The following is a 57,671-nucleotide window of genomic DNA, read 5'->3' on the forward strand; positions in this document are numbered from 1 at the left end:
TTCCGCGGTCAGGTACTGAAGAATGCATTTCACGGTGCCCGCCCGATTCTGCTCGTATAAGCCGTCCTGTCCCTGCTCAATCCGGAACAGCTCGCTCAGTTGGGAATAGGTCGGAACGGCGAGCGCAGCGGGAGGGCCAACGTCCTGCAGCGCTTCCTCGCAAAAGTCGTAGAACCGTTCCAGGCCTGCCGTATCTCCCCGGTGCTCCCAGAGGTATTCCAGATACGAATGCTCGGTGCCGGACAAGTCCACGCCATGGATCCGCTCGTTCGGCAGATCGAACAAATAATCTTTTTCAAGCTGACGGTCAGGCAGCCGGATGCTGCCTTTTTCCACGAACATGACATGGTAGTGCTGCTTGCCTTCCGGTTCGCTCTGGTACGTGACGAATCCGAGCTGCCGGCGCATCGCATACGGCAGGCAGCGGTAGACCAGCTGCATCAGCCGTTTCGCTTCCGCGCTCCCGGCCGATACGTCCGCATCCAGCGCGACGTACACTTTCTTCTTGTTCGTGAGCGACGACATTACAGCGTAAAGCAGCTGCAGAAACCGGGTGCGGTCCAGCTTCAGTCTGCCGAGCAGCCGATCCGGGTTCTCCGCTTTGGCCACGGCGTCGTAATCCAGCTCGTCCAGCTCCGGAATCGTCTTCCCGTCCTGAATATCGTAGCTGTCTCGGAAGCCCCGAATAGCAAACAAACGTTCCGGTTTGCGTACGAAGTCATCCAGACGCGCCTTCGGCACAACGTAATGGTGCGTGAAAAAAGCGCTCCGCTGTCCGGTAAAGTCGGCGCTGACGTAAACGGTGCGTCCGATCACAAGCTCCCCGCTGTCGGCATGGAAGACGCCGAACGCTTCCGGATACCGGCCCTCGTCCGCTTCCCCACGTGCGAGCAGCTCCTGCGGCGCCTTGTACACGCAGTACGGATGCAGCGCCGCTTTAATAAAACCGTTATCGAGCCCGGCGGATTTCGCTACCGTATCGAACCCTTCGTTCGTACGGAAAATTCCTTCCCGGTCCCGGGTAAAATAGTGCTGCTGAATGTTTCGATCCCGGCTCACGGCGCATCTCTCCTGTCGATGTAGTCGAGCTGGTGAAGCAGCCAGATGAACGGCTCGTCCACCCGGGTCGGGCTAATGACACCGGTCACCTGCCGGTTCACCGGGTTCGAACCGAGCGCGGATACGGCAAAGTAGGCGGTATTCTGAAAATACACGTCGACCGCATCCTTGAACGGCCGGTCCACCTTCTCGATAAAACGGCGGATTTCGCCGTTAATGTTCTCAAACTCGGTCTGGTCCAAATAGCCTTTGTGAATGACGTTGCGGAACACGTTGCTGTTGGACTGAATATATTCGCTGTCTTCCTCTTTCAAATATTGCAGCATATCGCTCTTCGTCAGAACGATCGCCGTCGGAATTTTCGTCTTGCTGCCCTGCTGATGGGCAATGAAGTTTTCGAACAAGCTGATGACGACCTCGCGCGGCTCGTCATAGCGGCTCGCGAACTCGCCTTCCTCCTGGCCGACGTTCAGGCGGATTTTGTCGCGGATCGTGCGGATTTGCAGCGGATCGACGAGAAACAAAATGCCCGACGAATTTTTAATATGCGACGCATAGATTTCCAGATAATCGCGTTCCACCATGCCCTCGCCCGCAACATCGAAGAAGACGAGCGTGAGCGGCGCGCGCTGGTCATCCTTGAACACGAACTGGAAAATAAACGGCTCCTGCTGCTCGTTCGGGTTCGTCGACTCCAGCATCATGCCGCGGTCGAAGATCGGCTCCAAATAATTTTGCCGGAACTTCCGGCTGATTTCGGCGCTGAGCGGCATGCAGGCCGCGTCAAAATTCGAAGCCGTCGAGGATTGCAGCGTATGGATGAGCGACGTCATATAGACCGATTTGCCGACCTGCGACGCCCCGACGATGGAAATGATGTTGCTCGGCGTTTTGCCGGCCGAAATCGGCAGCTCGTTGTGACAGCTCGGACAAAGCCGCCGCCGAGTCGCCACGCCGTAACGGTCGATGACCGCCACCAGCACGTTTTCCGAATAGACGTGGTTCTCTTCCGGAATCGTGTGCGGCTCGATCACCGCCTCCATGTCCTGCTGCGACAGATTGAACTTGCGCCGCCATGCGTTCAGCCGCTCGTCTTCCTGCAGCGTGAATTCGTCGTCGTTCTCCTTCGTATGCGCGGCGCGGAACACGACCTCGTCCGGCTCGAATTTATGGAAGCAGTACGGACAAACGATGCTGTAATAAGGCGGACGTTCTTTTTCCACAGGCTTTTTTTCGAAAAATTGCTTGAAAAACCCCAACATGCCCAGGTCCCTCCTTTAGTCCGGAATGAGTTCAAACCGCTCGCCATAGATCGGTCCGTCGGTAAAAAACAACCGGATATGGTCGTTTTTTCCAACCTCGATGGGCGGTAGCTCCGTGCGCCCCGGCGGAAAATCGTTCATGAACGGATAAAAGGTCCCGTCTTCCTTATTTCGCGGGGCCGCTCCTTCTTTTTTCACGTAGCACAGGGCTTCCCGGGGGACCGGAATTTCGCAGAACAGCCGGATCTGCACGGTTTTATATTTGCTGAACCAGCCGCCGCCGTATTTGATGCCGTAGCGGATTTTCGCCCGGCCTCCGCTGACGCGGACCAGATTATCTCCGTCCTGCTGCAGCAGCGGGGTCAGCCGTCCTTCCAGCATCACGCAGGGATAGATCCGATAAAAATGCGGCCCTGTAAAGTCGACGCGGGCGCGGTAGCCGGCTTTCGCCTTGTATTCCTCGCGGGTAAACAGCTTGAGCCGCTTCGGATCCAACCCGTCCGGGGGCTGGTCGCCCCCGTCTTCGAAGCTGTCGATGTAGACGTAATTGATTTCCTTCGGCCAATGCCAGGTCAGAAGGCATTCGCCTTCCCTGACCTCGGAGGCCGCCTTCGTAATCCGGTACCGCTCGTCAGGTTCGCTCCATTGCATCATCTGCCAGCCTCCCGTCGTTACCGGAACCGCTTGCCGGTCCGGCTGCCGTCTCTTCCGCCATAGCGGCTGCTCTCGCCATCCGCACCGGCATACAGCTCGCGCGGTCTGCCGCGGCGAAGACCGGTGTTCGCGCCGGTGCTTTCATGAACGGCGAACAGCAAGGTGGACAGCGACAGCACGACGGCTAGAATAAGGTCCGCTATAGCGCGGACGATGCTCGGATGCTCCGCAGGCAACCCGTATTCCAGCGTCAGACCTGCGAGCAGGCCGGCTACCGCGCCGCCAAGAACGAAGCTGCGTGCCAGGAAGCGGTTGTCGAACACGATGCCGAGCGACAGCCCGAGCAGCACGCCGATGAACAGAATCAGCACGACCCGCAGCGCCGCATGCCAACCGCTGCCGTGCATCTGTCCCTGCCGTTCGTTCATGAGATGGAAATGATGGTCTTTCACATAGATGTTGCGGAATGCGTCCGTCACCAGCTCGGCCTGCTTCACCTCTTGGAACGTTCCGCCTGTCGCTTCGGCGATCCGCTGCAACAGCTGGCTCCCTTCCTCGTTCGGCTGCTTCATCCCGATCGTGTGTATGGTAATATTTTCTAGATTATAAGGCTGTACGACTCCGGCAACATCTACATCGCTGTAGCCGTCCGAGATGAGAATGACGGCTCCTTTGCGGTGCGCTTCCTTCTGCATATGATCGATCGCCTGGGTAAGCGCCTGCGCGATATCGGTTCCCCCGGTCGGGGCGGGAATCGCATCGATTTGTGCCAGCACTTGGCTTTTGACGGATTCGCTGCTGAGCTGCGTCAGCTTCTGCACCCATGTCACCGTATCGTTGAACGTCAGCACGCCGACCCGCTTGTTGCTGTCCATCTGCCCGATCAGCGACTTGACCGCCTGCAAGCTCTGCTTGTTCGGGTCGTTCTGCTTCATGCTCTCGGACGTATCCAAAATGAGCACGTAATCTTGCGGCCGGCCCGATTTCGCAGAATCAAAATACAGCCCATAGGCCCACTGAAACAGCGCCCCCGCCGCAAAAAGAAGAAGAAGCGTGCCGGGAACGAGCAGCTTCCATCCGTCGGAGGCATAGCGGAGACGCCAGTTTCTTCCGTTCAATTGCGGCGACAGGATCTCCGCCAGCAGACAGCACAGCCCGACGATCAGGGCAAACACCCCGAAATACAGCCCCATCAGCACGGTTTCGTGCAGCGTTCCTTCCCACCGGCTGAGCATCATTTCCCCTGCAATAAATCCTAGAAAGCCACCCACAATGCTGAGTCCGGTCAGCAGCGGATTCCATTTCCGACGTTTCATCGGCCTTCCTCACTTTCTACTTCAAACGTCCTCGTCCAAAAGCGAAAACATTTGATGATCTTCCCAAACCCCGTTGATTTTCACGTTTTTGCGCGCCAAGCCTTCCGAGCGGAAGCCCGCCTTCTCCAAAACGCGTATGGAGCCCCCGTTACGGGGCATCACGCCCGCTTCGATCCGGTGCAAGCCGGCCTCGTTAAACGCAAACTCCACGACCAACCGTACCGCCTCGGACATGTAGCCTTTTCCGTTATGCCGCTGATCCAAGGAGTAGCCCAGCAAGCATTTTTGCAGCGGGCCGCGTATCACTTCAAACAGCGAAATTTCCCCGATCAGCTCGCCCGTCTCCTTCAGGAAAATACCGAAAGGGTATCGTTTGTCCTGGCTTCGCGCGTCGTTTCCTTTGTCGATGCCCGCGAGCTGGGTCTCCAGCGTAAAAAAAGATTCGTCGCGAGCGGGGTTATACAGTTGGAAAAACTCCCGGTTATTCAGATGCAAAGCAAGTAGCGCCTCCGCATCCGAAGGTTCGTAAGCACGAATATAAATGTTTGAGTTCTTATCGTTCATGCGTTCCATTCACCCTTCCGCCGCCGGTTCTTCCGGCATCTCACGTCCGTGGAACTCATATCCGCTGCGCACATACGTATCGTAGTACCGCCTGCCGTTCCGATAATACATTAGGTCTGCCATGCGGAATCCGCCCATCAGATTCAGCTTCTCGACGCCGCTTTGCTTCTTCTCATGGATGCAGCCGAGCTTGTAGGTGCGGCTGCCGTGATCGACGCTGTACGCATATTGAATCAATTCGCTTTGAAAATCGCCGAAAAAATATTTTTCCTCGTACCGATGCTTGTGCGTATAATTGTAGACGTCCAGCCGGATCGCCGCCTCGCTCTCGAGCGTCACGTACAGATCGCGGTACAGCTCTTCCTTCGTCAGCACCTCGCGGTTGTCGTAGCTGACCGCCACGTTCGCCCGCGCCAGCAGTTCCTGCTCGAACGGCTGATGGAACAGCGGATGAACGAACCATTCTCGCTTCGCCGCCGCAATCAGCTTGTCGATCAGCGCTTCGTCGCTTTGCGCAAGCAGCGCGGTCACGTTCCCGACCCACCGTTCGTCAAAATAAAACTGCGGCCCTTGGCGGTTTTCCGTTTCGGCGGCGATCACTTCGACGACATGGCCGTAGTATTCGTTAATGTTGCGGCCCAGTTCGTCGTTCGTCTCCGAAATGCTGCGGCGGCTCGCGTCGAGCAGTGCCGCTTCGATGTCGTGGAGCCGCTGGACATACCGCTTCAACCGGTCGTGGATCTCTTCCAGCTTCCGCTCGTAGCTCCGAAGCTCACGAATGGTCAGCTCCAGCAGCAGCAGCTCGTATCTCAACCCGTAGATTTGCTCGAGCATTCCCCGGGCCAGCGGCTTGACCTGGCTCTTGGGCGAAAGAAATCCGAGCAGCGAGCCTTTGGCATACCGCTGATCTTCCACCCGCTCCTCGTACAGCGCTTCGAGGTCCAGCTTGCCGTCTTCGAGCTGCCGCTCAGCCTCCTTGCGCCACTCCCGGACCATCGCGACGAGACTGGGCGTCTCCGCTCCGCGTTCCTGCTCTGAGGTCCACAAGTACATGCAGTAGCACCCGTACGACGGATGATCGACCGCTTTGCGCTGCAGCGTTTGTTCAAGCCTTCCGGCCCCGTCCCGCGCCTCAAGCGCCGCTTCCATGACCCGGACGGCATTCGTCTCGAAGAAGGTCCGGGCGTTCGCCCCGAACAAAGCCGCCTCCGCCTGCCGCAGAGGCATCGTCCGCAGCTCGTGATGCGGCACGTTCTCATAGAGCAAGCCGTACATGGCGTCGACCGGATTCGCCCGTTCGCCTGCTGCGGCCCGGACGCTCGCCTCCGCCTTCCTCGGGTCCAGCTCGGCCAGCTCCAGCAGCTCCGTCGGATGGATAACTGCGTTATCGCGCATCCTCTGCAGCATCCCCCGGTACAGATGATACAGCACCGTCAAGGCGATCGCCTGATTAGGCCGCGTCACCTTGGCGAACCCGGCGGAGGCGTAAATGCCGCCCGCTTCGCCCGGCGGCATCATGTTTTGCTTGAACTGCTGGTGGTTGTAAGCGCCGTGCCTCGGATCGACCTCGTCAGCGGCTTTGCGGTTCTTAAGCAGGTTCAAATGGCACACGATTTCGTAGCACCGCTGCATCCCGCCGGCCGCAAATAGCCCGCGCTCGTCCTTGTCTCCGATCATATACACCGTATCGAACAAGGCCGCGTCCCGGTGCTCGACCGGCAGCCGGATGCCGTCGCCCGTCACCTGCAGCTCCGCGGCCAAGCGGAACTCCCGCCGCTGGACGTCGTCCAGCTCGCGCATAAAGCCGACGCCGAGCGATGCCGCATATGCGAAATCGTCGCCCGGCTGCTGTTCCTGCAGCAGTCCGTACAAGTCGACGACCACGGAGCGGAAGCTCTCGTCGAAGATCGATTTCATCAGCACCGTCAGCTCGGGCACGAGCGCGTTGAGCGGATCGTCCACCCGCGTGACCACGGCGATATTGACCCGCTGCAGCGAGGCGTACAGCCTTCCGAACTCCGAGATGCGGCTGTTCATCTGCCGCAGGAGGACGTTCAATTCAAGCAGCTTCGCCTCGTCCCGGTAAAACTGTCTATATCCTTCGCCGCGCTGCGTTTTCTTGTCTCCGCTGCCTCCGCCGAGACGGCAGCTGTAGACGTTGTCCCGTGCGGCGGCTTCCTGTGCGCCGTCCTCCGTGCCGATATGTAAATAAACGACCCCGGCGCTATTGTTCCACTTCTTCCGGTTCAGGTCGTACACCTGTTCCAGCGCCTCTGCCGACCGGTCGCCGACAAACAGGAACACGAGGGGATGGTTGATGCTGCGAAGCTCATCCCCGCCCGTTCCCATGCTGTCTGTTTCCGCGGCGTATGCGCTCGCGAATTGCATCAATTTCTCCCGCATGATCCTGACCTCCCATCGGGGAGTTTGAGATTCCGCCGTTTGTTGGGACGGTGACCTATCCCCCTCCAGCCGCTCTTGAAACCCATGAATGTCGATTATATTTTAAGGAATATTCATGGGTTTCAAAGGCGGACAGCGCAAGCGCTTCTTCCGGGGGACAGGTCACCTGTTTCACGACGAAATCTCAAACGAAATATAACTAAAAAACCGCCGCAGCCTTGGATCGGCTGCGTATTTGGATAGCTTGTCGGTGTCCCCGACAAAGCTACTATTTCAAGCTGCGAAGGATATCGCTCACCTTGCTGGCGATTTGCTTGTAGAATTGGTACATATCTTCGCCGTCGACGTATTCACCGCGGTCGTAGTCGAGTGCGGATTTGGCGTCCTGGTAGGCGCCGGCCATGTCCTGCAGCTTCGTCAGCAAGCCGCTGATGTCTTCTTGCGCGGTAAGCTGCTGGCTGAGCTTCGACGATTTGCGCTGGAGCAATCCGAGGCGCTTCGCGTCGAGGGCGCGGATTTTGCGGTAAATTTCGTATTCCGGGAATTTACCGGCCTGCATCAGATTGACGAACGGCTCCCACGGGTCCTCTTCCGCGTCATGGTCGTACACGTACAGCGCGCCTTTTTTGACGATCGCGCCAGTGTACATCGCTTCGATGAACTGCTGGATGAATTTCTCCTCATCCTGATGGGCGGCGAGCACCTGCTCCAGCTCGGCGATTTTCGCCTCGATCCGGCGGTACTTGCCCAGCTCCTCGCGGACGCGGCGCAGCAGCTCTGGCGAACGGATCAGATTCTCCTTCGCCATTTCCTCGTTCACGCTGCCGAAGATGTCCTTCAGGCCGTCCTGCTCCAAACCGCCTACCACAAGCGCCTTCAAATCGGCGACGCAGCGCTTGATCTCGCCGAGGTTCGGCTTCGTCGCGTCAAGCTGCATCGGGTACGACGCCAGCTTTTGCTCCAGATCGAACGGCTTCGTGAATACGCACTCGTACCGGCCCGTCGTGCCTTGATCCGCCGATTTCTCGCGGATAATGCGCAAGGCCAGCGATTGGTCGAACATGCTGCGGACGTCGGCGTTGTAATGTTTTACGCGTGCGTTTTCGTACGTATCGCCCCACGATTTTTCCGGAATCGGCGACGGCAGGTACGTCCAGTTCGTCTTCTCCGTTTGGACGAGATGACGTCCGACGCCTTCCGGCTCCAAAATCGAGCGCTCGTAGCTTTCCTCGTACACTTTCAGCGGCGTATACAGGAACAGCGGAATGCCGTTCTGGGTGTTCAGCCAGAAGACGCGGTTTTTCACTTCGCTCTCCTTGATCGTGAAGCGCGAGTTCGCGATGGCGTTGTCCTGGAAGTTGCGGATGCCCTTGAAAATATTCGGCGCCTTCACCGGCACGGAGACGAAGCCCCACGACGGGAAATTGAAATGGCCCGAGCTGTTGGTCAGATGGAACACCGGCTTCGCTTCCTCGTACAGACGGCCGGCGATCTTCTGCTCCACCAGCTTCTCCAGTGAATCCTCGTGGCCGTATTTGATGGTCAGGAAATCCTCCATTGACTTCGTGATCAGGTCGCTGAACTGCTCGGTCAAAAACTCGGAAATCGAGCTGACGACGTCCACTTCCTGCTCCTTGATCCACTGGTTCGACTTCTCCAGCAGCTCCTGCGTAAAGTCGCGGATCAGCTCGGTGACGTTCTTCTCGTCGGTCACGTCGCCGATCAGCTTCGCCATATCCGGCACGCTGACGATGTTCCAATAGTACGTGCGGTTGCCCTTGTGATCGACTTCCTCCTGCCCTTTGGTAAGGATATCGCCGTTTTTCTGGAAGACTTTGTTCAGCTCGTTCAGGATTTCGGTGAACACCTGATAAATACGCGAGTTGTCATTGTTGATGAGCGTGTACAGATCCTCGTAGAACTCGATCATCTGCTCCATCCGCTCGCGGTCGGCGTGCAGCAGGTACTCCTGGATTTTCGCTTCGATGTAGGCGTCCTTCTTCTTGTCCTTGGAGATGAACGCGCTCTTCGCCTCGGTCAGCTTCTGCATGGCGGTATCGCCCGCCGCCTCGATGTCCCGCGGAATGCGGTACACGCTTTCCTTCAGCGATTCGATGTACGACGAGATCAGCTTCAGCAGGCAGAAGCCTTTGTCCTGCAAAATGATCCGTGACACGTAAAACGGCCCCTGCTCGGGATGCCGGAACATTTTGCCCATCTGCTCGGCGAACACTTCCCGGATTTGGCCCGGCATCTGCTTGCGAGCCTTGATGTACTCCTCCCGGGCCCGGGACAGGTAGCTTTGCTCCAGCTCCGTGTCGATATGAACGATCTGCTGCTTGACGACGTTGTTGTAGCTGAGCCGCTCGCTGTTCTGGTAGCCGGGCAGCGGCTCCGGCACATTTTTGTCGAATTCGCGGTGGATCGAATCCGGGTCGAAGCCCAGCTTGTGCGCCAGCTTCTCGACGTCCTCCTGGCTCGGGCCCGCCTCGAACATCGTCGACATGCGCTGAAATACTTTATAAGCCAAAAACGTCGTCATTTCCTCGATCGGCAGGACTGCGGACGACGCGCCCAAAATATTGTATTGATAGTTCGCCGCATACGTCTTCGGCATCTGATTGATGTTCGTGCGGATGTTGCTGATGTAGTCGTGAATCGCGAATTCCTCGCCGGACTGCTTTTGCTCGCTCGCCATGAAGTTCGTGATATTCTCCGCCGTCACGTTCATGCAGTAGTCGTAAGCATTTTCGAGCTGCTTGCCTTCGAGGTTCGTCGCCGAAATAAGATGCGCGAGGTTGAAAGGCGGCATCGGCGAGTTGACCGTCAAAATGTTGGCGTACTGCTGCTTGAAGCGGTCGCCGCGTTCGTCGACGTTCATCCAGTAGTCAAGCTCCTTGAGCGCCGCATAGCCGTTCTTCTTGATATATTCGCGCGAATGCTCGGTCAATGCCTTGTTCGCCAAATTGACGTCCGGCGTGAACAGATAGCCGAGAATCCCGACTTTGTCGACGCCTGCCGAGCCGTAATCCCGCTCCAGAATGCCGCGCACGATATACGCGATATCGAGGAAGCAGCCGCTTCCCGTGCCGCCGGAGATGCCGGTTAGCAGGAACACCATCAGCTTCTTGTTCGTGCCGACGGATAACGTTTTGATTTTGCGCTCGATCGTTTGCACGACCTGCACGATCTTCGTGAACAGCAGCAAGCGGCCGGCCTGCCGGACCCCGGAAGCGCCGTTGATGCCGTCGGTAATCGTCAGCTCCGGCGACAGCCATTCTTTCATATACGGCTCCAAAATGCTGCGGTTTTGCAGCACGCTGCCGATCTCGGCGTTCGACAGCAGCACGAATTCGGTCATCGGATCGAGGCCGATGCCCTTGTACCGCTTGTTCCGGTCGTGCTCGTTCGTCTCGAACGCGAGAAACTCGATGTTGTCGGGCTTCTCGCGCTTTTTCTTCGTGAACGGGTCCTCAGGCAGCTTGAACCGCCGGTTCACCTGATACTTGAGCCGCAGCAGCGCATCGATGCCCGTGCCGCCGAGACCGATGACCAGCATCGGGTTGTCGATCGTGTCGACGCGGATTTTCTCGCTGACAATGCCGCCGCCCAAGGATACGTCCAATTGCTGTATATGCTCTCTGACTACTGCTTTCATGTCCGGACTCCTCCTGTTACCAAGGCCATATATGGGATATTTATTTCAAGTATTCGACGCTTATCGACTTATTGACGTTTTGAAGCGCGATTTTGATGCGGTCATTTGCACGAATTTCTTTTCCTTTGGCGGCATCGAATACCCTTCCGCCTTTTTCGACGACGCAGGACGTCGCATTGTGCAGCAGCACCGTGTCGTTCGGACCGGGCCGGAAGACGATATTCTGCGTTTCCGCAAACTCCGGCGCGAGCTGGAGCAGCTGATGCAGCGTCACCTTGCCCTTGAAGGCGTTCAGCTTGCGGTACTGCGGATTCGTCCGCTCGCCCGTGTCCTCGTCCTTGACCTCGATCACGAGCTGTCCGACGAAGCCCTTGTTTGCTTTACGGTAAGCCGACAGCGCGTACAGGACGGCTCCCGCAAGCACAAGCGCCCCGGCGATAATCGCCGCCCATACGGTCGGGCTGAGCGCACCGGCCGCCGGCTCCTTCGCCGGCTCGGACGCAGGCTTGGACGCCGCTCCGCCGGGTTTAGCCGTAAGCTTCACGGGCGTCGTCTCGCGCAGGAAGTTCGCGCCTTCCGCCTTGATCTTGAGCTCGTAATCGTGCGCGTCCGGTACCTTGAAGCTGCCCGCAATGCCTTGCGCGCCGATCGTCAGCGGCTTCTCCTCGGTCTTCTTCGTATCCAGGTCCGTCAAGACCGCCGACGCTTTCAGGCCCTTGTACAAATCCGCATCGGCCGTCTTTTGTCCGGCGGTCTGCAAATACGCTTTGACCTGCACTTCGTCACCCGGCTTGATCGTCGTCGATGCCAGGGGCTCCATAACGAGCTGGAGATCGTAATTGTAAACGAGGTTGATGTTAATTTTTTCCTTTTGTACCCCTTTGACCTGCAGCTTCCAGTCGCCTTGCGCCGGGGCTAATACTTTCAATAAAGAGTAAGCGCTCGAAGCCGTATAAACGACGCGGTCCGACGGAATTTTCTGCTCTTTGCCGGACGGGTCGAACAGCTTCACCTCCACCGGCTTCGAAGACATGATCGAGATGTTCGCCTCCTGCACGCTGGCGTTCGGAATCGTCACCTTCACATCCTGAAACTGTCCGTTCGCCACAAAGCCGTTCAGTGGCACGACCTTCAGCTTGAAATGGCTTGCGTAAATTTCGCTCAAAATTTGCGGCAGGTTGTCCGCCGTGCTTGTGATAAACGATTTGCCTTTCGTTTCGTTGGAGATGCGCTCCAGCACAGCCTTGTTCAGCGTTCCGTCGGCATTGAGCCCGATCGTATAAATCGGGATGCCTTTGTCCTGCGCTTTCTTGATCGCATCGGCGAGCTCTTGATCCGACTGCTGCTGCGTGCGGCCGGCGTTCAGCGAGTTGTTGCCGTCGGTCATCAGCACGATGAGCGGCACGTGCCCCGGCTCCGTACCGGATTCAAGCACCTTCACCGCTTCGCTTACGCCGACGGCGATGTCGGTGTAAGGCCCCTTGGACAGCTTGTCGATGAACGATTTCAAGTCCTGCTTATCCGCGGCGGAGTTGATGGGAAGCAGCGCCTTTTCGCGCATCACTTGATCGGTATAAGCGACGACGCCGATTTTATCGCCCTGCACGGATGCCATGTCGACGAACATTTTCATCGCTTCGTTGCTGACTTTGTTGACGTCGCTTTCGTTCATGGACGTGCTGACGTCCACCGACAGAACGGCGTCCATCTTCATATCGACGGCGCCCGCCGGGGCTGCAGCGGCCTGTAGCGGCATCAGGACGGCGAGCAGCAGAGCGGCGACCGGTCGGAGCAGCACTTTGATGATTTTCACGGGGTTCATTCCTCCAAACCTATGGACGGCCCGATGTCGAACCATCCCGAACCAATATGGTATAGTGTAGTAAATTGCCGTAGAGGGTAGTACAATGGAACTGCATGTCGTCTACTAATCTACATATTAACTGGTCAGAAAGTAAAATTCCACTAGCGAAACCTTACAGAATTCTTAAGTTATCGCTTTTCAAATTCGAAAATACCGGGGAGAGAATCATGCTGACCGTAGCTGTGTTGGCTCTTGGAGCCCTGTTTCTTCTAGCATTTTTTATGTATTGCTCTTATAGCCGGAAGCAAGATGTCCCGCTTGCGGACATCGATGCCGCATTCGCCGCAAGATTAAATCAAGGTGATCAAGGTGAAAGCCATGACGACTAAAACCGCCGTTCAATTCCGCAAAACGCAGGCGACCTCGCATTTGTTCGACCGCTTGAAGCAGTGCCGGCGCTGCAGCCGGTATTCTTGCCTGTGGGACGACCGCTGCCTCTCGTGCGAAGCCGAGCAAAGCCATAGCGCCATCCCCGAGCAGGCCGGAGCGGTTCTGAAGCACCGCAGGCAGACCGGCATGCTGGCCGTCGGCGCGATTGGGGCCCTCGCCTTCCTGCTCGCCCGCAACGCGGAGCAGATGATTTTGTCCGTCGTCGGCGCCGCTCTGCTGCTCGCGCTGTACGTTTTTTTGCATAAGCGCTACGAGCCTATCTTATATAGACGTACGTTAGGCCGTTTACTCCTGCAAGATCAGCAAAAAATTCGCGAAGGCCTGCTGCTCGACATCGACGACGCGGAAGCGGACCTCCGGGCGGAAGACTTTAAGACCGCCTATGAAAAGTTCCGTGAGATCGGTTATTTCATTCAAGACGACTCGATCAAAATCTTAAAGGTCTACTGCCTGAACAAATTTATTTTGCGCAGCGATATGGACCTTGAGCTCAGCTCCCTTCTACCGAACCGTTTTGACAAAGACGTCGTCGAATATATGCATGAAATCGGCAAAGTGCGTCCCCAACTGATCACCCGCGAATCACTCGAGTACGTCATGAAATACCGGGGCATGATCGAGAGGCTTCCCGAGGGAAGAGACGTTCTGACTGCGGCGGCCGGAGCCGCGCTGCGCGTGAAATCCAATCTGCACACGTACCGCAGCCTGCTGCTGGACCACGCTCAGGAGCTGCCGAAGGACCGGCTGCTGCGGCTATGCCGGCTGCTTGCCGAGCAGCCGGACGCCGATCCCGAGCTTGCCCAGAAAGCGCGCGATGCCGTGAAGCTGAAATACGACTTCGACCCGGAATTCCAAGGCATCCTGTAGAAAGGAAAGGAGGCTGCCTATGTCTATCTCTACGTATAAACAGTCCGGCCGTTACAGAAACGCCGCGCTTGCCGTCCTCGTCCTCCTGCTCTTGGCGGCTTGCTTCAAAGTCTATGCCTGGTGGCAAAAAGCGGAGCTTTACCGGCAGGCGACGGCGCAGCTTGCCGCAGGCAACGCGGTCGAAGCCGAGGAGCTGTTCCTCAAGGCGCAAAAAATCGGCTTCATCGATTATAAAGAAGCGGAAACGGAGCAGGCGCTCAGCGCTCTTCAGCCGGTTACGCAAGCGAAGCGGCTGTTCTCGTCCCTGACCGATCAGATCGCGTCGGCCGTTGCCGTAAACGATGCCGGCAGCTTGGTGAAAGCGTACGACGCGTATCAGAGCGCCAAGTCGCAGGTCGCGAAGCTGGACGAAGGCTCGCAGAAGCGGTTCGCGGAAACCGCGGCGTCCTACAATATCGACGCACGCTTCGCGGATGCATTCGGCTCGGTTAAGACGGCGCTGATCCAAAGCGTTGAAGGCGCCGTCGCCAAGAAAAAATTCGATGCCGACACCGCTGTCGGCTTCCTGCTGCAGATTCCCGCGGTCTACTATAAGGACGAAGCGGCGAAGCGAAAAGCTTTGAACCCGCTGCTGCAAAAATACGACCAAGGCCGCCTGGACGCACTCGTCAAGTCTAAATCGCTGGACGAATTGTTGAAGGAAGGCGAAGGGCTGCAAAAATTTTATAAGGATCGGGGCTGGGAGGCTCCCTGGGTCACCGCAAAACTTGAGAAGGCGGCTCAGGATACGCTGGCCAGGCTGGAGAAAAGCGATCTGGGCGGCTTCCTGGCCGCTGCCAAAACCGTGCAGTCCTACAAGGAGCTCTTCGGCAGCGGCAGCAAGCTGAACGGGTACATCCAGACGGTGGTGAACGGCCGCATGGCCCGGGCGGAGCAGCTGATCGCCGCGAAAAAGTATGCGGAGGCCGAAGAACTGTACAAAACGCTCGGCGCATACCGCGATACATCCCAAGAGCTGCAGGCGCTCGGTCAGCGCCGATTGGAAAGCGATCCGGCCGTACTGCTTCAAAAGGCCGGCATCGAAGGCGCCCTCACCGCCGCCACAAGTCTGAAAGGGTCGAATGGCGCGCAAACCACAGCCGCTGCGGTTACGGACAAGAAAAAGCTCGTGCTCGCCCGGCTGTTCACGGACCAGCGCATCGAGATCGCAGAAGGAGCCGTCCCAGGCGATCTGGCCGCGGTCAAATCGATTCGCCAGGCCGACGAGCTCAGCCCGGAAGGATTACCTGTGCTGCTGCTCGAAGCGTCCTCCAAAAAGCGTAAAGCCCGCTATGTCGCATTCGAAGCGCACGGGTCCGAGCTTAAGCCGATTCTCGATCTGGAGGCCGATAAGCTGGAGTCGGTTCGTCCGGGTGTCGTAAGCGCCGATAATCCCGTACCCGAGCGGACGGAAAAGAACGGTGCCGACAAGAACAGTACGGACAAGAACGGTACGGACAAGAACGGTACGGAAGCCTCGGGATCCCAAGCCGGAACGAAAGCGGTCTATGAATACCGCGGCGGGCGGTATGTCTTCGCCAAGTCCGACAAAGACTTCACGGACAACGCCGGCAGGAACGAAAACGGAGACGTGAAGCAGGACGCGGATAAAAAAGATCCGAAGGACGGCACCGCTAAGGATACCAAAGAAGGTGCGAAGGAAGTCAAAAGCATTATGGCCAACGAGCTGCCGAAGTACAAAAACTCGAAGGTCGTGTTCCAATGCGACATCCAATCGGTTGCGGACAATCGGGCCATCGTCAAGGTCGACGATCTGTACATTGTGCTGACCGGCAAATTCAAGTTCGGCACCGGTCCGGCGGTCGTTACGGGCATGCACACTTCCACCGAGGATCTGAAGCAAGGAAACAAGACGGTTAAAGCTTACGTCGTGCAAGTATCCTCGCTCGTGCAGGACGAAGAGACATAAGCCGACCATACAGCGTTAAAAAAGGGAAGATTTCCGTCTTCGAGGGCGGGGTCTTCCTTTTTTTATTTCCATGCTGCAACAAATGGGGAAGATCGTATCATTTGAAGATCGGTTTGCGCAGGGCTTTTGCCTGCTATCAAGTGGACGAAGTGCTCGGAGAGATCAAGGCGGGAAATACGGAGCAAGTGAATCAGGAGCTGAAACCATGATTTTCTACTTAAAAAAAGATTACCACCGAGCGGCGTTGTAGCCTCCATTCATGTAAAAACCGGGAGTCCGTCTCCCGGTTTTCCTTCTTACTGATTCTGCTGCGGCTGCAGGGGCTGAAGCGTGCCTTGGACCATCCGGTTGTTGAGCAAGGCGTCCCCGGCCCGATGGCCGACGCTGCGCCCGACCGAGCTGCCTACAAGTCCGCCCAGCACCGCGCCGACCGCTGTACCGAAGCCCGGAAGCACAGTTGACCCGAGCATTGCGCCGTACTCTACCCCGGCCATAACGCCGACGGCTCCCGTCACATTTTCTACGGTTTGCACGGCGTATTCCTTCGTCTTCATTTGCCCTTTGGCCAGCGCATTCGTATCCTGTATTTGAGACAAGCCGCCCGAAATCAGTCCGGTCCATACGGAACCGTTTTGAAACATGCTCCCACCTCATTTCGAGTCATCCGGCCATAGCATGGCCGTTTTTTTAGCTTGCCCTGTTCTCATTCAAAACACTCTGTCAGACCCTCGGGTTTACTTCCGTAAGCCTTCAATCGTATCTTTGGCCTGCTCCGTCAAATTCAACACGGCCTCCGTCCCTTTTACCGCAAATTTGCGCATCGTTTTCCGGGCTTCCGGGGAAAACGCCAGCATCATCGCGGCACCCGCAAGTACATAACCGATCGGCAGTTTCGCCATGGTCTCACCCCACCCTTTCAAAAAATAATGTACTACAGATCATCCCACATTAACGAAAAATTATGCATGACCACGTGCTGCATAAATCGCTAAAGGCTGTGTATACTAGCGAAAACCAGCCCTAGACTCCAAAACGAGGAAGCCCAAGGAGTGTATGTATGCCTACGGAAAGCTTGAAACATCGACGGTTTGTTCGAATGCTGCCAGGACGCATTCGCATCGAATTTTACGGTCTTCATAACAATCCGGATACGGCACAGCGGATTCAGGCAGAGCTTTCGGTCTGGACCGGAATCACCCTTGTCCGGGCTTGCCCTCTTTCAGGCAGGGTCCTTCTGATGTACGATCAGCGGCAGCTTAAGGCGGAGCAAGTCCTCGAACGCATCGAACGGTTGGAAGAGGAGCTTTCGCAGCCTTGCTCCGACCCGGAATCGTTTAGGGTATATGATGCTCCTCCAACCTGCGAGCAGTCCTCCCCTTCCCCGGATGCATCGTACATCAAGCGGGAAGCCGCAGCCGCGGCGGAGCCGTCCAGGGCGTCATGCGAGGCGCAAGCTTCAGGCCGCATGCCTCTTCCCCTTGCGCTCAGCATGGGCGGTCTCGCCGCGCTTGGCGCGAAGCAGCTGCTGCTTGGCAGATCGGCGTTGGCCCGTAGTCCGGCTCCATTTTATTTATCCGCCGGGCTCTCTGTCATTACGGGCTATCCGCTGCTAAGAAGAGGGTTCCAGAGCTTCGCCAAGGAACGCAAGTGGAACGCCGACCTGCTTCTGGGTGCCGGCGCATTAGCGCTTGCTTTGGTACGGGAAAATCTAATCGTTTTGGCAGGAATCGGTCTTCTGCAATATGTGGAGTGGAAACGAAATCAGGCGGCGGCGAACCACTCGCCGGCGGTGCTTCCGCCTGAAATTAAGCGATATACGGAAAATGCGAACAAATGGGGGCTGATCGGCGCCGGGGCGACCCTCGCGTTCACGCGCGACCCTCTGCGTGCGGTTGCGGTACTGCTCGCCGCCAACCCCAGACCGGCGTTCATTCCGGCGGAATACGGCTGGCAGCAGGCGGAGCTTGTGTGCGCCGAAAGGCAAGCCTTGCTGCCGGACAGCGGCTCCTTGTCCAAGCTGGCAAGAACGAAAACGCTGCTCCTGGAGGATGCTTCGGCGCTCTATCGGGTTGAAAGCGAGGAAATTCAATGTTTGACGAAAGAAACGGAGGCCGACAAGGCGATTTGCTTAACGGCCTCATTGTTTGAAAAAAGCAGCCATCCGTGGAAAGCCGAGCTATCGGAAAAAGCAAGACGAACGTGCCGGACCCTCCGGACGGCATTTCAGGTGGAAGAATCGGCGGAGGGCCTACAAGGCAAAATCAGCGGTGCCCGCGTGTTTGCCGGGAGCTATGCCTACTGCCAGAAGCAGGGCATCGACTGCGGAATGTACGAGTTGGAGGCCAAGAGATTGGCGAGGCAAGGCGCGGATGTGCTTTTCGTCGGAGTTAAGGCGGAAAGCAGCGGGGGAACCTGCATCGGACTGCTCAGCAAGAAGCGGCAGCTTCATTCGGCACACGCCCCCTTGATTCGTGAATTGAAAGCGCAAGGATGGTCGATCGGAGCGTTGAGCTGCAGCAAAGGGACGGACATCTCGTTGCTGGAGCGGCAAGGTCTCGATTCGGGCTGGCTATCGCTTCAGCCCGGCGAATGGGCCGAACGATTGGCAGCCGGCGTTCCGCGTGGAGAGAACGCATTGCTGGTGACCTGCGGCGATACCTCGCCCGTTCATGCCCTGTGCCGGGAATACGGCATTCCGTCGATCACAGTGCAGCAGTTGTCCGAGCTTCCGCAGACGCTGGAATTGACCCGCCTCATGGACCGCAGCGTACACCGAAATTACCGGCTTACCGCGATCTGGAACATGCTCGGCTCCGCTCTGGCGGCATTCGGCTTCATTCGTGCGCCGCTCGTCAATTTGGCTTCCGACGCCCTTTCGTTGGCATTTATGTCCGCTTTCCGGCAAACGAGCGAGCGGGCGGCTCTGCTGCAGCTTGCGACGGGCGACCGGGAAGCCGCTGCTACGGCGGAGGCGCCTGTTCTGTGGCACGAGGCTCCGTGGGAGCGGGCCGTCAGCCATTATGGCACCGATACCGGGCGCGGGCTCCAAGCGGAACAGGTTCATGCGCTGCGAAGCGCTCACGGCAGCAATCATTTGGAAGGACGACAGCCGACGCCTTGGATCGCCTCTTTTTTGGGACAGTTCAAAGAATTTACAACCTTAATCCTGCTTGGGACGACGGCTTTGTCGTTTTTTACCGGCGGCCTGTACGACGGCATTGCCATGGGGGCGGTGCTGCTCGCCAATGCGGCAGTCGGCACGATACAGGAGCGCAAAGCGGAACAGGTCATCGAATCGCTCAACCGGTACCAGCCCCCGACCTGTAAGGCGCTGCGTAACGGAGCCCTGAAAGAGATTTCCGCGCTGGAGCTCGTCCCCGGCGATATCGTACAATTGGAGGCCGGCGACCGCGTACCGGCCGATATCCGGTTGGTCGAATCGTATAACTTGCAGGTCAGCGAAGCTGCATTGACGGGAGAATCGATCCCTGTCTCGAAACAGGAAGCACCTGTCGACGGAGCGCTCCCGCTGGCGGAACGTTCCAATATGATCTATATGGGCACCGACGTTACCCGGGGCAAAGCGACCGGCGTCGTCGTCCAGACCGGCCTGCATACGGAAATGGGCCGTCTTATGTCCTTGCTGCAGAACGACGAAAAAGAACTGACGCCGCTGCAGAAGCAGGTCACCTCCATTAGCAAAAAGTTCATCAAAGGAGCAATGATCGTCTGCGGCATCGTGTTCGTCACGGGACTGCTGCGAGGCATTCCGCTGATGCAGATGGTCTCCACTTCCATTGCGCTTGCGGCTTCGGCTATCCCCGAAGGGCTGCCCGTAACCATTACGATCGCGCTGAGCGCCGGCATCTTCCGCATGGCCCGCAAGCAGGCGCTCGTCCGCAAGCTGTCTGCTCTGGAAACGCTCGGGCGGACGACGATCATCTGCTCGGATAAAACCGGAACGCTGACCAAAAACGAAATGACCGTCCGACATGTCGTCTCATTGAACCGGAGCTGGGAAGTGGGCGGTACCGGGTACGCTCCGTCGGGGGAAATTCGCCGCATCGCTGCCTCAGGCCGGGCAGCCGCGGCACTCGAACAGAACCCGCAGCAGCCTGAACTGACCCGCCTCCTGCAAATTAGCATGTTGTGCAACAATGCCAAGCTAGAGCAGGACGACGAAGGACATTGGACCGTTAAGGGGGATCCGACCGAAGGAGCGCTCCTTGCTTTTGCCGCCAAAGCGGGCATCAATCCGGAGAACATGCGGCAATGGCATCGCGGCAAAGAAATTCCTTTCGATTCGAACACCGGCAAGATGAGCGTCGTGTGCAAGGATACGGCCGGGACCGAATCTCAGGACTGCTATGTTTTCACCAAAGGGGCGGTAGAGACGCTCTTACAGCGCTGTACCCAAGTTCAATCGGATGGCCAGTTGCTCGAACTGACCGAGGAACGCAAACGAATCATATCGGAGCAGAACGGCAAGCTATCGGGTGAAGCGCTGCGCGTGCTCGGTTTCGCCTATCGTCCGCTCACAGACGGAGACCTTCCTGAGCCGGACGAGCGGGACATGATTTTCGTCGGGATGGTCGGCATGATGGACCCGCCGAAGCCTGAAGCTGCGCACAGCATCCAAGAAGCGCTGGCGCTCGGCGTCAAGCCGGTGATGATTACGGGCGACCACCCGATCACAGCCATTTCGATCGCACGGCAGCTCGGCATGTATGACGGCTCGCAGCGGGTGCTCTCGGGGCATGAGCTCGACCGGATGCCCGACGAAGAGCTTCAGGAAGTGGTCGAGCACACCACCATTTTTGCCCGGGTGTCGCCGGAGCATAAGCTGCGCATTGTGCGCGCCTTTCAACAGCGCGGCCACCTGGTGGCAATGACGGGGGACGGAATTAACGATACGCCCGCCATCAAGCAAGCCAATGTCGGGATCGCAATGGGGAGAACCGGCACCGAGGTGACGAAGCAAACGGCGGATATGGTGCTGAAGGAAGACGATTTCGGCACGATTGTCGAGGCCGTAAAGGAAGGCCGGACGATTATGGGCAATATCCGTAAGGCGCTCGGCTGCCTGCTCACCGGCAATTTGGCGGAAATCATCGTGTCGAGCGCCGCAGTTATCCTGGGTATGCCGCTGCCCCTCGTACCCGTACAGATCCTGCTCATGAACTTGATCACGGATGCGCTGCCTGCCATGGTTCTGGCCATCAATCCCGGGAATAAAACAAAGCTGACGGAGCGTGTCGAAATCGCCGACGGCAATCTGTACCGGAAAGTCTTCACACGCGGCGCTCTGCTCGGCTTAGGCTCCCTCGGACTGTTCGCGGCAAGCCTCGCAGCCGGAGTACCTCTTCCGGCAGCCCGGAGCATTGCTTTTGCCACGCTGGTATCGGGACAACTGATGCAGACGTTCTCATGGCGGCAGGAGGGCGCGGCCGAGTCGGTCAAGGACTGGAGCAGGGATCGCTTTCTGGTCGGAGCGCTGGGCGTATCCTGGCTCTCCCTGCTCGCCGCCCTGTATATACCGCCGGTGTCCCGCTTCTTCCAGGCGGCCCCGATCGCATGGAGCCACTGGATTCCGGTGCTTGCCGTTGCCGGCTCGGTGACGCTGCTGTCGAAGCCGATCGTGGCATGGGTCGAATCGGGAAGCCAGGCGGCACCGAAACCGGCTCGACAAATGCGGACGGCCGTCGTCGCATAGCTTGCTGTCTATTCGGAGGTAGGAACCATGAGAGAACAACAGATCGAAAAATGGCTGGTCGGCGCCGCGCTTGCATTTACGGCGTCGACGCTCCTTCCCGTTGTCAAGGCTACGCTGCTTCCTGTTGCCGAGGCGGGTTACCAAGGCTTGCGGAGCGCGGCGGGCGCGGCTCGTTCGTCCTTGCAGCGGGCCCGGGAGGAGCTAGAAGATATCGTTGCGGAAGCTCAATTTGAGCGCATGAAAAAAAAGCTGGACCTCGAAATCTCCTCTTCCGGGGACGAGTTCGAACCGGCGCTGTCCGGCAGCGAGGCGGGGGAAGCGGCGCTTGAAAGATGACTCTGTCGAATTTCACCTGAAGCAGGCGCGTCTCCATCTGGAGCAGGCCTTAACTGTGACCAAGTTACAAGCTTCCAATGAGGAAGCCCACCAATCGATGTCGGAGCAATGGGGACATTTTTTCGCCTTTTTGATTGGAGACGGCAATCGAGAAACAGAAATAAAGGAGATTTGAAGCATGCAGGAGCCCTCTGTCGATTTCCATTTGCGCGAAGCGCTGTCCCATTTGGACGCGGCGCTGAATAAAAGCATTCTTCATGTCCAAGCGGACGCAGCGGCCAAAAAAGAAGTGGGGCAGCAGTGGGAACGATTTTTAGGGGAATTTTTTCAGCAAGTCCGGGAAAAGGGAAAGCAATCCAAGCTCAACCTGTGGAGCTGGATCGCTTTCCCGCGCATTCGCTAAACGGAGTCTGACGGGCGCGCTCTACCCGGACTTTTTAGCCCGCGTCAATTTCGCCGGCCCAATCGCAGCGGGAAACCGAACGGCTTCAGGTGGGCTTCCGTTTGCCGTGCCGTTCAAAGTGAAGGGCAGCATTGATCTCGCCGCCGAGAATCAGGACGATGCTCGACAAATAAAGCCACATCAGAAGCACGATGATGCCACCACTGCTGCCGTACGTTTTCGAATAGCTGCCGAAATGATTGAGTAAGTAGGAAACAACAGCGAAGCGGTCACCCAGCCGACCGTAGCGAACAGAGCGCCAGGCAGCACTTCCTTGAACGTGAGCCGCAAATTGGGCGTGAAGCGGTACAACAGGATGAATACGACAGCAATAGTCGCAAGCGGAATGACGTATTGCGCAAAATTCCACAGCAAATCGAAATTTCCCGGGAAATGTACAATATTGTAAAGCAATAACCCGATAATCCTGCCGAAGATTAGCAGCACAAAGGTAACAAGATGACAACCGCCAAGATGACGTAAAGAGAAACGGCGATTCCCTTAACCTTCCAGGATGGCCGACTCTCCTCCTCGTCGTACGCCTTGTTCAGTGCCTTAATAACCGCGCTAATGCCGTTCGAGGCCGACCACAGAGCGGCAAGCAATCTGCGGCCGAAGAACGTTCGCGTACCCCTGTCGAATCCGGTTTCGTCGAACGAAGCGCACTCTCGATCTTTGGGCTCTACGGTTCTCGCCATCACACCTTCCCCCTTCCGCTGCCGTAAAATTCGACAGTTTAGCTTGGAATTGTGCTTGAGATATTACTTAACCGTAAAGCTCGTCTTACAATCAAGAGCAGACAGCTGCGGCACTCGCCCAGCAGCACGATCCGGCGCTGCCTCAATTCAGACGGGAGAACGCTGCTTTTCCATAAACCCGGTCGCATCTTGATCGGCCTTGCTCTGGTTGCATGCATAACAGGAGCATACGCAGTTCACCGGCGTCGTATGGCCTCCCTTGGATTTCGGGACGATATGGTCGATCGTATCGCCGTATCCGCCGCAATAGCGGCACGTATGATGGTCCCGGGTCATAATCATGCTGCGGAAATCGTCGTTGCTGTACAGCCGGCGAATCATGTATGGCGTAACAACGACAGCCGCCTGTTCCTCTACCAAAAGCACAGCAAGGCTCCATTCGATCTCTTGAATCCACGGCCTGCCGTTGTTACTCTTCCCCTTCATGCGAATCATCCCCTGCCGGTCTTGTCTCAGCAGCTTCGCCGCACGAGGCACCGGGGGCGCTTGCGGAGCTGGGGCAGCCAGCCTTTTTCGCTCGCATTTGCGGCATATATTTTTGCGGGAGGACCCGCTTGACTTTCGGCTGCCCCGGGTCGGGAACTGCCGGTAATATTTGCTTTGTCCGCAGCGTTTGCATGATTTGTACAGGCTGCAGTGGGCTCCGTTCATGTTGTTCCTCTTCTTTTCGTCTGACATCGCTAAGGATTAGTATAACAGGTTTGCCGGGATTTCCGCATGTTCCATTCTTTAACGCCCCTTATCGTTGACGCTACACATCATTAACGGCGCAAAAAAAGCCGGAGAGTCGCTCTCCGGTCAGAATGTTGAGAAAGTGGGGTTTTACAAAAATAGAGATGCAAGCGGAGGTGGGGTATCCACTGGAGAAGCGATAGCGGCCGCCTTTGTCTTCGGGAAATGTCCGCTACTAAGCGGCTTCTAATCAAATTTCCTGGGGACCTGGGGTCCCCGCAAAGTACTCGGACTAAGCTTCTCTGATTCAACTTCACTTTGCGGGGTGGGGCAGCGGTCGGAAGTGGATACCCCACCCCCTCGTAACCTCTATTATCTCAATTGCCCTTTCTCAACACTCTATTCGGCCGTTCGCCTTACCCGCTAACCTCCGTTTGCGATTTCACCCCCGGCTGTGCGGTAATTTGCTTATAGAGCATGAAAAACACAGCGACCACGATAACCTCAAATGCGCCTGCCCAAAAGTACATCTGTCGTACCCCGAGGCGGTCGGTGAGAAATCCTGTAAAAAAGCGGGACAGCGGCGTAGAAGTCATGCTAATCGCCGCAAACAGACTGCCGACCCGCGCCATGTAGCGATTGGGCACTTCTTTCTGCATCATCGTGCGGATAAAAATGTTGACCAACGCCGTACATACGCTCAGCCACGCGAAGTTTAGACACAAAAACACAAGGGTGGAAGAAAAGCAGACCGTTAAAATCGCCAATCCCTGACCCAAAAATCCGAGCAGTACATATAGAAAGGACGGCTGCTTCACGCTTTTCACCGACAATAAACTTCCGCAGACGATCCCGGCAGCGGCCTGCCAAGTATAAATATACGACATATGCTGCGCATCCCAGTTCATGCTTTTCATTAGAAACGGAAGCAGCAAGCCGTTGCTATTCGCCCCGATATTTACACAAAAAATAAGCCATAGGAGCGTCATCATCATTCGGCTGTTCCGAATAAAGACCCAGCCCTCCGTAAGGCTTTGCGTATAATGCTTCCATTTGCCGGATTCCGGATTAGGTTCAGTTTGCGTCTTTTGAATACGAACGAGGAGAAGAAGCAGTGCCGATGCTGTATAGCATCCGGCCATACAAAGAAAGGAAGCTTGAATGCCGAGCAGATTCATGCATAGTGCGCTTATGGAAGGGGCAATCAGAGACAAGATTCGGGCAAGGGTGTACCACACGCCGTTCATTCGGCTTAAGTGGTCCTCGGACACCAGCTGAGGCTTGATCGCCTCTACCGCGGGATAAAAGCTGGCATCCGTGACGGCAAATACGATGGAAATCAGCAGAAGCACAACCAAGGACGGGGCCTGGGTCGTGCTTACCAGCATCAATCCAATCATCAGGAGCGCGCGTATGACATTGGAGACGGCAATGATTTTTTTGGCTCCCCATACATCGACCCAGGCCCCGCAAAATATGCTGGCGGCAAACTGGGTGATCCCGCTGACCAGCATAATCGTCCCCATATATTGAACGGAATGAGTCGCCGATGCGATATACCAGGAAAATACGAAAAAGTAAAGCAAGTCCCCGATGCTGCTCACCATTCCACATGCGACAAAGGCCAGGAAATTTTTATTGAGCATGGTTTACTTCCCTTTCTCACGCATCCTAGGCGTTTGCGGAAGTGGCCTTTTGTACCGCCATTTTGCGCTTTTCCTTGCCGACGATGCGGATTACGTCTTTAATCTTGGACTTTAATGGAGGACAGGGGGCTACCCCCTTCTCGATCCGCACAAGCGGACAGGACGCGCCTTGACAGGAAGGACGCAGGAAGCAGGATTTACAGCCGGAATCCTCCGACTCGTCGTTCATAATCCACAGCGCGTGCTTGTCGGCATCGAGCTGCATTTGTCCGTCAGGCGTGATGCGCCCGATTTGATTGTTTTCGTTGTACAGGGCTACGGTGCATTTGTAGACGATGCCATCGGAACCAATCACGAAGGAATTGGACTTGGCCGCATAGCAAACGTAACCTCCCGGCTTCAAAATATTTTCCAGGTCGTTGCCAAGCCCTTCTTCCAGACCCATCGTGCACAAATTCAATTGATGCTTAACCGATTCCTTGAGCGACACCACTTCCAGATTGCCGTCGTTCTCTCCCCCCCATTTGCCGATTGGGAAATAATCGATGTGGAACCGCGGATCCTCCCCAAAATGCACACGAAGCTTCCGAATAAAGCTTGGAATCTGATGCACGTTCGTCTGGTCAAAGTTAATGCGGATTTTACAGCGGAACGGTTCGGGGCGTTCCTTGAGGTGCAGCAGGTTTTGAAAAATGGTTTCGAACGTGGGGGCTCCGTTCTGCAAATATCGGTTGGCGTTATGCTGCTCGGCGTCACCGTCCAGTGTAATTTGGAAAGCGAATACGCGACAGGCAAACAGCCGCTCGATATTTTTCTTCGTTAGCAGGTACGCATTCGTGGTTATGTTTGACCGGTATTTCACGCCATATTCGTCGCACAAGGGGATAATATGCCGCGAGATTTCTTCTATCGCATCAAGCGCAAGGATGGGCTCGCCTCCAAACCAGCTCATTTGCAAATGGTTAAGAAAGCGGACCTTGTGCTGAAGGAACGATTTGACTCCTTGAATGACCTCCGGCTGCAGCTTGCCTTTTTCGAACTTTTCATAACAGTATTTGCATCGGAAGTTGCACTGCTCGGTCGTCAAAAAGATGAGTCTGAGCTTCTGCTCGCTTCTTCCGACCATTTCATGCAGCATGCGGGCGCGAAAAAATTCGTTGATATCCTCGCGAACGAGGAAGCCTTGCTTCTTGAGGACGGCGGCCACCCCATCCAACGGTTCGTCCGCTCCAAGCTTGAGCAGTTGATCGACATAGGGAACCTGCTCGGCCGAGATATGCATAAATGCGCCTGACATCGTATTCGTGATGTACATGCTTCCATCCGGCTCCACCGCCTTAATGTTGTAGCGGGAGGCGCGATACCTTTTTTTGTCGGTTGACCCTTCGCGTTGCGGCAAAACTGTAAATGGCTCCATTTCATTCACCGCCCTATTTACGAGTTAGAAGAGCTGGAAACGAATGTCTCCAGCTCCGTGGTACTTAGCACGAGTTACAGTTCCCGTTGTCATCAACAGTGTCTCCATCGCCGATAATCGATGACAATTCCGTCAACTCTACAGCTTCGTCCAATACGTCTACACCATGGAAAGTATTTTCCATTTTCATGTGATATCACCTCCTTTCATGAATAAAAAAATGGATGATCAGGTGGATATACAATATCGTTCATACTTGTTCTGAATGTATTTGGCACACGTATAAGGATTGGGGGGATGGCCTCCCGACATTTTTTCGCCCGTAGCGGTAACGGTTACATTTCCATCTGGAATGGCGACATGGTGGCCCAAATCGAGCAGCTTTTGCACATTGGCTTGTACGACCGCCGTGTTGTACATGTTCAGATTCATCGTAGGGAAGAACAAGACAGGTCTAGGAAAACAAAGGATGAGCATCGTAAGGAGATTATCGGTGATTCCGTTGGCAGCTTTGGCTAACGTGTTGGCGGTGCAGGGCAGCACGATGAACATGTCCGCCCACGAGGCAAGGAAAGAATGAGGTACGGCGACGTCATACGCAGGGTCGAGCATTTTTTGATAGACTTTCCCTTCGATATGTGCGCCCAAGAATTGCGGGTTGATGAAGTTGGAAACATTGTCCGAAACGACGACCCTTACTTCGGCTTGCAGCTTGTCCTGAAAAATCCGTATATAATACGGCAATTCGATGATCGCCGAAGAGGCGCTTGCTCCGACCAGCAGCTTCATAGATTCCCCTCCTTGGTATAATCCAAATCCATTCGACGCATCGTTGCGAACGAAAATGTAATCGCTTCCATTTAAAATTTTAAAAAAAGCGTCGAGGGGAGTTCCTATCCATCCGTCTGCATGAGGTAGATTCTCTTAATTAACATATTCGATTGAGGAGTTCTTGAAACATAATATACACCATGAGAACATGGTTGTAAATTACTTTTTGTATAAATTATTACTTTTTTAGTTTTTTTATTAATTAATATAAAAATATCCCTTTATATCGCAACGCGCGGTCTATTGACCTGCCCCCGGTCACTCCAGCAGCTTGCCGAGAAGAGCCGGACCGCTTCGAAAAGAGCTTTCCAACCCGATGGCCCTAAGGAAGGCGGCTAATTTCTTCGATAATTCGGGGCCTGCTCGCTGAAAAGGGGAAAATTCGGCGAATGTCCGGTTTGTCATCGCGGCAAGTTATTTCTATACTGTAATTAGTGGCATGTGCAACTATTATGAGGGCGGGAGGAAGCCGTATGATCGATCAGCGCAATACGATTACAAGGTGGGTATCGCTCCTGTACCGTTACGGACAAATGTACATCGGCGAGCGGCTCAAAGCGCATGGCATCGGCAAAGGCCAGCATATTTTTCTGAACGCGCTGTATAAAGAAGACGGCCTCAGTCAAGAGGAGTTGTCGAGCTATTTGAAAATCGATAAAGGAACGACGGCCAAAGCGCTGAAAAAACTCGAGGCGCAAGGCTATGTGCTGCGGCAAGTACGGGAGGAGGACAAGCGTTCTTACCGCGTCTTTTTGACGGAGAAGGCTTGGCGGATCAAGGACGAGGTGCGCGGGGTGCTCACCGACTGGAGGCACATTCTGTCCGACGGCTTGACGGAGGAAGAGCAGCGGCTCGCCTTGGAGCTGCTGGAGAAGATGGGCGGCAATGCGGCCCGGTTTAACGAGGAAAACGACAAGACGCCGAAAGCATAAGCAGAGAAATTACATCGGAAGGCAGGTGAACGCCTTGTGAATCTGAGGCATGCGGGGATGAGGGTCGTCAATAACAACTTTCATGCCCTGACCCATAAAAACTACCGTTACTTTTGGTTTGGACAATGCGTTTCCCTGATCGGCACCTGGATGCAAAACATCGGCCAATCGTGGCTCGTGCTGACGCTGACGGGCTCGCCCCTGCTGCTCGGGCTGGTAGGGACGATCCAATTTTTGCCTGTTACCTGCTTTTCACTATTTGCGGGAGCGCTCATCGACAAGTTTCCGAAAAGGAACATTCTGATCATGACCCAGACGGTGTCGATGCTGCTGGCTTTGATCCTATCCGCTCTTGTTTTTACGGACACGGTCAAGTACGGCTATATTCTGGTCCTTGCTTTTCTACTCGGGCTGACGAACACGTTCGACATGCCGACGCGGCAGGCGTTCAATATCGAAATCGTCGGCAAGGAAGACTTAATGAACGCGATCGCGCTCAATTCGACGACCTTCAATCTGGCCCGCATTGTGGGACCGGCGATCGGCGCCGGCATGATGGCTTACCTCGGGGCCGGGTGGTGCTTTCTGCTGAACGGACTCAGCTTCATAGCCGTCATCTACGGGCTGCTGCAAATCCGTACGACGCCTTACGTCCGCGAGAAGAAAAAAGACACCGGACTGCTCAAGGAGATCAAGGACGGCATCGTCTACATTTCCAAGGACCGGCTGCTGGCGCGCACACTGCTGCTCGTGGCGGTCGTCGGGACGATGGCCTATAACTTTAGCGTGCTTATTCCCGTCTTCACGAAAGACGTGCTGCATATGCAGGAGAAAACGTACGGACTGATGATGTCCTGCCTCGGCGTCGGATCTCTGATCGGGGCGCTGATGATGTCGTTCCGCAGCAAAAAAGGTCCTCGGCTGTCCGTGATCATCACTTGCTGCCTTCTCATCTCGGTCTTCCTGCTGTTGAACGGGATGACCGGCTCTGTGTACACGTTCGGCCTGCTGCTGGCGCTGCAAGGCTTCTGTAACATCCTGTTCTCGACCAACTGCAACTCGTCGCTGCAAATTCATTCCAAAGAAGAGTACCGGGCCCGGGTCATGAGCGTGTATTCGCTCGTCTTCGCCGGCTCGACACCGGTCGGCAACCTGTTCGCCGGCTACGCGGCCGATCATTACGGGGCCAACGGCGCGTTCTTGCTGTGCGGCTTGTTCTGCCTCATTCCGTGTCTGATCATCATCATCGCGTACCGCAAAAAAGCGGACGGACCCGAAGAGTCCGCGGCGGCTTGAGATGGCGTGATAAATAGAGCGATAGAGAATTGACCGCCAAGACAAAATAAGCTCAGCGGTCAATTCTCTTTTTTATATTATCGCTAGCTACGCACTTTTTTGCCGAACCAGCTTGGCGCTCATTTGCGGACTAAACTGCTTCTCCCATTTCGAGACCACAATCGCTCGAAATTACGCTCAAGCAAAACATCGGCCTGAAACGGAAAAAGCAAGTCGTCTACAACGAGCACGAAAATATTTTGCTGGCGATCGAGGCTGGAGAGCCGGAGCTTGCGAAGGTGCAGTCCGCGATTCACGTCCGGAATGTGGAGAAGAAGCTCTTTTTGTTTCTTGAATCGTGAGTCAGTCGCTGCCCTCGGCGGCTTCGTAGCGAATCGTTCCCGGCTCCCGGCGGAAGCCGCGCGTCATCCAGAGCAGGTACAGCAGGCCGAGCAGCGTCCAAGCGCCGCCGAGCAGCAGCGAATTGCGCTCCAGATGCGTCCAGAAAAACAAGACGAAGCCGATGCCGGCCAGCGGAAGCAGCAAGTAGCGCAGGAGCGCCAGCCAGGACCGCTGTTTTTCCCGGAATATATAGTGGACGATGACGGACAAATTCACAAAAGTAAATGCCGTCAGCGCGCCGAAATTGACGAACGACGTGGCGACGAGCAGATCCAGCACGAGCGCCGTCAGCGAAATGAGGCCGATCAGCAGGATGTTGAACACCGGCGTGCCGAGCGAGCGGTGAATGTAGCCGAACACCGGACCCGGCAGCGTCCGGTCCCGCCCCATCGCGAACAGGAGACGCGATCCGCTGAGCTGCGACACGAGCCCCGAGGCAAGCGTGGAGGTGAGCGCAGCGGCCAGGAACACGGCCTGAAACAAGACGCCGCCGAGCGCCAGCGCGATTTCGGCGGACGCGCCTTCCGGGTTGTTCAATACAGACACGTCCGGGAACAGCCTTTGCGCGAAGTACGAGGCGGTGAAAAACAGTCCGCCACCAAGCATCGTGATCCATAGAATGCCTCTTGGAATCGTCGTGCGGGGCTCTACCGTTTCTTCGGACAAGGTCGTCACCGCATCGAAGCCGAGGAAGGCAAAGCACAAGATCGACGCTCCGGTGAGCAGCGCTCCCCAGCTCGCATCCGCGGAAAGCAGCGGCTGTGCCGATACGAGTGCCTCGCCGCCCGCACTCAGCCGGTACGCGGCCAGCACGACGAACAGCGCCACGACAAGAAATTGAAACGCCACGAACAGCGCATTCACCGAGATGGAGACGTTGACGTTAAACAAGCACAGCGTCGTAATCAGCGCCACAAATCCAGCGACCCATACCCACTGCGGCACATCGGGGAACGCCGACGACAAATAAATCCCGGTGAGCAGCGCGTTCATCATCGGCAGAAACAAATAGTCGAGCAGCGAGACCCAGCCGACCATAAAGCCCGCGTGTGGCCCGATCGTCTGCCGGGTATACGTATAGGCGCTTCCCGCGGACGGGTACACCTTCACCATGTGTCCGTAGCTCATCGCCGTGAATAGCACCGCCGCAATCGTAAGCAGATACGCGGCCGGAACATGCCCCGCCGTCACTTCGGATACGATGCCGAACGTATCGAATACGGCCATCGGGGCCATATAGCCGACCCCCATCGCCACAATATGCCAAAGCTTCAGCCGACGCTGCAATACCGGTTTTCGTTCCATGCGATCATCCACCTATTCTAAGATACACGTTTCTATTGATGTTACTTGGCGAAAGCCGCAAGTCCGAGCCGCGCCTTCCGTTGGACGCTCGCCAGCCGGGCGAACAAGCCGACCGCGCCCAGAGCCAAGCCGGATATCAGACCGATCCAATAGCCGTAAGCGCCGAGATCGGTATAATTCGCCAGCCCGTAGCCAACCGGCAGGCCGACGACCCAATACGAAACAAGGGCGACGATAAAGGTCACATTCACGTCCTTGTAGCCGCGCAGCGCTCCCTGAATCGGGGCGGCGATGGCATCCGACAGCTGGAAGAAAATCGCGTAGATCAGAAAATGCTGCGTTAAAGCGAGCACGTCCGGCTCCCTTGTGTAAATCCCGGCCACCTGCTCGTTAAACAGCCACAACACGACCGCACAGAGCAGCGACATCCCGACCGCGAGGCCGATGCCCAGATAGCCGTATTGTCTGGCGTCCTTGTACCGTCCCGCCCCAGCTTCGAAGCCGACCAGTATCGTCAGTGACAAGGAGATGCTGAGCGGAATCATATACAGGAACGAGGCAAAGTTGATCGCCGCTTGATGCGCCGCGATCGTTACCGTGTTGAAGTTGCTCATCAGCAGCGTTACCGCGGCGAAAACACTCGTTTCGAACAAAATGGCGAAGCCGATCGGCACGCCCATCTTCAGCAGCTCTTTCCAGACGGACAGCGAGACGCGGTACAGCTTGCGGAAAATGCCGAATGCGGCGAACGGCTGCATGCGGGCGGCCACGGCCAAAGCCACAAGAAAAATGACCCAGTACGTAATCGCCGAAGCGACGCCGGTTCCCGCACCGCCCAATGCGGGCAGCCCCATTTTGCCGTAGATCAGCACATAGTTCAGCCCCCCGTTGACCGGCAGCGAAAGCAGCGTGATGAACATCGTTACCTTCGTGTGGCCAAGAGCATCCATAAAGCAGCGCAGTACCGTATATAAGAACAGCGGCAAAATGCCGAACGCAATCGAAATCAGGAACAAACGGGCGATCCGGCGCACCGGCTCCTCCAAGTTCATGTTCTCCAAAATCGGATTCAGCGCGAACGCTCCAGCCAGCAGCACCGCAGCCGATACTCCGACGGCCAAATAGAGCGCCTGCACGACCTTAAAAGGAATTTCCTCCTTGCGGCCCGCCCCTACCAGCTGGGCGACCATCGGCGTCACGGAAAACAAGATGCCGCTGAGTCCGGTCTGTATCGGAATCCAGATACTGGTGCCTATAGCCACCCCCGCCAAATCCTTGGCGCTCACATGTCCCGACATGAACGTATCGAAGAAGTTCATCGCAAACATCGCAAGCTGCGTCACCAGGATGGGAAGCAAAATGACGAACAATTGTTTTGTTTTTTGAGATAGCTTGTCTGTCGAATTCATGATTAAAATTCCGAACCTCCTTTTACCTTTCTTGCAGCCGCATCGTTTCAGTTTATGCGATGAAAGGGGTTACAGGCAAGATTTTTTTGCGAGGTGGCTGTGGATCGACGTTGCTTCTTTACAACGCTCTCTTCAAGATCCATAATACAATAAGTACCAAATTATGGAGGAGTATCGAAAAGTTATGAAATCAGCAGTTCCTTATTTGCAAGTCGCAGCGGCGATGCTGATCGTCGGAAGCTTCATCATCGTCAATAAAATGATCGTCCGCACGTTTCCCGTGTTTTTGGCCTCCGAGCTTCGGCTGTTAACCGGCGCCATCATTATGACGCTGCTTCTGCTCGCCCGCGAAGGACGTTTTCCGACCCTGACGAAGAAGGATTGGGTCGTTTTATTTTTCCAATCGTTTATCGGCGTGTTTTTGTTCAGCTTCTTTATGCTGTACGGCTTAACCTACACGACGGCGCTGGAGAGCGGCATCATCACAAGCATGACCCCGGTGATGGTCGGGCTGATTTCGCTGTTATTTTTCAGGGAACGGCTGAGGTGGAATCAAACGGCAGGCATCGTATGCGCCGTCCTCGGAGCGCTCGCCATCAATATTTTCGGCGGCATGTTTAATACGTCCTGGAGCTTGCATACGTTGTGGGGAAACCTGCTCGTGCTGTTGGCCGTTGCCGGGGAGGGCGTATTCTTGACGTTCGGCAAGCTCGTCTCCAAGCAGGTCAGCCCGATCGCCATCGCGACGATGACGAGCTTGCTCGGCTCGGCGTTTTTTTTGCCGTTTGCGGCATACAATGCGGCAAGCTTCGATTTTGCCGCGGTGAGCGCGACGGACTGGCTGCTTGTGCTGTACACGGGAGTCGTAATTACGGTCATTGCCACGATTTTGCTGAACCAGGGGATGGCGAAAATTTCGGCGGGCTCGTCGGCGGCTTTTACCGCATTGATGCCCCTCAGCACCATCGTCATGTCGGCGTTGTTTTTGCATGAGTCGTTTTTCTGGTACCACTTCCTGGGGATCGCCTTCGTCTTTGCCGGGATTGCGTTTGCGACATTGCCCTCCTCCCGGACGAAGCGGAGAACCTCCGTGGCGGCGCAGAGCAAAGGCTACGAAGGATTATGATGCCGGCAGACCTGCCTAAGCTCAAAAAGCCCCGGGCCGAATAATCGCGTCCCGGAGCTGAAAGATGCCGTTCTTTACCACAGAAGCCCGCCGTTCCGCTAACGCGCCGCGGGCTATTTTAAATGCAATCCGTTCTCCACGGCGAAAATAACCGCCTGCGTCCGGTCCCGCACATCCAACTTGGCGAACAGACTCGACAAATGATTCTTCACGGTCGTCTCGCTCAGAAACAGGCGGGCGGATATTTCCTTGTTGCTGCAGCCTTCCAGCAGCAGCCCCAATACTTCGCGCTCCCGCTCCGTCAGCTGGACGGAGACGCTGCTTAGGGCAGGGGGCGTTCCGCCCGCACGCTTGGCCTCGGCGCTCCCCAACGAACGCATAAGACCGGACAGCTTGCGCAAGTAAGACGCCGGCACAATCGATTCCCCGCTGCGGATCAATTCGATGGCCTTGAGCAGCTCCTCCGGGGTGAGGTCCTTCAGCAAATAGCCGATCGCCCCCGCTTCCAAGCAGCCTGTGATCAGTTCGTCCTCTTCGAAGGTGGTCAAAGCGACAATTTTGATATCCGGATAAGCCTGCGCAATGCTCCGCGTGGCCTCAATGCCGTCCATCCGGGGCATCCGCATGTCCATGAGGATGAGGTCCGGCCGGAGCAGCGCCGCTTGCTCCACCGCTTCGATCCCGTCGGCCGCTTCTCCTGCGACTTCGATGCCGGGCTGCCGCTCCAGCACGATCGCCAAGCTTTGACGAATCAGCGTCTGATCGTCGCAAATGATAATCCGATACGGAACGCTCATCCCCCGTCCTCCTTCATCTCTGCCTGCTCGTCCGCGGGCCAGCTCAAAATGATGCGAAAGCTGTCGTCCGCCGAATCGAACGTTACGCTGCCGCCGACGCTCCGCATCCGACGCTCCATGCCGCTTAATCCGATACCGGGTTCCACGGGCTCCGACACCATGCTTCCGTTGTTCATGATCATCAATTGGGCGAACCCGCCCGACTCCCGCTGCAGGATGGTGATATCGCTTGCCTTGCCGTGACGAATCGCATTCGTGACCGCTTCCTTGACGCATTGATAGACGGCATACCGCTTGGAGGGCGGTACCTCCGACGAATGAACGATGCCGATGTTGACTCCGCTCGTCACCTTCACGCTGGCGGCAAACCGCTCCAACAGTCCTTGCCAGTCGCGGGCGGCGAACCATTCCTCGATTTCCTGCATGGAGCGGACGGCCCGGCGGATTTCCTCAAGCCCGTCCTTTGCCGCCCCCCGCAAGGACAGCAGGTGCCGTTCCGCTTCGTCCGGACTCGTTCGCACCAGCTCCCTGCAAGCGTCCAGTCCGCGAATGACGGTCGTCAGGGTATGGCCCACCGTATCGTGGATTTCGCCTGCAAGCCGCGTCCGCTCGCGAAGAACGGCACTCTCCTCCGCTTCCAAAGCATATTGAATCAACTCCGTATGCGCCTCCTCCAACGCAGCCTGCTGCCTTTTGATCCGGTTCAACAGCGTTTGCGTCATGCGGTGCTCCTCCGTCTGGGAGCGGATCATCCAGCCGATCGCGTAGACGATGAACCAGCCCGGGTCCAGCGCCCGCACGGAAGCCTCGAACCCGTATCCGGCCAAACGGTGGCCGAGAACCATCAAACAAGCAACCGCGGCTAAAGCCGGCATTCCCGCGTTGAACGGCAAATTGCGTCCGCACCGCAGAATAACCGGCAAAAATAGCAGTACAACTTGCGGCACCCGATCCGCATACATAACGGTCAGTCCGGCAACAAGCGCGCTCTCCGCTGCGATTTCGGCCATCACCCGCCGCGGTGTCCCGTCGCGCGAATAAAGGAACTGAAGGAGCCCGAAGCCCAGCAGCAGCCCGTACGTCAGCAGCGATTCGGGGTCGGCCAGGCGTCCCGGCCGCTCCATCACATAGGGCCGCAGCACCAGGAACACCATAAGCCACCGCAAGCCATGAGCCATGGCCGCCCGAATCATCGCATGTTTTGCCGGCATTGTTCCGTTCCTCCTCGCAGGGGATTCCTTCTTCATCTTACATGCAGGCCCGCCTCAAGAAAAGCCCGGTTTCCGGCCAAGAACAAATCGTCCGCGCAAGCCCTCCCGGAACCGGTGCCGTCAGCCTTTCAGCTTCCGGTAAGCACGGTAAATCCACAGCCTTCGGAAGACGACCGAGCCGAGTCCGACCATCAGAAGCGCTCCGCTAATCAGCTCCGCGCCGTCGCCGAAATGCCGGGACATCCAGCGGACGCCAAGCAGAACGAACCAAATGGCGATCCCGGCCACCGAGCCTTTCATGACGACTTCCCCGGTGGCAGCATGAATGCGGAATTTCGTCAAAGCGCCCCGGGCTATACCCACCACGGCCCCTACGGCGGCGCCTGCCGTCATAACCAGCGGAGCATACGGTGTCAACGTAAAATCTTGTCCGATCAGGCGCAGGCTGACATAAACCATCAAAGCGGGCACGATCCATAACGTCGCTATTTTCACCGGACGCTCCCGCAATTGTCTCAAAGCAATCCAGATCAGCAAAACCAGCAAAATCAATCCGTCGGTCATCGGCTTTATTCCCTCCAAGTCGTTGATGCCTCCATCGTACCCGTTTCCCGCAGGACGCACATCACCAAAACGGACACATCATCATCGTCCGAACGGACACTCTTTTGGGGAACCGTCCGTCCGGCTATCGACAGGAATATTCACCGAGGACCGGAGCTGCCGGATAGCTGCTCGCTTAAGCTGCGGTTAAGCTCCACGATTCCTTCGAATTGTTTGATCGTTAAGGAAGCTTTTCCTCCCTCCTCCGATCCGGCAGTATAGTAAATCTTGTAAATTAAAGGGATCAGCGCTGCTGAGGCATTCGTCATGCCGAATAGTTTGCCCGGTCGGTTTCGGTAAAGCCGTTATGTTCTCTATAGCTTTTCTCCAAGTTTTTCGTGATTTCCAGCATGTTATTCGCTATCGGGTTCAACAGATTCGTATGCGTCGCACGATCGATCGTATCCGAATCAGCTTCAATCGCAGCAAGCCTGCGATTTATAGCGATGACGGATTGTATGGTCAATGGCCCGTTATGATTGCTGACGATCTCCTCGTAATTGCTTAGAATCCTATAAAGTGAATGCCCTGCGATGCTTTCCAATTCCATCTTGTTTCCTTGACGACGTTCATAAAGATCATAAAGAATGGAAGCCATCATCCATAATAAAACAAAAGTAACGAACAGGAGAAACGCCGTTTTCTTCTGGACCCATTTCAAATTCACCCGCTCCTACCGTCTGTTGAATTAAGTCTAGTATACGGTTTTGTTTGAACAAGAGCATTGGACATTGACAAACGATTCAATGACGCGGGAATGACAAAAAGCTGCCTGGCATTCATGCCAGGCAGCCTTTGGTTCGATGCTATACAAGATGGCAGGCCACGTAATGGCTGCCCCCGACATCCCGGTAATCCGGCACCTGCTCGCGGCAGACCGGCTGCGCCAGTGGGCAGCGCGTGTGGAACTTGCAGCCCGAAGGCGGATTCGCCGGGCTTGGAATGTCGCCCTTCAGCACGATCCGCTCGCGCCGTACAGTCGGGTCGGGCACCGGCACCGCCGACAGCAGCGCCTGCGTGTAAGGATGCAGCGGGCGGGCGAACAGCTCATCCCGCGGCGCCTGCTCCACCATCGTGCCGAGATACAGCACGCCGATTTGCGTGCACAGATGCTCGACGACGCTGAGGTCGTGCGAGATGAACAGATACGTCACTCCACTGCGCTCCTGCAGGTCGCTGAACAGGTTGACGATCTGCGCTTGAATGGACACGTCCAGCGCGGACACCGGCTCGTCGGCTACGACGAAGTCCGGGTTCAGGATGATCGCCCGGGCGATCCCAATCCGCTGCCGCTGGCCGCCGGAAAATTCGTGCGGGTACCGGTCGTAGTGATCGGGAAGCAGGCCGCAGACGGCCAGTACTTCCCGCACCCGCTCCCGGGCTTCGGCCTTCGACGCCAGCCCGTGGTCGATCAGCGCTTCGCCGATCGCCTCGCCGACGCGCATCCGCGGATTCAGCGAGCTGAACGGATCTTGGAACACGAGCTGCATTGAGGGCCGCAGCTTGCGTAGTTCGTCGCGGGACAGGCCGTACAAGTCCGTCCCTTTGAAGTAGACGTCGCCCGCCGTCTTCTCCGTCAGCCGGAGCACGGTGCGGCCGATCGTGCTCTTCCCGCTGCCGGACTCGCCGACGAGTCCGAACGTCTCGCCGCGCCGGATCGCGAAGCTGACGTCGTCCACCGCTTTGACATCGCCGACGCGGCCGCCGAAGACGCCGCCTTTGATCGGATAGTAGGTTTTGAGCTCTTGAACCTTCAGCAGGGCGTCCGTCATCGCGATTCCTCCTCATAAAGCCAGCAGGCGACCCGGTGCTCTGCGCCTTGCGCCCGCATCGGCGGCTGCTTCGTGCGGCAAATGTCCATACAGTGCTCGCACCGGTCGCTGAAATAACACGAGTCCCCTATGCCGATCAAGTTCGGCACCTGCCCGGGGATGGAATACAGCCGGTCCTTCCGCTCGCCGATGACGGGCTTCGATTTCAGCAAGCCCTGCGTGTACGGATGCTTCGCATGACGGAACAGCTCGACTACCGGCGCTTCCTCGATCACTTTGCCCGCGTACATCACGACGACGTAATCCGCCGTCTCCGCGACGACGCCCAGATCGTGCGTGATCAGCAGAATGGCCGTATTGTACTGCTCCTTGACCTGACGGAGCAGATCGAGAATTTGCGCCTGGATCGTCACGTCGAGCGCCGTCGTCGGCTCATCGGCGATGAGCAGCTTCGGACTGCATGCGAGCGCTGAAGCGATCATGACCCGCTGCAGCATGCCGCCGCTTAGCTCGTGGGGATAGGCGGCGAACACGCGCGGTGCGTCGGGTATGCCGACTTTTCCGATCAACGAAAGGACTTCCGCCTTCGCTTCCTTGCGGCTGAGCAGCCGATGCTCCATCAGCGGCTCCATCAACTGCTCTCCGATCGTCAGCACCGGATTGAGGGACGACATCGGCTCCTGAAACACCATCGCTATCTCGCTGCCGCGAAGTCTCCGCATCTCCTCAGGCTTCAGCGAGAGCAGGTCGCGGCCGTCCATCTCGACGGCTCCGCTTTCGATCTTCCCGTTATCGGCGACCAGCCGCATGAGCGACAGCGCCGTGACGCTCTTGCCGCTGCCCGATTCGCCGACGATGCCGACCGTCTCCCCTTCCCGAATGCGGAAGCTGACATCGTTGACCGCCTTGACGACGCCGGACTCCGTATGAAAATACGTATGTACGTGTTTGAATTCGACGAGTGTTTTGTTCAATGCCGCTTACCTTCCTTTCAATCGGGGATCGAGCGCGTCCCGAAGCGCATCGCCAAGCAGGTTGATGGCGATGACGGTGGTTAAAATCGCCATGCCCGGCGGAATCCACACCCACGGCCGCTTCTGAAAATCGATGAGCGAGTTCGCCGCATCGAGCATATTCCCCCAGGACGGCGTCGGCGGGACGACGCCCAGTCCGAGGAAGCTGAGCGTCGATTCGCTGATAATCGCGCCCGCGACATGCAGCGTAGCGACCACGATCAGGGTCGGCACGGTGTTCGGCAGCAGATGCCGGAACATTTTGCGCCGGTCCCGCAGCCCGAGCGCTTCCGCCGCCTGCATATACGCCTGCTCCCGCAGCACCAGCAGCTCGCTGCGGACGAGCCGCGCCAAACCCGGCCAGCCTAGGAAGCTCAGCATCAGCATGACGATATAAATCCGGTAATCCGACGGCACCTTCCACTCCGACATGACAGCTCCCATAATGATCAGCAGCGGAAGGCTCGGAATGGTCAGCAGCACGTCGGCAAAACGCATAATGACTTGATCGACGATCCCGCGGTAAAAACCGGCGAGCGCGCCGAGCACCGAGCCGACCGCTACGGACAACACGACCGAGGCCACGCCGACCGTCAGCGAGATGCGCCCGGCCTGCATCAGCCGGGTCAGCACGTCCCGGCCCAGACCGTCCGTCCCAAGCCAATGCAGCGCACTGGGCGGCTTGTTGATCCGGGCGACGTCGACCTTGCCGTTCGCGTAGGGCGACAAATACGGCCCGAGGAAGCAAAACAAAATCATAAACACCAAAAACGCCAGGCCGAACAAAGCCAGCTTGTTTTTGCGCAGCCGACGCGCCGCTTGCCTCCACGGCGAATCCGCCGCGGTCTTCCGGGCGGGTGCCGCAGCGCTGGGCAATCCGGAGCCGGCCGTTCTTTTTGCATCGATCATCATGACGTCCCCCTACTTTAACCGAATCCGGGGATCGGCCACCCCGTAGAGCAGATCCGCGAGCAAATTGCCGAGCACCGTCAGCAGCGCGAGAAACATGGTAAAGCCCATCAGCACGGGATAATCCCGCACGCTGAGCGCCCCGAAATAAATGTAGCCCGCGCCCGGCCAATGAAAAATTTTCTCCGTGATAATAGCGCCTGCGAACAGCCCCGGCAGCTCGAAGCCGAGCAGCGTAATCGCCGGAAGCAGCGCATTGCGCAGCGCGTGCTTGAACAGCACGACCCGTTCCTTCAAGCCTTTGGCTCTGGCGGTCCGGACGAAATCCCGACGGATCACTTCCAGCATGTTCGTGCGGAAATACCGCGTAAGCGACCCGACGCTCAGCAGCGTCAGCACCGTCACGGGCAAGATCATATGATGCGCCACTTCCCAGACGCGCGCCCAGCCTGCGGTTTGGCTGCCCGTATTCGTGATGCCCCCCGGGGGAAACCAGCCAAAGTCCACAGCGAATATTTTGATCATCAGGAGCCCGAGAAAGAAAGAAGGGAACGACATGGCCGCGAACACGCCGAGCGTCACCAGCCCGTCGAACCAGGAATACTGCTTCACAGCCGAAAACACGCCGACAATCAGAGCTATCGTCCATGTCAAAATCATCGACACCAGCGCGATCAAGAACGAGTTCCAGATGAACTTGCCCAAAAGGTCCGACACCGGCTCCTGATACTGCATCGAGTAGCCCAGGTTGCCCGTCAACAAGTTACCAAGCCAAATAAAATAGCGCTCCAACACGGGCTTATCCAACCCGTAAAGGGTCCGAAGCTCCTGCGCCCGCTCGAGCGTCAGCTTCGGATTCGTATCCACGAAATCCCCCGGCGTCATCGCGAAGACGAAAAAAATAAGAAGTGACGCCCCCACCAGCATCGGGATCATTAAAAGCAGCCTGCGAACGATATACGATTTCATGATCGTCCCCCCAAGAAAGTGAGCCCAGCCTTGACCGGCTGGGCATAAGTTGCGGTTACGGCTCGATTTGGACCGTCGGCAGGCTGGCGTTCACGCTGTTGAAGCCGTTCAGCTCAAGCCCTTTGATCCGGCTGTTCGAAGCGCCGAGAATTTTACGGTAGTTCAGCAGAATGTACGGCGGGTCGTCGCTGAGCTCCTTGTACAGCTCCTTGTAGGCCTGCTTCCGCTTCTCGATATCGAGCGTACCGACCGCTTTGGCCACCAGCTCGTCGACCTTCGGATTATTGTAGCCGTTCGTGTCCGTGAAGCTGCCTTTATATTTCGAGTTGAACGACTGCACGCCGTCGTCCGGGTCGTTCAGAATCGCGGTCGAGAACGAAACCAGGTCGTGCTCGCCTTTTTTCGATTTGGCCAGCAGGGCGTTGTAGTCCATCAATTCGGTTTGAAAATCGATGCCGATCGCTTTGTAGTTTTCTTTGGCAATCGGGATCAAAATATCGGTTACTTTTCCTTTGGAGCCGAAGAAGCGAACCGACAGACGCTGTCCGTCTTTCTCGCGGATGCCGTCCTTGCCCGGCTTCCAGCCGGCTTCGTCCAGCAGCTTCTTCGCCTTCTCCTGATCGAACGGATACGGATTGACGCCCTCTTCCGAGTACGCCCATGAGATCGGGGACACCGGTACATTCGCCACCTGTCCGTAGCCTTGGTAAATGGTGCCGACGATTTTTTGACGGTCCAACCCGTAGATGAACGCCTGCCTTACCCGCTTGTCTTTGAAGAACGGCTTGGAGTGGTTGAACTTGATATACGAGTACGAGCTGGCCGTGTAGACGTCGATATTGGCAAAGCCGAGCGACTGGAGCAGCTCCATATTATCCTGGTTGCCCGTAAACCCGGAATAATCCGTCTCGCCGGTTTGGAAAAACTGGGTGGCGTCGCCTTCCGTCGTTTTGTAGATGAAATGCTCGACAGCCGGTTTGCCTTTATAAAAATTCGGGTTGGCCACGAACCGGACTTCCTGTCCCGGAACGAACTTCTCCAGCTTGTACGGGCCCGATTCGAGCGGCTTGCTGTGCAGTTGCTTGATCGAATCGAGCTTGCCGGGCTTGTAGTCTTTGCCGTAGTACGCTTTGGACAGCACCTGTCCACCGAGGAGGTACAAGGCTTGCGCGTTGACTTTGTCCGTCGTAATCTTGATCGTCTGCGGATCGACGACCTGAATGCCTTCGACCGTCGCAGCTTTGCCCTCTTTGTAGTCCTTGCCCCCTTTGACGGCGGCTTGGGCAATGTCGGTTTGCCCGTCGTACGCAGGGTCGTGGAGCAGTGTCAGCGTGAAGGCGACATCGTCGGCCGTGAGCGGCGAGCCGTCGCTGAATTTAAGCCCCGCGCGCAGCTTGAACGTATACGTCAGCTGGTCGTCCGACAGCTCCCACTTCTCCGCCATTCCGGGAATCGGCTTGCCGTTCTTGTCGATGTCCACGAGCTGGGCGAACAGGACGGAATTGACGTTGCCGTCGTAGCCGTTCTGATAAAAGTACGGGTTGAAAATGCCGCCCGGCTCGGTGAGCGAGACGACGAACGTATCCGTGCGCTTCTTCGCTGCCTCGGGAATCTTCGATTTGTCGGCGGCCTGTATCAGGCCGTCCTTAATGCCGGCCACCCCGCTCTGGCCCGCGCCAGGCGTTCCTACGGCTTCCGTGCCTTTGGCATCACCGCCTCCGGTTGGCGCCGCCGCATCTTGGCCGCTGCAGGCGGACAGCAGCAGCGAGCAGGCGACAATCGCCGACACGGACAGCGTCAAAGCTTTTCTTCTCTTCATAAATGATCCCCTCCGGCATGATCGGGAAGACGGAAATAGTTCCAGTTCCCCTTTAATTTTATAATTCCGATATGTATAATATGTTTTACTGTAGATAAGCATCATTATAGATATTTTACTTTGTTCTGTAAATAGAGAACAACAAAAATTTTCTTTATTTGAAGAATTTATGACAAAGCGCGAATAAAAAGAAGGCCTCGGCCCATGAAAAAGTTCATGAGAGATTGGAAGGCAATTCTCGGAGAGGGGTTTCTGTTTCGATAAAAGAAGGCATGTCGGGGGAACTGGCTCCGAATTCGGGAACGCCAAAGAACCTTCCGATGCGTCATCGCAAGGTTCGTGCCGAAGGCGTCGGCCGGCTGCGGCCTGCCGTCAATCGGCGAGCAGATAGCCCAGCAGCGATTCCTGAAGCCCTCCGATTGCCTCCTTCCGCAGGCTGTAAGCTACGGCCGAATCTCCGGACATGTGAGCACGCAGCAAGCCGGCAGAACGGAGGTTGAAAATATGGTCGTGCGTAATTCCTTTGGAAATGCCGATATAACGCACGATTTCCGTAAAACTGCGCGGGCCGCCGTTCAAATAGCGCAGGATGCGCAGGCGACTTTTTTCGCTGAGGCTGCGAAGCTGGCGGTACAAGCGGCGGGACGGCTCATCGGCCGGGTCGTCGTAGGAGCCGTCAACGGCATACTGGCAAACGGTCAAGCTGCCGAACGTATAAATAATGTTGGCCGGTTGAAAATGATACTGCGGCGACAATACCAGCTTGTCGCACTCGGCTCCCGGTTCGAAATACAGCCCGTTCGTGATCTGCTCGGCCAGCGCGTCCGGCGGCAGCGTTCCGATCCCCGCGCGTTTGCGTGCGGCGTTCTCGCTCAGCCACTCCAGCAGCTTGGGGTCGGTGCCGGCGAAGTACTGCCGGTTCCATTCGGACAGCAGGTGCAGCCACCGGTCCCGGATCGCTCCCAGCTCGCCGGGGAACGAGCTCATATACGGGGCCAGCAGCTCGTACATTTCGCCCGCCGTCATCCGTTCGAACCAGGCCAAGAAGCGCTCCGCGCTTTCCTTGTGCGGACACAGGTACAGAAATAAATACATCAGCTTCCACTCCGCCGAAATTTCGGTTTCGTCCAGCGTCGAGGCGAACGGCTTGCTGAGCTTCAGCTTCGTTTGCCCCGCCCATGTGGAGCCAAGGTCGGTTTTTTTGTAGAACTTTTTGCAAAGATACGTATGGAGGCTGTTCAAAAGTTCATTAGCGGGACCGAACGCCACTTCCAGTTCGTACGACATTCCGGAACACTCCTTCAAGCCATTTTCGGGTATCGTTTTTCAGACTTTGGCGATCCGGAAAACGGTATTTCGATTTTTAAGCAATTTTGATTTTAACACTTCATCGGAACAAAGAAAATCCCGACAAAGGAGCGTGGCCGCCAATGGCTCCCTTCGATACGTCTTCCCTAGTGCTGCTGCTGTTTGCCGCCCTCGGTATTCTGAGCAGCAATACGTCCATTACGATTGCCGTACTCGTGCTGCTTTTATTGCGGGTGACGAACCTGCATCAAACGTTTCCCTGGCTTGAAAAGTACGGGCTGACCTGGGGAATCGTCATTCTGACCATCGGCATTCTGACGCCGATCGCTTCCGGCAAGACAAGCCTGCAGGACCTGCTGCACTCGTTCCTGCATTGGAAGTCGCTACTGGCGGTGGGCGTCGGCGTGCTGGTCGCTTATTTGGGCGGCCGCGGCGCCGCGCTGATGGCAAGTCAGCCGACCGTCGTCACGGGGCTGCTGCTCGGGACGATTCTCGGCGTGACCTTTTTCCGGGGCGTCCCGGTCGGTCCGCTGATCGCCGCGGGGATTTTGTCGCTGCTTGTTGCGAAATGACGTGCCGCCGATTCGCCGCTGCGAGTCCCCGCAATGCAAAAAAGGCCGGGCGCATGGCCAATGTCATTAAGTTAAGCTCAAAGACAAGACCGGGAATAAAAATGGAATCCAAACGGCATGGGGAAAAGCCCTGTGCCGTTTGTTTTTTTGGTGCAAGCAAGGAAAAAAGCGCATAGCAAACAAAGCAGATGAAATATCCGCTTAAAAAAATGTTCATGTGAGCTGAACTATGCTACTCTGTAGACGAAGCTAACAGTTGATTTCGAACGGATTTTGCGCATATTCTGCTGCCCTGGGCGAATGGGTCGAATCGGCAAAACGTTTTTGCGAATCAGTGCTTCAACATCGAGTGGGGGTTCATCGTCCTTTGAGCGCAGGAAATGTCTACAAACGTGAACGGCAACCGTGAAGTTGACTTGGTATGGGTGCCGTTTATCTATTTGGGAAATGACGACGTGCGAGGTCATCATTTCAGCGAAATTGTACATGATCATTCTTGCGAAAATCTCCTGGGTGATGGACTCTCGTCTCTTTGCGTGAAAATTTGTTAGACCAACGGTGTACTTTAATGCCCTGAAAGAGGTTTCAATGCCCCATCGCATGTTATAAATGGATTTGATTTCATCCGGTGGGAAATCAACGGCAGAAAGATTCGGAATGACGGTTTCATAAGCGCCATTTGGCAGGTCGAAACGAACAACCCGAAAGGAAATCGGGTAAAACAAGTTCTCCTGCAAGTCCAAAAAATCAAAGGTAGACGTGGAAGGGACGAACCTGTAAATCTCGGGATGAGCCTTGACCTCTTTGGTTTGTTTTTTGGTGAGTGTCAGATGAACGTCAATATCAAACTCTCCGCTAGCAGGTAAACGCAAGCCCGAAAGAATACCATTGGAATCCAGATCCTTTACCCGTATAACGTAGTTCCACCCTTTACGTTCTATATGCGCGAAATTGTTGTAACTTTCATAACCTCGAATCGGCAATAACAATGGTTTTTCCTTTGATGGGGGAGCGTTCGACCATTGCAGCTAACGCCCGTCCCTCGTTGCACAACCTTCGTGGCTGAACAAGGGCATCTACGTAAAGTCGGTTGCACAAGTCATAGGCTGCGTTCAAATGCAGAAGGTTAAAGCCTTTTGTGTTCGGTTGACTTTGAAAGTAGGTGTCCGTGTCCGCAGGGTCAGTTGCGATATGTAAATCCGAACCATCAACGGCAAGTAATCGATACCCTCGGTAGTGCTTAATATCCGTATACGCTTGCGTAAATTCGTGAAACAAGAATTCCACAGCAGACGGCAGAATTTTATTCCTCTGTTGGACAAAAGCAGACGTAGTTGCGGTGTTTACGTCATAGCCCTGCGATTCCAAGAGTTCCTTATATAGGCTGTTGCCCCCCATGGAGATAAGGAGTTGCATAACCGTTTCAAAGGGCAGTTTTTTCTTTCGAGTAAAATCTTTTTCAGGGTTTTTGACATAAGGTGCTGGCGCGGCTGACATTTCTCGTATGAGGGATGTCAGCGTTTGTTTTAGCGAAATCGCGTACTCATTCATTGGCGAAACCTCCTCGTTTTTTCAAGGGGCTTCGCCACACACTTCCATCCGCTTGTCAAGTTCTTTTTTTTGCATGCAAAAAAAGAGCGGGCTATCTTTTCGATAACCTGCTCTTTCTCGATATTTGGACCTGCGCCCTAACTTAATGACATTGCCTGCAAAGCCTCCCTTCTTTCAGGACAAAAGAAAAAGCCGCTCATTTGAGCGACCTATGTAATCATTTTTTTACTGTAAAATCCTTAAACTTAACTCATGCCCTAACCAACTCCACGCGCCCAGCGTTACTATATAAAACAGGCTTATTATGAGATATGGAAATTTCGCAATAGTCACCAGTATGGTCATAAATAAGTTCCTCACCTAAGTCATTTTCTGCTACTACATAACCTTCAGGTAAAACATATTCAACGCCCTCGTCACAATCTACGAAATCATAATGGCCGCAATACCACATAGAGAAACTACGTTTTACCTGCCAATCACTATCCGCCTGTAAATTCTCCCATTTATAAAGCTTAACGGTTTTCGTATTATCCACCTCCAATGTGCGTTACCACATTTCTAATATAAATATACCACGTCAAGGGCAGTTTTTTCTTTCGAGTAAAATCTTTTTCAGGGTTTTTGACATAAGGTGCTGGCGCGGCTGACATTTCTCGTATGAGGGATGTCAGCGTTTGTTTTAGCGAAATCGCGTACTCATTCATTGGCGAAACCTCCTCGTTTTTTCAAGGGGCTTCGCACACACTTCCATCCGCTTGTCAAGTTCTTTTTTTTGCATGCAAAAAAAGAGCAGGCTATCTTTTCGATAACCTGCTCTTTCTCGATATTTGGACCTGCGCCCTAACTTAATGACATTGGGCGCATGGCCGGCCTTCTGCTGTGCTGCGGGTGATAGCAGCGAGAGCTGCAATTGATTGGCAGCTGCATTTTGTAAATAAAGGAAACAGGATGCGCTATCCGGAGCGATTCAATCGTATTACGATTCCTAGAGGAACTCAGATGCTTTAAGTGTGTCGAAAAATGTTAATGCCCCTCGAAATCGGCTTGTTAGCACATCCCAGTTCCTCTAATTTTTCGACGGCCAGCAAATCCAGCCCAATAACGCACCTGTACTTCCGCTAATTTTACAGGCTGGGCGCCAACCCGGTACAAGCCAGGCTCGATAAAGCAAGTTCAAGCGTGCGCCCCTTGAACCTTTCATTCCAAGCGCGTGGCGGCTCTACTCCAGCTCCTCCGACCGCCAACGGCCCGTTAGTCGCAACCGCGAAGCAGCTCGCACAGCGCCTGGACCGCTTCCCGTTCATCCTCGCCCTCCGCGCTGACCCACAGACGGCTCCCTTTTGGCGCTCCCAGCTGAAGCAGGCTGATGATGCTTTTTCCCTGCGCCTGCCGTCCTTCGAATTCCACCGTAATGTCCGCGCGGAACCGTTGGGCGGCAAGAGCAAACAGCTTGGCGGGGCGGGTATGAAGGCCTGCCTGGCATCTCACGGTGACTCCTTCTGTAACCATGCCCCTTCCCCTTTCATTCGTTCGTTTCGCTTGCCGGCTCCTGCAAAAAGGCGGAGACCCGACGGTGCATTTCCAGAGGATTTCCGGCGTGCACGAGAGTTTGGACGGTGTCCGGGTTCTCGATCATAAAAGCGATCCGCGAGACCAGTCCCATCTGCTTCTCCCCGCCGACCACCGCAATGAGCAAATAAGCCTTGTTCCCTTCGTCGAACGTCACCCCGTCGGGGTACTGGGCGATCACGACGCCCGGCTTCAGGATGCCGGGATCGGCAGCCCCGACGCCGTGAGGCAGAGCGACGCCATTGCCGATGAAGGTGGACAGCACCCGCTCCCGCTCGATCATCCGATCGATATAATCGTCGCGGACAAGCCCCAGCCGAACCAGCAGGCCGCCGACCTGCCGGATCGCCTGCCACTTGTCGCCGGCTTGCGCCCCGATCAGCACATGGTCCGGCGTAAACATAGCCCCGCTCTCATCGCTTTCCGGTTCATTCGCGGAGCCCTGCGGCCCCTCGCTGCGAAGGCGGTCGATCAGACCGTCGTAAAACGCGGCGTCGACAAAGGAGACCATCGACAGATGCTCCGGACGGGGTGCAGCTTCCTGCGCCCTCGCCGTTAGCATCGCTTGCGAGATGACCAGATCCGCATCCGCGGGAATGCCGTCCACGGAGCAGTTGCTTACCTCGATGGGCAGGCCGGCTTGCTTTATTTTTTTGCGCAGCAGCGCGGCTCCCATCGCACTGGAGCCCATGCCGGCGTCGCAGGCAAAATAAATTTTGCGGATCGTCTTCCGCTGTGACTCTTCTTTCAAGGGAATCTCGTCCTCGGATTTCTCGGATAAGTGGTGAACCGTTGCCAACGCCGCCGGATCGTCGAAAGCCGGCCCGCCCTTCGACGAAAGGACCAGGTAGCAGCCCGCAAAGCTAACCGCAGCGGAAGCCAGCACCCCGCCCAGCACCGGGAGGTGCATCCCTTTCGGAGCCATCAGCATGAGCGCGATGAGGCTTCCCGGAGAAGGGGTCGCAACCAACCCGGCCTGCAGCAGCATGAACACCCAATTGCCCGCCAGTCCCGCCGCGATTAACGGTACGATAACGAGCGGACGCATCAGCGCATACGGAAAATACACCTCGTGAATGCCGCCGACAAATTGAATGAGCAGCGACGAGCGGGCGTTGTCCCGCGGTTTATTTTTCAGCAGCACATAATAGGCCAGCAGCAGGCCGGCCCCGGGACCGGGGTTCGTTTCCAGCAAAAAGAACACGGATTGGCCGAATTCCTTCGTCTGCTGAATGCCCAGCGGCTCAAAAATGCCGTGATTCATCACATTGTTCAAAAACATCACCTTGCCCGGCTCGACCGCGAGCGCAACCCAAGGCAAATAGTTGGATTCCAGCACAAGCTTGGCCGCGCCATGAATGCCCTGCATGCCCAGGACGAACCAATAAGCCACCTCCGCATAGCAAAACAGGCACAGCACGACGCCGATCAAACCGGCAGCTACATTATAGCACAGCAGCTCAAGCCCTACCGGAATGCGGTCCTTCAGCCACCGGTCCGTACGGGCAATGATCCACCCGGTCAACGGTCCGACGAGCATGGCGGGCATCAGCATGCTGTAATCCGTCGTGTTCCCGGCGATCATGCCGATCATGACGAAAGAGGCGATCACGCCGCCGCGGTGCGAGCCGATCATCCGCCCCCCGGTATAGGCGAACAAGAGCGGCAAAAAATATGTTAAAACGGGATGGATAATGTCCTGCACCGCCGGAATCGGGAACCAGCCGCGCTCCCCGAACAGAACACGGATCAGGCCCAAGCCGATCAGACCGGCGATATTTTGAAATACCAGATAGCTTAAAAAGCGGCCGATGCGATTGATCCGGTTCATTGCGTCCCCCGAAAGAAGACGCCGGTTCGATTCATATATCCTTTCCCGATCACCGATTTCAGCTCCTTCTGCACCAAGTCGAAGGGAGCGCCTGCCACCGTCTCGCAAAAGTCTTCCTCAATCAGCATCGCGCTGATTTCACTGATCATCTCGATATGCTCTTTCGGCGCGGAGCGGGAAGCGAGCAGCAGTAACACGGTCTCGACAGCGGCGTCCTGCCCGGGCGCCTGCCAGGAGAGAGGCTGCGCGAACCGCAGCACGCAAGCCATCAGCACCGGGACGGCCGTGCTGCGGCAGTGCAGCATCGCAAGCTTGCTTTCCTCCACGACGATGCCCCCGAGCTCTTCCCGCTGGAGCAAGTCGCCCTCCAACTGCGGCGCGGGAATGCCGGGCACGACCGAACCGGCAAAAGCAGCCGCGGCCGTAATGGCTTCTCTCTTCGACGCCGCTTCGAGCCCATCGGCAAAAAACAAGTGGTTCGTCAATTGAACGACGCCCTCGCCATAACGATTCACGGTCATTACGGTATCCTCGATTTCTGTATAAGCTTCACGGGACGCGGTTCCGATGAGCGGCAGCCCGTGCAAATGCGTTTCGATCAGCTCGATGTCGTCCTGCTCCAAAAACGAATGGACCACCACAACACGGTGTGTTTCATGCTCGAACGGCACGGTCGAGACGATCAAATCGATCGGCGAATGCTTGCGGATGGCTTCCTCCAGATGCATCAAAGACACCGTATCGACGATATGAACATACGGAAAGTTTTTTCCGATCTGAGCAGCCAGCAACCGGGAGGTGCCCATGCCGCTGCTGCAGGCGAGAAGCACGCGGAAGCGCTGCGGCGATGTCGTCTTCGTCCGGACAACGGCCGCTCCGAAGTGCATCGCCAGATAGCCGATTTCCTCCTCCGGCACCTCGGCCTGAAGCTCCTCTTGCAGGTACCGGGACGCCTTGGCCGCGGCCGCAAAAATATCCGGGTACGTCTCGCGGATATGGGCGAGCAGCGGGTTGCGGATTTCCATATGCAGGCGGATTCGGTTGACCGCCGCCTCCAAATGCACCAGCAGCGCCTCGTATAGGGAGGGGTCGTTTTCCAGCGTGAGCTTGAGCTCGTTCTCCACGATCCGGATCATCCGGGCGGCGTAAGCCTCCGCCCCCCTCTCCTGCGGCTCCCCGGCCGGCGCAAGTATGCGCTTTCCCTTCGCTCCAAGCAAATGCATTGTAATATAGCCGACTTCGCTTTCCGGGATGTCGATGTCCAAACGGCTGCTCAGTTCTTCCGCCATCTGCTGCGCCCATTTGAACTCGCCCGCCGCCTTCAATTTGCCCAGCGCTTCGGCGTCGATCGAGATGTTTTCCCCGCTCTTGAGCCGCTGCACGGCCAGCGCAATGTGCACGACAAAGCCGACGTAGGCGCTGTCCGTCATCTCATAGCCGCGCCGCATTTCGCTGCTGCGGACGATTTCCTCGATCTGGCCGATGATGCCGGGATCGATAAAATGCAGCAGGTGATTGCGGATGGACAGCTCCAGCTTGCGCTGGTTCGTAAACGACAGCGAATACGACGACAGCATGTCCATCAGCTGCTCCTGCGACAAATGCTCGTACAAGTGATCGATCATCGCGGCGCGGATGCTCTTCTCGTCAGCTTCGATGTAGACACCCAGACCCGGCTTCCGCACCAGTGCGATCCGATGCTTCGCAAACCACGGCTCCAGCTTATCCAGATCGTTGCTGACCGTCGCTTCCGTCACGTCCAGCTTGCTGCTGAAGTAAAAAAGCTTGACCGCTTCCCTCTTCGTCAGCAGCAGCCGGATCAGCAGATGCCTGCGTTCTTCCGGGGAAAAGATTTTGAGCGAAGGGCTGACGGACAGCTGCTGGAGCAGCTGTTTCTTGGCCGCATCGCTTCCTTCGACGCTCAGGCCGACGCCCGTCTTTTTGATCAATGTGACGCCGAAAGGGACAAGCCTCCGGCTTATCCCTTCCAGTTCCCTTTGCATGGTACGTACGCTGAGCCCCAGCTCTCCCGCCATCTCCTTCAGCGTCACGGGAGCCGAAGCCTGCAGAAGCAGCGCCAACATTTGCTTCTGTCTGGAATTTAACGTTAAGCGCGGCTCCATGGCGGCGTACCTCCTCCGTCCTTCGTTGTCTGCCATATTATATCACAATTTGTACCTTCATCAGATCGGGCGCTTTGGGCTTCTCCAGAAATTCGACCGTCTCTTCCAGCGTGATCATCCGTGAAATGAGCGGGCGGACGTCGATCCGGCCTTCCTTGAGCCAGTGAAACGCCGGGATAAACGTTTGGTTGATCGCCATCGAGCCGAGCAGCGTCCAATCCTTATTATACAGCTTGAACGGGCTGATCCGGATGCTCGCGCTTTCCGCGGTCACGCCGAATTGCAGATACTTGCCAGTTGGCCCCAAATATTCCAGTGCCTGCTCGATCACCGCCGGAATGCCGGTCACGTCCACAACCGCATCGAACCCGTAAGGGTACGTCTCCTTGCCCAGCTCGGCTTCCAGGTTGCGGCTCAGCACGCCCTTCGTCGCGCCGTAGCGCAAAGCCATATCGAGCTTCTCCTGCGCCACATCGACGACGACCAGCTCCGACGCTCCTGCCCGGGCCATCGCCTGAACGAGCTGCTGGCCCATCGCGCCTGCGCCGAACAGCAGCACGCGGCTGCCGACCTGCAGTTGCAGCCGGTTCATGCCGTGCACGACGCAGGCCAGCGGCTCGATAAACGCGCCTTCCTCGAACGACATCGTGTCCGGCAGCTTCACCACGTTGCCTGCCCGAACGGCCACGTATTCGGCCATGCTGCCGTTCACCGTATTGCCGAGCGCCTGCCAATTTTGGCATTGGTTGCTCCGGTGGGTCAGGCAAAATTCGCAGGCGCCGCAAAACAGCGACGGATCGGCGCTGACCCGGTCTCCCGGCTGCAGGCCGGTGACGCCTTCGCCCACCTCGTGCACGATGCCGGAAAACTCATGCCCGGGAATAATCGGGTAAGGGGAAATAAATTCGCCCTCGAAAATATGAAAATCGGTTCCGCAAATCCCGACGTTCTTCACTTGAATCGTCACTTCGCCGCGCTTCGGCGCCGGATAAGGCACTTCCTTGACCACGGCCCGGCGCGGCCCTTCGATGACCAGAGCTTTCATGTTAAGCTTCCCCCATTCGGTTCCATTTCTTCATTCATTCTCATTAGGGTAAATCATGATTTTGATGCTGGTATCCTTCTGCGTCCGCGCGGTTTCCACCGCTTCGCGAATGCGGCTAAGCGGAAACCGGTGCGTAATCGTCTTGCCGATGCTGTGCTCGCGGCGGCTGAGCAATTGAATCGCCGCCGGGTACGTATTCGCATAGCGGAACACGCCGTACACGTCCAGCTCCGCATCGACCAACGCCGGGATATCTAGCGGAATGGCGTCGCTTGTCGGCAGTCCGACCAGGACGATCCGCCCGCCCCGCTTCGCCAGCTTGATCGTATCGGCGATCGCTCTGGCGCTGCCGGACGTCTCGACGATGACGTCGACACCCTCGCCGCCCGTCAAGCGGTTGAGCTGCTCCTTCACCGGCGCACCCGCCGGGTCGAGCACCCCCGCTGCACCCATCTCCAGCGCCAGCGCCCGGCGGCTTTCCATCACGTCGCTGCCGTAAATTTCGGTCACGCCGAACAGTTTGGCCGCTTCCAGCGCCAGCAGGCCAATCGGCCCGAGCCCGGTCACGAGCACGCGGTCGGACGGCTTGACGCGGCCCCGGGTCATCGCGTGAATGCCGACGGACAGCGGCTCCAGCAGCGCTCCTTCCTCGAAGCTCATCGCCTCCGGCAGCTTGAACAGGAAGTCGCTGCGCACCGTGACGTAATCCGCCCAAGCCCCGTCCACGGGCGGCGTCGCCATGAAGACGACGTCCGGGCACAGGTTATACCGGCCCGACTTGCAGTAATCGCACCGGCCGCACGTCACGCCCGGCTCCACGGCGACCCGGTCGCCTACTGCGACATTCGTCACCGCGCTGCCGACCTTCACCACCGTGCCAGCCACCTCGTGCCCGAGGATGATCGGCTGCTTGACCTCGTATCGGCCGATCCGGCCATGCTCGTAATAGTGCACGTCCGAGCCGCAAATCCCGATGCAGTGCACCTGCACCAGCGCTTCGTCCGGGCGCGGCTCGGGCACCGGCACGTCCTTGACTTCTATCGATAACGGGCGGTCCAGCACCGCCGCTTTCATCATTTGCTTTTGCATACGGTTCTCCCTCTTCCGAAATTAGAATTTTTTATATTCTCTCATCTGGCTTCTAATTAGCCCTTCACCGCGCCCATCGTCAAGCCGCGGACCAGCTGCCGCTGGGTAAACCAGCCCAGCACCAGCGCAGGCAGAACGGCCAGCGTGGCGACCGACGACATTTTGGCCCAGAACAGCCCTTCCTGCGTCATGAACGACGACATATAGACCGGCATGGTGGCCGCATCCGTCGAGGTCAGGCTGACCCCGAAGAAAAACTCGTTCCAGACGAAGACGAGACACAGCAGCGACGTCGAGACAATCCCCGGCCGGACCAGCGGCAGCGTAATCTTGAAAAAGCCCTGCAGCCCGGTCGCCCCGTCCACTTGATACGCCTCGATCGTCTCGTAAGGGATGTCCTTGAAGAACGAGCGCATCATCCAGACGACGAGCGGCACGTTCATCGCCGTATACAGCACGATCAACGCCGTTAACGAATCCAGCAAATGCAGCTGCTTGAACACGAGATAAAGCGGGATGATGACGCCGACCGCCGGAAGCATTTTGGTCGAGATGAACCAGAACAAAATGTCGTCCGCCTTCTTGATCTTGAACATGGCGAGCGCATATGCGGCCGGCACGCCGAACGCGAGCGCAAAGATCGTGGAGACGATCGAGACGGCAGCGGAATGCCCCATGAACGAGCCCGCGCCCGAATCCCAGATCAGCCGGTAATTGTCCATGGTCGGCTGGAACACGAGCGACGGCGGCATCGCCACGGCGTCCCCCTCCTGCTTGAAGCCGGTGATCAGCAGCCACAGCACGGGGGAAAAATAGATCAGCGCGAGCCCATACGTTCCGGCCGTCAGCAGCATAGACAGCGGTCGTCTCATGACAATTCCCCTCCAAACGTTCTGCGCATAAACTTAAACAGCACGGTCATAAACACCGTCATCAGGATGACGATCATGACGCCGACCGCCGAAGCTCCGCCGATATCCCAGCCCTGGAACCCGATCCGGTACAGATAGAAAGGCAGGTTCGTCGACGCGTAGCCGGGGCCTCCCGCCGTCGTGACGTAAATTTCGCCGAACGTTCCCATGATAAAAATCAAACCGAGCAGCAAAGCCACCTCTATATATCTCATCAGATGAGGAATGGTCACATGGAAAAATTGCTGAATCCGGTTGGCGCCGTCCAAGACAGAGGCTTCCATCAGATCGGGGGAAACCGACTGCAATCCGGCGAGCAGCACCAACATGAAGAACGGAATCCACTGCCAAGCGACGACGAAAATAATCGTTTCCAGCGGATACTGTCCGAGCCAATCGACCGGAGGCAAGCCCAGCTTCGCAGCCAAATACGCACTAAAGCCGAAATTCGGATTTAAAATGACCGTCTTCCATACGATGCCAGACACGGCCGGCATGATGAAGAAGGGGGAAACAAACAGCGTGCGGATAATCCCCTTGCCAAAAAAGTCGCGGTTCAGCAGCAGCGCCAGCCCCATGCCGCCGACCAGACATAACGCCAAGCAAAGAATCGTCAGCAAAAACGTATTTTTCAACACTTCCCAGAACGCCGCTTCGCCCAAGATCGCAACGAAATTGGACAGCCCCACGAACGTAATGCCTTGATCCGGCCGCATCAGGTTCCACTGATGGACGCTTAAATACAGAGTGACGAGAAAAGGAATCTGCGTAATTAAAGCGACAAAAGCGATGCCCGGCCACAATAGCCCTTTTGCTGCGGTGGACGTATTGTCCGTCCGTTTGGCCTTCGCGGTATAAGGTTTCATATCGGCTTTACTCCATTCTACCGTGTTCATTCGCCTCTCCTCGCGTGAAGTAGTGCGGGAAAAGGGAACGGACCACCCGCTCCCCTTCGCCGGATGCATTTATTTCTTGTATCCGCCGGTGACGGCGACTTTTTCCGCTTTTTCCTGCGCCTTCTTCATCGCGTCCTCGACGCTGGTGCTGCCCGTCAGCGCGGCGGCGATGTCTTGGCTGACCTCCGTGCCGAGCTGCTGGAACTCTGGAATGGACACGAATTGAATGCCTTGGTACGGCACCGGATCTTTGGCCGGCTTCTTGTAGTCTGCGGACATCATCGACTGCATCACGATGTCGGCAAACGGCGCCGCTTCCTTGTACTTCGGATTCTCGTACGTCGACTTGCGCGTGCCCGGAGGCGCGATGACCCAGCCTTCGCTTTCGCCGACTTTAGTGATGTATTCCTTGCTTGTCGCCCACGTCATGAACTTGAACGCTTCCGCTTTGTTTTTGCTCGCCGCTTCGATCGCCAGATTCCAGGACCATAGCCAGCCGGTGTTGTCCTTGGCCGCCGAGGGCGCTTTCACATAGCCGATTTTACCCACGACCTGAGAGTTTTTCGGATTGTTCAAAAATCCGGCCGCAACCGTCGCGTCATACCACATGGCCGCTTTTCCCGTCGACATCAGCGTGAGCGCTTCCGTAAATCCGGTCGTCGTCGCTCCAGGCTGCCCCGCTTCCTTCAGCAGATCCGCGTAAAACTTCACCGCTTTGACCGTTTCCGGGCTGTTCAGCTTCGCGTTCCAGTTCATGTCGTACCACGAGCCGCCGAACGCATGGATGATCGAGTTGAGCGGCGCAAGCACCTCGCCCCAGCCCGGAAGCCCCCGCAGCACGATGCCCGGCACGTTGTTCGCTGCCTTCACTTTTTTGGCGATCTCCGCCACCTGCTCCCAGGTCGGATGCTCCGGCATCGTCACGCCGGCTTTGGCCAGCATGTCCTTGTTGTAGTAGAGCATGCTGCTTTCGCCGTAAAAAGGAAGCGCATACAATTGTTTGTCGTAAGTCAAGCCGTCGCGGACAGCCGGAAAAATATCGTCCAAGTCGTATTTCGCTTTCGCATCGGCAGGTATGCTGTCGAAGTAGGACGTAAGCGGCTCGATCCATTTGTTTTTGGCCCAGATGGCCGCGTCGTAGTTGCCGATCGTGACAATATCGTATTTGCCTCCGCCCATCGAGACGTCGACCGTCACCTGCTTGCGGAGATCGTTTTCCGGCAGGACCGAAAACTTCACCGTGGTCCCGGTTTCTTTCTCGTAGTCCTTAGCCAGCTTTTGCATGACGGCCATATCAGGGTTGTTCACCGTCGCGATCGTCAGCGTCTTCTTGCCGCCATCCGCAGCCGCTTCACCGGTCGCGGCATCTTTGCCTTCTTTTCCCGGGGACGCCGGCGTCCCACATGCCGT

51 protein-coding genes and 1 pseudogene (2 of these 52 cut by a window edge) are annotated in these 57,671 nt (G+C 56.5%); 11 read left to right on the plus strand and 41 right to left on the minus strand.

Annotated features, from left to right (window positions below):
* From ET33_RS18645 to ET33_RS18680, 8 genes are all read right to left on the minus strand, one after another.
* Window positions 1–1,059 carry the beginning of a GAP1-N2 domain-containing protein gene (locus tag ET33_RS18645; protein WP_036684993.1) on the minus strand. Its footprint begins 1,752 nt before the window's first position, so 1,059 of the gene's 2,811 nt are visible here — the first part of the coding sequence; its start codon is at window positions 1,057–1,059; the stop codon falls past the left edge of the window.
* The gene (locus ET33_RS18650) at window positions 1,056–2,321 is read right to left on the minus strand and encodes a TRAFAC clade GTPase domain-containing protein (RefSeq protein WP_036684994.1); all 1,266 of its coding nucleotides are present in this window, start codon (window positions 2,319–2,321) and stop codon (window positions 1,056–1,058) included. Before ET33_RS18650 ends, ET33_RS18645 begins: the two co-directional genes overlap by 4 nt.
* A 15-nt stretch (window positions 2,322–2,336) precedes the next feature.
* A complete protein-coding gene (locus ET33_RS18655; protein ID WP_327204063.1) occupies window positions 2,337–2,975 on the minus strand; it encodes a hypothetical protein in 639 nt (212 codons plus the stop codon).
* Window positions 2,976–2,992: 17 nt separating this feature from the next.
* On the minus strand, window positions 2,993–4,291 hold the full coding sequence (locus ET33_RS18660) for a vWA domain-containing protein (protein ID WP_036684996.1): 1,299 nt from the start codon (window positions 4,289–4,291) through the stop codon (window positions 2,993–2,995).
* A gap of 21 nt (window positions 4,292–4,312) precedes the next feature.
* Complete coding sequence (locus ET33_RS18665) at window positions 4,313–4,855, minus strand: GNAT family N-acetyltransferase (RefSeq protein WP_036685237.1); 543 nt, start codon at window positions 4,853–4,855, stop codon at window positions 4,313–4,315.
* Window positions 4,856–4,864: 9 nt separating this feature from the next.
* Window positions 4,865–7,258, minus strand: coding sequence for a hypothetical protein (locus ET33_RS18670; RefSeq protein WP_036684999.1), 2,394 nt, complete (start codon window positions 7,256–7,258; stop codon window positions 4,865–4,867).
* A 268-nt stretch (window positions 7,259–7,526) separates the two neighbouring features.
* The gene (locus ET33_RS18675) at window positions 7,527–10,916 is read right to left on the minus strand and encodes a tubulin-like doman-containing protein (RefSeq protein WP_036685001.1); all 3,390 of its coding nucleotides are present in this window, start codon (window positions 10,914–10,916) and stop codon (window positions 7,527–7,529) included.
* Between the two features lie 40 nt (window positions 10,917–10,956).
* The gene (locus ET33_RS18680; RefSeq protein ID WP_407668106.1) at window positions 10,957–12,672 is read right to left on the minus strand and encodes a vWA domain-containing protein; all 1,716 of its coding nucleotides are present in this window, start codon (window positions 12,670–12,672) and stop codon (window positions 10,957–10,959) included.
* A gap of 275 nt (window positions 12,673–12,947) precedes the next feature.
* On the opposite strand from ET33_RS18680, the gene ET33_RS38950 reads away from it, so the two are divergent.
* The 3 genes from ET33_RS38950 to ET33_RS18690 are packed head-to-tail and all read left to right on the plus strand — an operon-like array spanning window position 12,948 to window position 16,006.
* Entirely contained in the window at window positions 12,948–13,109 is a 162-nt protein-coding gene (locus ET33_RS38950; protein WP_161783549.1) for a hypothetical protein, read from the plus strand.
* Window positions 13,099–14,037, plus strand: a complete 939-nt coding sequence (locus ET33_RS18685; RefSeq protein WP_036685004.1) for a hypothetical protein — start codon at window positions 13,099–13,101, stop codon at window positions 14,035–14,037. The genes ET33_RS38950 and ET33_RS18685 overlap by 11 nt, the downstream gene beginning before the upstream one ends.
* 19 nt (window positions 14,038–14,056) lie before the next feature.
* Window positions 14,057–16,006, plus strand: a complete 1,950-nt coding sequence (locus tag ET33_RS18690) for a hypothetical protein (protein WP_036685007.1) — start codon at window positions 14,057–14,059, stop codon at window positions 16,004–16,006.
* 296 nt (window positions 16,007–16,302) lie between these two features.
* On the opposite strand, the gene ET33_RS18695 is transcribed toward ET33_RS18690, so the two are convergent.
* Window positions 16,303–16,647: a hypothetical protein gene (locus ET33_RS18695; protein WP_036685011.1), complete on the minus strand. Its 345-nt coding sequence runs from the start codon at window positions 16,645–16,647 to the stop codon at window positions 16,303–16,305.
* Window positions 16,648–16,740: 93 nt separating this feature from the next.
* Entirely contained in the window at window positions 16,741–16,905 is a 165-nt protein-coding gene (locus ET33_RS39285) for a hypothetical protein (RefSeq protein ID WP_167336438.1), read from the minus strand.
* Window positions 16,906–17,063: 158 nt separating this feature from the next.
* On the opposite strand from ET33_RS39285, the gene ET33_RS18700 reads away from it, so the two are divergent.
* The 4 genes from ET33_RS18700 to ET33_RS18715 are packed head-to-tail and all read left to right on the plus strand — an operon-like array spanning window position 17,064 to window position 22,458.
* On the plus strand, window positions 17,064–21,719 hold the full coding sequence (locus ET33_RS18700) for a cation-translocating P-type ATPase (protein ID WP_036685014.1): 4,656 nt from the start codon (window positions 17,064–17,066) through the stop codon (window positions 21,717–21,719).
* A gap of 27 nt (window positions 21,720–21,746) precedes the next feature.
* A complete protein-coding gene (locus ET33_RS18705) occupies window positions 21,747–22,055 on the plus strand; it encodes a hypothetical protein (RefSeq protein WP_063761667.1) in 309 nt (102 codons plus the stop codon).
* Complete coding sequence (locus tag ET33_RS18710; RefSeq protein WP_036685017.1) at window positions 22,045–22,230, plus strand: hypothetical protein; 186 nt, start codon at window positions 22,045–22,047, stop codon at window positions 22,228–22,230. The genes ET33_RS18705 and ET33_RS18710 overlap by 11 nt, the downstream gene beginning before the upstream one ends.
* Window positions 22,231–22,233: 3 nt before the next feature.
* Window positions 22,234–22,458 carry a hypothetical protein gene (locus ET33_RS18715; protein ID WP_010493440.1) on the plus strand — a complete coding sequence of 75 codons (225 nt, stop codon included), beginning with the start codon at window positions 22,234–22,236 and terminating at the stop codon, window positions 22,456–22,458.
* Between the two features lie 85 nt (window positions 22,459–22,543).
* Here ET33_RS18715 and ET33_RS40645 read toward each other — a convergent pair.
* The 6 genes and pseudogenes from ET33_RS40645 to ET33_RS18740 all read right to left on the minus strand — a co-directional run bounded on the left by ET33_RS40645 (window position 22,544) and on the right by ET33_RS18740 (window position 27,779).
* Window positions 22,544–23,195: pseudogene (locus ET33_RS40645) on the minus strand (YihY/virulence factor BrkB family protein).
* Between the two features lie 147 nt (window positions 23,196–23,342).
* Window positions 23,343–23,906: an HNH endonuclease gene (locus ET33_RS18725; protein WP_036685022.1), complete on the minus strand. Its 564-nt coding sequence runs from the start codon at window positions 23,904–23,906 to the stop codon at window positions 23,343–23,345.
* Window positions 23,907–24,343: 437 nt separating this feature from the next.
* On the minus strand, window positions 24,344–25,573 hold the full coding sequence (locus ET33_RS18730; protein WP_036685026.1) for an MFS transporter: 1,230 nt from the start codon (window positions 25,571–25,573) through the stop codon (window positions 24,344–24,346).
* A 25-nt stretch (window positions 25,574–25,598) separates the two neighbouring features.
* The gene (locus tag ET33_RS18735) at window positions 25,599–26,990 is read right to left on the minus strand and encodes a radical SAM/SPASM domain-containing protein (RefSeq protein ID WP_051775434.1); all 1,392 of its coding nucleotides are present in this window, start codon (window positions 26,988–26,990) and stop codon (window positions 25,599–25,601) included.
* Window positions 26,991–27,054: 64 nt separating this feature from the next.
* Entirely contained in the window at window positions 27,055–27,180 is a 126-nt protein-coding gene (locus tag ET33_RS40285) for a hypothetical protein (protein ID WP_268808327.1), read from the minus strand.
* Window positions 27,181–27,218: 38 nt separating this feature from the next.
* Window positions 27,219–27,779, minus strand: a complete 561-nt coding sequence (locus ET33_RS18740; protein ID WP_051775435.1) for a flavoprotein — start codon at window positions 27,777–27,779, stop codon at window positions 27,219–27,221.
* Between the two features lie 515 nt (window positions 27,780–28,294).
* On the opposite strand from ET33_RS18740, the gene ET33_RS18745 reads away from it, so the two are divergent.
* Both ET33_RS18745 and ET33_RS18750 read left to right on the plus strand, forming a co-directional pair.
* Window positions 28,295–28,753 carry a MarR family winged helix-turn-helix transcriptional regulator gene (locus tag ET33_RS18745; protein ID WP_036685029.1) on the plus strand — a complete coding sequence of 153 codons (459 nt, stop codon included), beginning with the start codon at window positions 28,295–28,297 and terminating at the stop codon, window positions 28,751–28,753.
* Window positions 28,754–28,789: 36 nt separating this feature from the next.
* Window positions 28,790–30,049, plus strand: a complete 1,260-nt coding sequence (locus ET33_RS18750) for an MFS transporter (protein ID WP_235206754.1) — start codon at window positions 28,790–28,792, stop codon at window positions 30,047–30,049.
* 342 nt (window positions 30,050–30,391) lie between these two features.
* On the opposite strand, the gene ET33_RS18755 is transcribed toward ET33_RS18750, so the two are convergent.
* The gene (locus tag ET33_RS18755) at window positions 30,392–31,735 is read right to left on the minus strand and encodes an APC family permease (protein WP_036685032.1); all 1,344 of its coding nucleotides are present in this window, start codon (window positions 31,733–31,735) and stop codon (window positions 30,392–30,394) included.
* Between the two features lie 41 nt (window positions 31,736–31,776).
* Complete coding sequence (locus tag ET33_RS18760) at window positions 31,777–33,144, minus strand: MATE family efflux transporter (protein WP_036685036.1); 1,368 nt, start codon at window positions 33,142–33,144, stop codon at window positions 31,777–31,779.
* A 184-nt stretch (window positions 33,145–33,328) separates the two neighbouring features.
* Between ET33_RS18760 and ET33_RS18765 the strand changes: the two genes are divergently transcribed.
* On the plus strand, window positions 33,329–34,270 hold the full coding sequence (locus ET33_RS18765; protein WP_036685041.1) for a DMT family transporter: 942 nt from the start codon (window positions 33,329–33,331) through the stop codon (window positions 34,268–34,270).
* 113 nt (window positions 34,271–34,383) lie between these two features.
* Here ET33_RS18765 and ET33_RS18770 read toward each other — a convergent pair whose 3' ends face one another.
* From ET33_RS18770 to ET33_RS18815, 11 genes are all read right to left on the minus strand, one after another.
* Entirely contained in the window at window positions 34,384–35,067 is a 684-nt protein-coding gene (locus ET33_RS18770; RefSeq protein WP_036685044.1) for a response regulator transcription factor, read from the minus strand.
* Window positions 35,064–36,278 (minus strand): sensor histidine kinase, encoded by a 1,215-nt coding sequence (locus ET33_RS18775; protein ID WP_036685047.1) that lies wholly within the window; start codon window positions 36,276–36,278, stop codon window positions 35,064–35,066. The genes ET33_RS18770 and ET33_RS18775 overlap by 4 nt, the downstream gene beginning before the upstream one ends.
* 120 nt (window positions 36,279–36,398) lie before the next feature.
* A complete protein-coding gene (locus tag ET33_RS18780) occupies window positions 36,399–36,842 on the minus strand; it encodes a DUF1453 family protein (RefSeq protein ID WP_036685050.1) in 444 nt (147 codons plus the stop codon).
* 140 nt (window positions 36,843–36,982) lie between these two features.
* On the minus strand, window positions 36,983–37,150 hold the full coding sequence (locus ET33_RS38955) for a hypothetical protein (protein ID WP_161783550.1): 168 nt from the start codon (window positions 37,148–37,150) through the stop codon (window positions 36,983–36,985).
* Window positions 37,147–37,542: a hypothetical protein gene (locus tag ET33_RS18785; RefSeq protein WP_036685053.1), complete on the minus strand. Its 396-nt coding sequence runs from the start codon at window positions 37,540–37,542 to the stop codon at window positions 37,147–37,149. Before ET33_RS18785 ends, ET33_RS38955 begins: the two co-directional genes overlap by 4 nt.
* A gap of 145 nt (window positions 37,543–37,687) precedes the next feature.
* Complete coding sequence (locus ET33_RS18790; RefSeq protein ID WP_036685057.1) at window positions 37,688–38,653, minus strand: ABC transporter ATP-binding protein; 966 nt, start codon at window positions 38,651–38,653, stop codon at window positions 37,688–37,690.
* Entirely contained in the window at window positions 38,650–39,627 is a 978-nt protein-coding gene (locus ET33_RS18795; RefSeq protein ID WP_036685061.1) for an ABC transporter ATP-binding protein, read from the minus strand. The genes ET33_RS18790 and ET33_RS18795 overlap by 4 nt, the downstream gene beginning before the upstream one ends.
* Before the next feature lie 6 nt (window positions 39,628–39,633).
* On the minus strand, window positions 39,634–40,578 hold the full coding sequence (gene opp4C, locus ET33_RS18800) for an oligopeptide ABC transporter permease (protein WP_036685064.1): 945 nt from the start codon (window positions 40,576–40,578) through the stop codon (window positions 39,634–39,636).
* A gap of 9 nt (window positions 40,579–40,587) precedes the next feature.
* Window positions 40,588–41,544 (minus strand): ABC transporter permease, encoded by a 957-nt coding sequence (locus tag ET33_RS18805; RefSeq protein ID WP_036685067.1) that lies wholly within the window; start codon window positions 41,542–41,544, stop codon window positions 40,588–40,590.
* A 55-nt stretch (window positions 41,545–41,599) separates the two neighbouring features.
* Complete coding sequence (locus ET33_RS18810) at window positions 41,600–43,363, minus strand: ABC transporter substrate-binding protein (RefSeq protein ID WP_036685070.1); 1,764 nt, start codon at window positions 43,361–43,363, stop codon at window positions 41,600–41,602.
* Between the two features lie 372 nt (window positions 43,364–43,735).
* Complete coding sequence (locus tag ET33_RS18815) at window positions 43,736–44,650, minus strand: ArsR/SmtB family transcription factor (protein ID WP_036685075.1); 915 nt, start codon at window positions 44,648–44,650, stop codon at window positions 43,736–43,738.
* A 143-nt stretch (window positions 44,651–44,793) separates the two neighbouring features.
* Here ET33_RS18815 and ET33_RS18820 point away from each other — a divergent pair, with 143 nt between their 5' ends.
* On the plus strand, window positions 44,794–45,243 hold the full coding sequence (locus ET33_RS18820) for a DUF441 domain-containing protein (RefSeq protein ID WP_036685078.1): 450 nt from the start codon (window positions 44,794–44,796) through the stop codon (window positions 45,241–45,243).
* Window positions 45,244–45,470: 227 nt separating this feature from the next.
* On the opposite strand, the gene ET33_RS39495 is transcribed toward ET33_RS18820, so the two are convergent.
* The 12 genes from ET33_RS39495 to ET33_RS18865 all read right to left on the minus strand — a co-directional run.
* Window positions 45,471–46,232 carry a transposase gene (locus tag ET33_RS39495; RefSeq protein ID WP_200879221.1) on the minus strand — a complete coding sequence of 254 codons (762 nt, stop codon included), beginning with the start codon at window positions 46,230–46,232 and terminating at the stop codon, window positions 45,471–45,473.
* Window positions 46,207–46,794, minus strand: coding sequence for a transposase (locus ET33_RS39500; RefSeq protein ID WP_200879222.1), 588 nt, complete (start codon window positions 46,792–46,794; stop codon window positions 46,207–46,209). The genes ET33_RS39495 and ET33_RS39500 overlap by 26 nt, the downstream gene beginning before the upstream one ends.
* Window positions 46,795–47,044: 250 nt before the next feature.
* Window positions 47,045–47,338 (minus strand): hypothetical protein, encoded by a 294-nt coding sequence (locus ET33_RS38500; RefSeq protein ID WP_144028798.1) that lies wholly within the window; start codon window positions 47,336–47,338, stop codon window positions 47,045–47,047.
* A complete protein-coding gene (locus ET33_RS38960; protein WP_161783551.1) occupies window positions 47,325–47,501 on the minus strand; it encodes a hypothetical protein in 177 nt (58 codons plus the stop codon). The genes ET33_RS38500 and ET33_RS38960 overlap by 14 nt, the downstream gene beginning before the upstream one ends.
* Window positions 47,502–48,048: 547 nt before the next feature.
* Entirely contained in the window at window positions 48,049–48,306 is a 258-nt protein-coding gene (locus tag ET33_RS18830; protein ID WP_036685082.1) for an HPr family phosphocarrier protein, read from the minus strand.
* Between the two features lie 13 nt (window positions 48,307–48,319).
* A complete protein-coding gene (locus tag ET33_RS18835) occupies window positions 48,320–50,197 on the minus strand; it encodes a PTS sugar transporter subunit IIA (RefSeq protein WP_051775436.1) in 1,878 nt (625 codons plus the stop codon).
* Window positions 50,194–52,320, minus strand: a complete 2,127-nt coding sequence (locus ET33_RS18840; protein ID WP_051775437.1) for a BglG family transcription antiterminator — start codon at window positions 52,318–52,320, stop codon at window positions 50,194–50,196. Before ET33_RS18840 ends, ET33_RS18835 begins: the two co-directional genes overlap by 4 nt.
* A gap of 37 nt (window positions 52,321–52,357) precedes the next feature.
* On the minus strand, window positions 52,358–53,365 hold the full coding sequence (locus tag ET33_RS18845; RefSeq protein WP_036685085.1) for a zinc-dependent alcohol dehydrogenase family protein: 1,008 nt from the start codon (window positions 53,363–53,365) through the stop codon (window positions 52,358–52,360).
* A gap of 30 nt (window positions 53,366–53,395) precedes the next feature.
* Entirely contained in the window at window positions 53,396–54,454 is a 1,059-nt protein-coding gene (locus ET33_RS18850; protein ID WP_036685087.1) for an NAD(P)-dependent alcohol dehydrogenase, read from the minus strand.
* A gap of 56 nt (window positions 54,455–54,510) precedes the next feature.
* Window positions 54,511–55,326, minus strand: a complete 816-nt coding sequence (locus ET33_RS18855; protein ID WP_036685091.1) for a carbohydrate ABC transporter permease — start codon at window positions 55,324–55,326, stop codon at window positions 54,511–54,513.
* Complete coding sequence (locus tag ET33_RS18860) at window positions 55,323–56,261, minus strand: carbohydrate ABC transporter permease (RefSeq protein ID WP_036685095.1); 939 nt, start codon at window positions 56,259–56,261, stop codon at window positions 55,323–55,325. The genes ET33_RS18855 and ET33_RS18860 overlap by 4 nt, the downstream gene beginning before the upstream one ends.
* 69 nt (window positions 56,262–56,330) lie before the next feature.
* A protein-coding gene (locus ET33_RS18865; RefSeq protein WP_036685099.1) for an ABC transporter substrate-binding protein crosses the window boundary here: on the minus strand, window positions 56,331–57,671 show its 3' portion. The gene runs 63 nt beyond the window's last position; only the last 1,341 of its 1,404 coding nucleotides appear in the window; the start codon falls outside the window, past its right edge; its stop codon occupies window positions 56,331–56,333.

It is taken from the genome of Paenibacillus tyrphae (genome assembly GCF_000722545.1).
GTDB lineage: Bacteria > Bacillota > Bacilli > Paenibacillales > NBRC-103111 > Paenibacillus_G > Paenibacillus_G tyrfis.

Bases quoted from the DNA above. Each gene is read 5' to 3' on its own strand.
- ET33_RS18670 (WP_036684999.1), bottom strand. From the start codon at position 7,258: ATGCGGGAGAAATTGATGCAATTCGCGAGCGCATACGCCGCGGAAACA.
- ET33_RS38960 (WP_161783551.1), bottom strand. From the start codon at position 47,501: ATGAATGAGTACGCGATTTCGCTAAAACAAACGCTGACATCCCTCATA.
- ET33_RS18835 (WP_051775436.1), bottom strand. From the start codon at position 50,197: ATGAACCGGATCAATCGCATCGGCCGCTTTTTAAGCTATCTGGTATTT.
- ET33_RS18855 (WP_036685091.1), bottom strand. From the start codon at position 55,326: ATGAGACGACCGCTGTCTATGCTGCTGACGGCCGGAACGTATGGGCTC.
- ET33_RS18775 (WP_036685047.1), bottom strand. From the start codon at position 36,278: ATGCCGGCAAAACATGCGATGATTCGGGCGGCCATGGCTCATGGCTTG.
- ET33_RS18665 (WP_036685237.1), bottom strand. From the start codon at position 4,855: ATGAACGATAAGAACTCAAACATTTATATTCGTGCTTACGAACCTTCG.
- ET33_RS18830 (WP_036685082.1), bottom strand. From the start codon at position 48,306: ATGGTTACAGAAGGAGTCACCGTGAGATGCCAGGCAGGCCTTCATACC.
- ET33_RS18690 (WP_036685007.1), top strand. From the start codon at position 14,057: ATGTCTATCTCTACGTATAAACAGTCCGGCCGTTACAGAAACGCCGCG.
- ET33_RS18650 (WP_036684994.1), bottom strand. From the start codon at position 2,321: ATGTTGGGGTTTTTCAAGCAATTTTTCGAAAAAAAGCCTGTGGAAAAA.
- ET33_RS18840 (WP_051775437.1), bottom strand. From the start codon at position 52,320: ATGGAGCCGCGCTTAACGTTAAATTCCAGACAGAAGCAAATGTTGGCG.
- ET33_RS18740 (WP_051775435.1), bottom strand. From the start codon at position 27,779: ATGAAGCTGCTGGTCGGAGCAAGCGCCTCTTCGGCGATCATCGAATTG.
- ET33_RS18810 (WP_036685070.1), bottom strand. From the start codon at position 43,363: ATGAAGAGAAGAAAAGCTTTGACGCTGTCCGTGTCGGCGATTGTCGCC.
- ET33_RS18755 (WP_036685032.1), bottom strand. From the start codon at position 31,735: ATGGAACGAAAACCGGTATTGCAGCGTCGGCTGAAGCTTTGGCATATT.
- ET33_RS39500 (WP_200879222.1), bottom strand. From the start codon at position 46,794: ATGAATGAGTACGCGATTTCGCTAAAACAAACGCTGACATCCCTCATA.
- ET33_RS18845 (WP_036685085.1), bottom strand. From the start codon at position 53,365: ATGAAAGCTCTGGTCATCGAAGGGCCGCGCCGGGCCGTGGTCAAGGAA.
- ET33_RS18660 (WP_036684996.1), bottom strand. From the start codon at position 4,291: ATGAAACGTCGGAAATGGAATCCGCTGCTGACCGGACTCAGCATTGTG.
- ET33_RS18695 (WP_036685011.1), bottom strand. From the start codon at position 16,647: ATGTTTCAAAACGGTTCCGTATGGACCGGACTGATTTCGGGCGGCTTG.
- ET33_RS18790 (WP_036685057.1), bottom strand. From the start codon at position 38,653: ATGACGGACGCCCTGCTGAAGGTTCAAGAGCTCAAAACCTACTATCCG.
- ET33_RS18805 (WP_036685067.1), bottom strand. From the start codon at position 41,544: ATGAAATCGTATATCGTTCGCAGGCTGCTTTTAATGATCCCGATGCTG.
- ET33_RS18700 (WP_036685014.1), top strand. From the start codon at position 17,064: ATGCCTACGGAAAGCTTGAAACATCGACGGTTTGTTCGAATGCTGCCA.
- ET33_RS18765 (WP_036685041.1), top strand. From the start codon at position 33,329: ATGAAATCAGCAGTTCCTTATTTGCAAGTCGCAGCGGCGATGCTGATC.
- ET33_RS40285 (WP_268808327.1), bottom strand. From the start codon at position 27,180: ATGAAAATGGAAAATACTTTCCATGGTGTAGACGTATTGGACGAAGCT.
- opp4C (WP_036685064.1), bottom strand. From the start codon at position 40,578: ATGATGATCGATGCAAAAAGAACGGCCGGCTCCGGATTGCCCAGCGCT.
- ET33_RS38950 (WP_161783549.1), top strand. From the start codon at position 12,948: ATGCTGACCGTAGCTGTGTTGGCTCTTGGAGCCCTGTTTCTTCTAGCA.
- ET33_RS38955 (WP_161783550.1), bottom strand. From the start codon at position 37,150: ATGACGAATGCCTCAGCAGCGCTGATCCCTTTAATTTACAAGATTTAC.
- ET33_RS18860 (WP_036685095.1), bottom strand. From the start codon at position 56,261: ATGAACACGGTAGAATGGAGTAAAGCCGATATGAAACCTTATACCGCG.
- ET33_RS18820 (WP_036685078.1), top strand. From the start codon at position 44,794: ATGGCTCCCTTCGATACGTCTTCCCTAGTGCTGCTGCTGTTTGCCGCC.
- ET33_RS18705 (WP_063761667.1), top strand. From the start codon at position 21,747: ATGAGAGAACAACAGATCGAAAAATGGCTGGTCGGCGCCGCGCTTGCA.
- ET33_RS18725 (WP_036685022.1), bottom strand. From the start codon at position 23,906: ATGAACGGAGCCCACTGCAGCCTGTACAAATCATGCAAACGCTGCGGA.
- ET33_RS39285 (WP_167336438.1), bottom strand. From the start codon at position 16,905: ATGGCGAAACTGCCGATCGGTTATGTACTTGCGGGTGCCGCGATGATG.
- ET33_RS18735 (WP_051775434.1), bottom strand. From the start codon at position 26,990: ATGGAGCCATTTACAGTTTTGCCGCAACGCGAAGGGTCAACCGACAAA.
- ET33_RS18675 (WP_036685001.1), bottom strand. From the start codon at position 10,916: ATGAAAGCAGTAGTCAGAGAGCATATACAGCAATTGGACGTATCCTTG.
- ET33_RS18680 (WP_407668106.1), bottom strand. From the start codon at position 12,672: ATGCCGCTACAGGCCGCTGCAGCCCCGGCGGGCGCCGTCGATATGAAG.
- ET33_RS18745 (WP_036685029.1), top strand. From the start codon at position 28,295: ATGATCGATCAGCGCAATACGATTACAAGGTGGGTATCGCTCCTGTAC.
- ET33_RS18655 (WP_327204063.1), bottom strand. From the start codon at position 2,975: ATGATGCAATGGAGCGAACCTGACGAGCGGTACCGGATTACGAAGGCG.
- ET33_RS18780 (WP_036685050.1), bottom strand. From the start codon at position 36,842: ATGACCGACGGATTGATTTTGCTGGTTTTGCTGATCTGGATTGCTTTG.
- ET33_RS18715 (WP_010493440.1), top strand. From the start codon at position 22,234: ATGCAGGAGCCCTCTGTCGATTTCCATTTGCGCGAAGCGCTGTCCCAT.
- ET33_RS18850 (WP_036685087.1), bottom strand. From the start codon at position 54,454: ATGCAAAAGCAAATGATGAAAGCGGCGGTGCTGGACCGCCCGTTATCG.
- ET33_RS18770 (WP_036685044.1), bottom strand. From the start codon at position 35,067: ATGAGCGTTCCGTATCGGATTATCATTTGCGACGATCAGACGCTGATT.
- ET33_RS18815 (WP_036685075.1), bottom strand. From the start codon at position 44,650: ATGTCGTACGAACTGGAAGTGGCGTTCGGTCCCGCTAATGAACTTTTG.
- ET33_RS18685 (WP_036685004.1), top strand. From the start codon at position 13,099: ATGACGACTAAAACCGCCGTTCAATTCCGCAAAACGCAGGCGACCTCG.
- ET33_RS18760 (WP_036685036.1), bottom strand. From the start codon at position 33,144: ATGAATTCGACAGACAAGCTATCTCAAAAAACAAAACAATTGTTCGTC.
- ET33_RS18730 (WP_036685026.1), bottom strand. From the start codon at position 25,573: ATGCTCAATAAAAATTTCCTGGCCTTTGTCGCATGTGGAATGGTGAGC.